The following is a 51,712-nucleotide window of genomic DNA, read 5'->3' as shown; positions in this document are numbered from 1 at the left end:
CATCGAGCGATTACTGGTTCAGAGTGGAATACACCGAGAACGACATCCGAAAAGAATTCAAAGGACATTTTACCCTAAAACGATAAATAGAAATTATGAATATTAAACAAATCTCCCTCATCCTACTTTTGTTTTCATCCCTATATGGATTTTCACAAGATGGAATTCCTGTCTACTCAGATTATTTTTCAGACAACCTGTATTTGTTGCACCCTTCTATGGCGGGAGCAGCTACACATAATCAAATACGTTTAACAGCCCGTCAACAGTGGTTTGACCAAAATGAAGCGCCAAACCTGCAAACGTTAAGCTTTAATGCTCGTCTTGGGGATCGATCTGGAGTTGGGGTAATTGTGTATAACGATAAAAACGGATATCACTCCCAAACTGGCGGGTATCTTACCTATGCGCACCATATTATGTTTTCTAGAAGTGAAGCAGATTTAAATCAGCTTTCTTTCGGTTTGAGTGCTGGTTTAACACAATCGCGTTTAGACGAAACGCAATTTGATCTTTCAGATTTCGATCCGGTTATTAGCGGGATTATTCAAAGTACTTCTTATTTTAATGTAGATGTAGGTATGTCTTACAACTTTTTAGATTTTTCCAGCCACTTTACCGTAAAGAATGTCATTTTTCAAAATAGATCTATTTACAGTGAAGAATTTGAATCTAATAACCAACGCAAATACTTACTTTCAGCAGCTTACGCAATTGGGCAATACGGGCAGGACTGGAGCTATGAGCCGTCTTTTCTGTTTCAATGGGCCGAACGCACCGGCGAACAAGCAATTGATATAAATTTTAAAGCGTACAGAACAATGGAGTTTGGGAAATTGTGGGGTGGTTTATCTTATAGAAGAAGTTTGGACGGTGCGGAATTCTTAAACGGACAAGAAGTAAAAGTTCAAAAACTGCAATATGTTACCCCAGTTTTAGGGATAAATTATAATAATTTCATGTTTGCATATACGTATTCGTATCAAGCTGGGAATATAAAATTTGAGAGTGGTGGATTTCATCAAATTACTTTGGGTTACGACTTTTTGGGTGGAAGAAAAGAACCGTATGACTGTAACTGTCCCGCCATTAATTAACACGTCAATTCATTTAAAAAAGCCCGATACAAAAACTGTATCGGGTTTTTTATTTCAAGCTTTTTTAAGAAAAAACTATAAGTAATTAACCGATACGTTTAAGTTAGTGACACCTTCATTTGGATGAGTAAACTAGTATTTTTCGTCTATTTTTGAAAGCTATTTCAGAAATCCGTAATTTTAGCTTCGCCGCAAAGTGCGTATGTTTACCGTTTTAAAACACTAAATGAAGAACCTCCTTTTTATATTTTTAGCAGTAGCTCTTTTTTGTTCGGCCAATAGCTTTTCACAAATAAATCGGCAATCGGAAAACAGACCTTTTATGTTGCGAGGCGAAGTGGTTGACGGCGAAACCAATATGCCTATTTCAAAAGTAAATGTTGAAATCTTAGGCGGCCAATACACCACCACAAACCTTTCGGGAAGATTTGCAATTTCAGCTAAAATAGGAGACGAACTTGTTATAAAAAGCGATGATTTTGTAACTGTTTATTACACGATTGATAAAGACGATTTTGTTACGGTGCGGGTTGAAAAAGCACTTGGAGATACTGCGCCGCCATTATCTAAAAGCGAACAAAAGAATAAACCTAATAACTTTAATACATATTTAGATTCTGCAAAATTCTATTTAAAAAAGGACGCCCAAAAAAGTATTGAATTCGTTACACGTGCTTTGGAGCCCGGCCGGAACAAGAATATTTCAAAAACTGAAAATAGCTTGGCTTTTGAAACCTTGGGCGACATCAATTTGTTTTGGAACCAGCCCGATCTTGCCGTAGACAATTACAAACGAAGCCTTCAAAACGCTTCAAACCCTAATATATCTATTAAATTGGCGAAGGCTTTTGCGCAGAATAAAAGCTATCAAGAAAGTATTTCTACTTATGAAAATTTATTAAGAGGGAGCCTTTCGCCCTATCAAAAAGTAGAAGTGTATGAAGGTTTGGGAGATACTTTTAAGGCAATTGGCGACGGCGTTAAAAGTGTTTTCAATTACCAAAGAGGACTGGATGTTGCCAAAGAGAATAGCATTACATCAAAAATAACAAATCTAAATTCTAAAATTGGTGAGGCGTACGCAAAAAGTGGAGCGCTTAATGAAGCCGAAACATACTTTGACAATTCGTTGAAACTCGCCAAAAAAGAAAATAAGGAACGCGCGGTTTCAGAAAAAAATAAAGTCGCAGATTTTTATAATCAGAACCGCGAATACAAAAAAGAAATTGAGCTTCGCGAAGAAACTTTGCAAGAATTGAAAACATTGGGAGAAGGTGTTGCTGTTGAAAATGAAGCGTTAACCTCGCAACGACAAAACTATAAAATCGCCAATGCTTTTGTTGCGCAGGAAAAGTATAAAGAAGCAATTCCGTATCTTGAAAAAAGTATAGCCGAAGCTAATAAAGCAGAAGATTTAGTGGTTCAAAAAGATGCCGTGCGGAAGCTTTCAGAAATTTACAGAGACATTGGGGAGTTTGATAAAGCCACCGAAAGCTACCAGCGGTATGTAGAAGTAGTGGATGAACTTTATGTAAAAAAGGAGCAGGAAATAAGTCAGGCGGCGCGTTTCAGTAAAGAAATTACACAAAAACAAAACCGAATAATAAGTCTTGAAAACGACCGAAAACTAAACGAAAGCCGATACAAACTTGCCTTTGAAAATCAGGAACTTATTGAAAGAAATAGCCAAATTCAAAAGTGGGTGATTATTTCTTTGGGCATTATAGTTTTGCTGTTGGTTTTTGCAGCCTATTCGCAGTATAAAAATGTGAAGCAACAAAAATTTGCCAACAACCTTTTGGCGCTGAAATCGCTTCGTTCGCAAATGAATCCGCATTTTATTTTTAATGCTTTAAATTCGGTAAACAGTTTTATCGCGGTAAATGACGAACGTGCAGCCAATAAATATTTGACCGACTTTTCGCTTTTAATGCGTTCTGTTTTAGAAAATAGTGAAGAAGATTTTATTCCGTTGGAAAAAGAAATTGAGCTGCTGGAGCTTTATACAAAACTGGAACATTTTCGGTTTAAAGATAAATTTGAATATAAAATTTCGGTAGATGAAAACATTAATTTAAACGACTTTGTAATTCCGCCAATGCTGCTGCAGCCGTATGTTGAAAACGCCGTGTGGCACGGACTTCGGTACAAAGAAGAAAAAGGTTTGCTCGAGATTAATTTCAAAAGCATAGATGCAAAAACCGTAAAAATTACAATTGTTGATAATGGAATTGGCCGTGAAAAATCGAAGGAATTTAAAACCGAAAACCAGAAGAAACAAAAGTCGAAAGGAATGGGAAACACCCAAAGACGCATCGGTATTTTAAATAAAATGTACAAAGACAAAATAGCTGTAAATGTGGAAAATGCTTTTGTCGTCGATAGCCAGCGGGATGGCGAAGGCACCAAAGTTGAACTAATTTTGAAAAAAGACTGATGAAACTAAACGCAATAATTGTAGAAGACGAAGAAACCAGTAGAGAAATTCTGCGAACTTATTTGGCTAAATATTGTCCTAATATTTTATTAATAGGGGAAGCTGCCAATGTTGAGGAAGCGTTGGTTTTAATACGAAATAATGATTTAGACTTGGTTTTTCTCGATGTAGAAATGCCCTATGGCAACGCCTTCGATTTGCTCGATAAAGTAGGCGACCGCCAGTTTGAAACGGTTTTCGTAACCGCTTACCACCATTACGCCATCGATGCTTTAAATGCGCATGCTTCGTATTACTTGCTCAAGCCAATTTCAATTGATAAATTAATAGAAGCGGTAGATTATGTAATGGAAATAAAGGAAAAGGAAAATTCGCTTCAAAATTCAATTTTAAAGCCGCTGCAAACACAGGTAGCGGGAAAGATTACCATTCCGCTTCAAAACGGCTTTGAGGTGTTGCAAATGGAAGATATATTGTATTGCCAAGCCGATGATAATTACACCCAGATTTATTTAAAAAAAGGAAAACGTTTGGTGAGCAAAACCTTGAAATATTTTGAGGAATCGCTTTCAGAAAACGGTTTTGCGCGCGTCCATAAATCGTATTTGGTGAATGTGAATGAAATTACTGAATACAAAAAAGGGAAGGGTGGAAGCGTGATGCTTTCCAGCGGAAAAGAAATAATGGTTAGCCCTTCGCGAAAACAACAACTGTTGGCCTACTTTGTTTAATTTTTTTAATAGTTATGTCGAAAAACGTATAAATTGTTGTATATTAGGGTGATAAATAAATAAGGTTTTAAAAAATTCTGTCAAAAGTCTCCGGCGCACGCAAAACCTATTTTTTGCACTCTTATCTTCTATTCAATGCCGACCCAATGCCGACCCAATGCCGACCCAATGCCGACCCAATGCCGACCATACTTCCTAGATACTCCTTAGATACTCCCTCTAATCCGGATAACAACTCCTTAATTTAAAATGGCCTTTCAATACTAGCCTTTTAGATTAAAAAGCGAAATGTTTCATATCATCTAAATATTAGGTCCTATGGAAGTAACTTTTCACTGTTTATAATAATGCTTTTTTTGAAATTAATCTTTAATTTTAGCTCACATACCAAGTGGGTTGTCACTCCCTTTTCACAAACAAAAATTTAAATAACATGATAATTAAATCCGTAAACGGAAAACATCCGCAGATTCCCGAAGATTGTTTTATCGCTGAAAACGCAACTATTGTAGGCGATGTGGTGATGGGCAAAGAATGTAGCGTTTGGTACAACGCTGTTATCCGTGGCGATGTGCATTTTATTAAAATGGGCGATAGGGTGAATGTTCAGGATGGGGCGGTAATTCACGCAACTTATAAAACTTCGCCCACGACTATTGGCAATAACGTTTCTATTGGCCACAACGCCATTGTGCACGGTTGTACCATTCACGATAATGTTTTAATTGGGATGGGCAGCATTGTAATGGACGACTGTGTGGTGGAAAGTAATACCATTATCGCGGCCGGAGCGGTAGTTTCCAAAAACACGAGGGTTGAAAGTGGAAGTATTTATGCGGGAATTCCAGCGAAAAAAATCAGGGATATAAGCCCCGAACTCACCAAAGGCGAAATTGAACGCATCGCGAAAAATTATGTAATGTACTCTTCGTGGTTTAAATAGCGAGGCAATGACCTACGGGTTATTGAAGCTTGGTAGGTTTGAAATCCCTCTAAAAATCGCAGTTTTCAACTGAAATTTTTTCAGAATATTTTTTCAGTAGAAATTTTAATGTATCGGTTTTTGCATTCGTAAAAAACTGAAGCTTTGGTGGCGTGTATTCTTCGCGAAGCAAATCTAAACTTTGGAGTACTGTTTTTGTTTGCCGTGCTACTGCTTCGCCAGAATCGATAATGGTCACGTTTTTAGGAAGTATTTCTTTTAACTGTGGAATTATGTACGGGTAGTGGCTACAGCCCAAGACGACATAGTCTACATTGGCGCTAATCATTGGCTCTGTGTGTTTTTTTAACAGTGAAATCATTTCGGGACCATCTAGGTTTCCTGCTTCAATAAGCGGTACGAGGCCTTCACCAATAATTTCTACTACACTTATATCTTTTGTGAATTCACGCGTTGTAGCACTAAAAAGAGCGCTACTCAAAGTTCCTTTAGTGGCCAAAATTCCGATGCTTTTTGAAACGGTTTTTAGTGCCGCTGGTTTAATCGCCGGCTCTATACCAATAATAGGTATGTTGTAGTTTTGCCGAAGCGTAACAATGGCATTTGTAGTTGCCGTATTGCAAGCAACAACAATTAGCTTTGCTCCCAAATGCAGTAATTTTTCTGTGTTTTTTATACTAAGCTCGGTAATTTCCTCAGCAGATTTATTTCCGTAGGGTGCGTTTTTACTATCGGCTAAATAGATGGTGTGTTCATGGGGTAAGTGTTTGTGGATTTCTTGCCAAATGGAAGAACCGCCAACACCAGAATCAAAAATACCTATGGGGCTGTTTTTATTCATTACGTAAATGTAGCCAAATCCTTCAAATTAGGGTAAAAAAAAACTGCCCGTTGTGAACGAGCAGTTTTTAGAAAAATAAATTTATAAAAGAAATTACATTCCCAATTCCTTTTTAACATCTGCCATTAAATCTTTTCCATCGGCAAGGATTACACCGCTACCCATAGTTGAATCTAACACGTATTGATAACCTTGAGCTTTTGCTACTCTTTGGATTGTGCTTTGTGCTTTTTCAAGAATAGGCTTAAAGATGTCTGTTCTTTTCTTGTCTAAATCTTGAAGGGCTTGTTGTCTGTATGCTTGAATGTTGTTTTGCATACCTTCAACTTCAGTAAATCTCTTTTGGTTTTCTTCGTTTGTCTTACTTGGAGCCTCGCTATCGTACAATTTCATTTTGGTTTCAAGCTCTTTTGCCATTGCCTTAATTTCAGTATCATACGTTTTCTGCACTTTTTCTAATTGGCTTTGTGCAGCTTTGTATTCTGGCATTGCTTCAATTAGTTCCTGCGCGTTGATATGTGCAATTTTGGATTGTGCGTTTACAAAACTTGTAGCTCCCACAAATAGTGCCATTGCAACTAAAACTATTTTCATTTTTTTCATTGTAAGTGTATTTAATTTAAGTGTTATTCTTTTAAGCATTTTTATTTATTAAATTTTAATGGTTTTATTGACCGTCACCTTCTTCACCTTCTTTTGTGCCTTCGGTATTGTTTCTGTTTTGGCGGGCATTCATTATTGAGTCTCTTCTGCGTTCTCTTTCTTCAATTAAACGCTGCCTGCGAGCTTCAAACTCTGCTTTTTTAACAGCGCGGATAGAGTCGCGTTCTCTTTGACGTTGTGCCATCATTTCTTCGCGTTCGGTCTTTTTGGCTTCAACTAACTTTTCGCGCTCTTCTTTCTTTTCTTCAATTGCTTTCTCTCTTTCGGTAATAGCTCCTTCTTCTTCAACTGAAAGTTTTTCGCGTTTTTCAATTTCGCGTTTTTCCTTTTTGTCTGCGGCTTGTACTCTTCTACCTGCGCGCTCAATGCTTCTTAATACAATATCACTAATGTCGTTTCTTTTTGCTGCGAAAAGCATAACTACATCTGCAGATTTATCAAAAATGAAATCGTATTTTTTGTTTTCTGCAACTTCTTGAACAATATTGAATACTTGATCTTGAATAGGTTGTACCAACTGTCTTCTTTGAATCATTAAATCGCCATTAGGGCCAAAACGATCTTGTTGGTACTGAAGCATTTCGTCTTCTTTTAATTTTATTTCCTCTTCCCTTTCATCTATCAATTCTTTTGTAAGCAGCACTCTTTCATTAGCAAGATTCAATTTCATTTGATCTATCTCCTTTTGCTTTTTTTCGATGTCCTGTTTCCAGCGTTGAACTTTGCCTTCCAATTGTATGGAAGCTTCTCTGTATTCAGGTACACTTTCTAAGATATATTCCATGTCTATATATCCAATTCGAACGCCTCTTTGAGCTTCAGCCATGAAGGTGAAGCAAAAAAGGGAAAGGGTAAAAAATAGTATTTTTTTTGTCTTCATATTAGTTGGTTGTTGTTTAAGAAAATATCGTGCCAATTTTTAAAATTGTTGTCCAATTATAAAATGAGTTTCCCATCCGTTCTTTGTAGTTCCGCCTAAAACAGGGTCGAAACCATACCCAAAATCGATACCTAAAAGTCCGAATGCCGGCATAAATATACGTAATCCTGCGCCAGCTGAACGTTTTAATTCAAATGGATTGTAATTTCTGAATCCATCATACGATGCTCCACCCTCCGCAAAACCAAGTACATAAATGGATGCCATTTGTGCCAAAGTTACTGGATATCTTACCTCTAACGAAAATTTATTGTAAATCGTATTTCCATCTTGGTCTGAAAGGGATTGGTTAGGGTAGCCTCGCATTTGTATAACCTCACGGCCATCTAAACTATATGCACCCAGCCCATCACCACCTACAAAGAATCTTTCAAATGGCGGTACGCCTCGGTCTTGGTTGTAAGCGCCAAGGAAACCAAATTCGGTGTTAGTTCTAAGTACCATCTTTCCAATAAGTCTGGTGTACCAAGTTCCTTTAAATTTAACTTTGTAGTACTCTAACCATCCAAAACGTTCTTGGTCTATTTGAGAAATTCGCTTGTTGTTATCAATGTATTCCGGATCGTCTGGAAGCGTTTGTACTAAGCCTGTTCTTTCTTCAGAAAGCCCCTTGTAATTCACACTATTAAATGCTGAATAGGGCAGTGTCATTTTTGCAGTAAGGCTAAATTCTGAACCTTGCGTTGGGTAAATTGGGTTTGTAGCGGTGTTGTTTCTACTTATACCAATAGTATATGCTAAGTTGTTTGAATAGCCATCGCCAAATGTAAACAAACCTGTGTTGTAATTATTTAAGTTGTAGTGTTGGAAACTAATTGCGTTAGACCACACAAAGTAATCATCCGGCCACTTCACTTTTTTAGCGAGCCCTATGGAACCTCCAGTAATTGTAAAACTTCTGGATTTATCTGCACGTCTGTTTCTATAATCGTAGAAATTTTGAATCGTGTGCGAGAAAGATGTAGAAAATTGTACAGGTTTTTTTCCTCCTAACCACGGCTCGGTAAGCGATAGGCTATATGTTTGGTAATAGCTACTGGCTTGTGCGCGGATGGATAATTTTTGACCGTCACCCATAGGTAGGGGCTTATACGATTCTAAGTTGAAAATATTTCTAAGTGAAAAGTTGTTGAATGAAAGCCCAAGTGTTCCCACAAAGCCACCGCCGCCATAACCCCCTTGAAGCTCAATCTGGCTAGAACCTTTTTCAACAACAGAATATTCCAAATCTACTAAACCATTGTTTTCGTCTACAGTTTTGAAGTTTGGCGAAAGTTGTTCTGGGTCAAAGAAGCCTAATTGGCCTAATTCACGAATGGTTCTTACAACATCTCTTTTACTGTATTTTTGTCCGGGACGTGTTCTTAATTCTCTATAAATAACGTGGTCGTTGGTGCGGTCATTACCTACAACCGTAACGTGGTCGAAATAGAAAAGGTTGCGCTCCATAATTCTAATCTCAAAATCGATGGTGTCGTTGCGTACTGCAACTTCAACTGGGTTAATACGCGCAGCGAGATATCCGTTGTTTTGATAAAGGTTTGTAAGGTCGTTTGCTTCTGGGTCGGTTTCGTCTGCAATGCGTTCCTGAAGTAGGATTCCGTTATAAACTTCGCCACTTTTTATTCCAAGAATTTGACGCAATTGACCGTCTGTAAATACGCTGTTCCCAATAAATTTAATGTCCCCGAAGTAGTATTTATCGCCTTCTTCTAATTTTATATTAAGGGCTACATTTTTAGCGTCTAAAACACGCAATGTGTCTTCTATAATACGAGCATCGCGATACCCGTTAGATTTGTACTTTTTTAAGATAGACTCTCTGTCTTCTTCAATTCCCTCTTCAGTATATTTAGAGCGTTTCCAGAAACGAATTAGATTTTTCCGTTTGGTTTTTTTCATGGCTCGTCGCAATTTGCTGTCTGCAAAGTGCTCGTTTCCTTCGAAGGTTATTTCCTTTATTTTAACTCTGTTACCTTTATTAATGGTAATGGTCATATCTCGCGATATTTCGGTGCCTAATGAATCGGTAACTGGCGTGGTATTTATAATTACATCAGTATTGTAAAACCCATCTTTTTTATACTTGTTTTTAATGTAGTTTTTGGTGGTAGCAATTAGGTTTTTAGTAATCTTTGTACCCGTATTAAGGTCGTTGTCCTTGATTATTTCTTTTCGTTTTGCTTTACGAATTTTATCGCCTTTGAGAACCACTTCATTAAGTTTAGGCAATTCAACAATATAAAGTTCTAAATCTACATTGTCTCCTTCAATATTTGTAACATAGAATGCAATATCACTAAACAGGTTTTGCTCCCAAAGTTTTTTGGTAACTTGGCTTAATTTTTCACCTGGAATATAAATACGGTCTCCTTTTTTTAGACCTGTAAAAGCAATAACCGTTTGTTCGTTGAAGTTTTGTGCTCCTGTAACGGTTATTTGGTTTATTGTGTATTTTCTACCGCTGTCAAGTTCTTTTTGCTGTGCTTGAAGTGAAAAGACGGAAAGTATTGTAAATAAAAAAATACAATAAGATTTTCTGTAAAGTTGCAATATGAAACTATTGCTTAAGTTGTTCACTGGTTTTTCCAAATCTTCTTTCTCTATTTTGATAATTTATGATTGCTTCAAAAAGATGGTTTTTAGTATAATCCGGCCAAAGGGTTTCAGTAAAATACAATTCGGCGTATGCTATTTGCCAAAGTAGAAAATTACTAATGCGCTGCTCGCCACTGGTGCGGATTAACAAATCTACATCTGGTAAATTTTGCGTGTAAAGATGATTATTTATTACCGTTTCATCAATATCGTGCGGCGAAATTAGGTTATTTTTAACTTTAAGACTAATCTCTTTTATTGTTTTTATGATTTCTTCCCTTGATCCATAACTAAGTGCAAGGGTAACTGTCATGCGCTTGTTGTTTTTAGACACATCAATAACGTGTTGCAATTCTTTTTGTGCTTTTTTAGGCAGTGCTTCTAAATTGCCAATGGCGTTGAGTTTTATATCGTTGTCTTGAAGGGTTTTAATTTCTTGTTTTAATGCAGAAACTAAAAGCTTCATTAATAAATCGACTTCTATTTTGGGACGGTTCCAGTTTTCGGTAGAAAAGGCGTAAAGTGTTAAAAAAGGGATTCCAATTTCTGCGCACCCTTCAATAATTTCACGAACAGATTTAGATCCATTTTCATGACCTTTATACCTAAAAAGGCCTTTCTGTTTTGCCCATCGCCCATTACCATCCATGATAATAGCCAAATGTTTTGGCAGTTTATGAGGGTCTATTTGGTCTTTGTAATTCATTCGTAGTTTAAAAGTTGCAGTAGCACGGCTTTCTTCCAAATGCAAAAGTAACAGTTATACCAGTGAATACATACCAATCGTCACTATTTGTGTTTCCAAATTTAATACTTTGATTGTTTTCTAAATCTTTTACAGGGTTGCTACCGTCTAAATCGTCTGTAAAAGTATAGCGCGCTCCAATTTCAAAACCTACCATTGCATTTACACCAATGTTGGCTTTATAACCAACTACCATAGGAATTGCTATAGAACTTGCACCGTCGTAATCGGTGATAATATTTCCACTTTTATAAAGTGCATCGTACCAAAAATAGGTGAGCCCCGTGTATAAATAGGGGGTAGAAATGGCTCTTTGGCTATGAACATTAAACTCCCAAAAAGTATATTCTATACCAACAGAAATTTCTTTTATAGTATTTTCAAACGAATAACCGCGCTGTTGCCGGCGACTATTTGGGCTGTCAGCATCGTCTCCTTTTATCTTAGCAACCAATACCGAGCCTCTAAATGCGTGCCGGGTACTTCGGTTCCATTTGATGATGCCTCCCATCGCTATGCTGTTTGGGTTGATGTAATTGGTTTTTCCTATGTCACCAATATAGTTGGTTCCGCCAAGCATTCCGCCTATTTCATAGGTTTGTGATTGTGCGAAAAACACGGTGGAGAGTATAAGAAATACAGTCGCGAAATACTTCATATAATTTTAAAGTTTGCAAATATAACAATAAACTTGGCTTGACATTGTGAGAAGCTAATTTGTCTCAGTTGATTAACAAATTTTGAAGCAATTTATTGTTTAGTTGCGCTTGTCTTCGCCCCATAAAAGTTTTTTGCGAAGGGTTTTAATAAAACTATCATCGTGCAACTGAAGTAATTTGATGGTAAATGGCGCTTTTTTTATTACAATTTCGGTTTCATTTTCTAAAGTGGCAATACGCGAATCCATAGAAACTAAAAAAGTGTTTTCCCTTCCCGAAACTTTGAGCTTTACCGTACTAGAATCTGGAATTACCAAAGGGCGTGCATTCAAATTGTGTGGAGCAATTGGCGTGAGTAAAAGACTGTTTGTTTGGGGGTCTATTACGGGGCCGCCACAACTTAACGAATATCCGGTGGAGCCAGTTGGTGTAGCAACAATAAGCCCGTCAGACCAATAGGAAGTAAGGTACTTGTCGTTTACGTGCGTTTCAACTTTTATCATTGAAGTAGTATTTCGCCGGTTTACGGCAACTTCATTTAGCGCAAAATTTAAAGGTTCAATTTCTTTATTATGCGGAAAGGTCTCCACAATTAACAAGCTTCTTTCCGAAATAGCGTATTCTTCTTCCAGAATGTGGTTTAGGCTTTCGGTCATTTCTTCTTTTTGAATTGTGGCCAAAAAACCAAGGCGCCCGGTGTTTATTCCAACAATAGGAATTCCCAGATCTCCAACAAAAGTTACAGATTTCAAGATGGTGCCATCCCCACCAATACTGAAAAAAAGATCGAAGCTTTTGTCTAATTTCGTAAAAGTGGAACAAGCCGAAAAGTTTTTAGTAATGTCCTGATTTCGGTTTATGATTTCTAGGAAATTTTCTTCAATTAAAACCTTTGCATCACGTTTTTGAAGCGCATCCAACAACATCTGAATATAGATTTCTGCATTTTCGTGATAAAACTGACCGTAGATTCCTATTTTCATTTAAACTAAACTATTTGTTGAATACAGTTATTTTTATTTGCGTTCTAATCACTAAATATTAAGGTACTTGTCTAAATATTCAGACCGCTCTTTTAAATCTTCCAAAAACTTATCTTCTTCATGATGGCTAATCACGTTGTAATTATATCTTCTAAAAGTTTGTACAATACTGTTCATAGCACTGTGGCCTACTTTTAAGGTTATTTGAACAATTTCCTTTTCAATTTTTGAAATAAAAACACCAAAAATACGCGATCCGTTGGATTCTACAATTTGGCATACTTCACTAAAAGAATAATCCTGCACTCCTTTTTCTACCACGATAATTCCTCCGGTTTCGTTTAAAAAAGGCGTGTTGTTAAAAAGGCTCATAATATCGCCCAATTCATAATAGCCCAAATACTTGTTATCCGCTCCCAGTACGGGCATGATATTACTATTATTTAATGCGAAAGCTTCCAGAATATCCAGCCAATTTGTGTCTTCAAGTACGTGAAATGGTTCCAAAGCATACTGAAAATCGCTCAATAATTTTGAATTATCAAAACAATAGGCATCATTTTCAGAAACGCAGCCTATGTAATGACCGTCTTTTTCAACGGGCACGTGCGAATAAGTAAACTGATTGAAAACGGTTTGCACATCTTTTATTTTAGCCGAAACGTCAAACGGTTCAATATCGTTAATGATGTAATTTAGGGTTTCCATTGCAAATTATTTTTAACGCAAATTACTTAAAATAAAGGTTCCTTAGCATCATGAAGGTTTGTATTTTTGTTAAAAATCATCTCGAGTATGGCAGAAGTGTCAAAAACTTCTGTTCTGTTTTTCAGAATTTTTAAATTACTTTTCATAATTACAAATCCAGATTTAACTTTATACAATGACAAAACTAAGCGTAAACATTAATAAAATTGCCACTTTGCGCAACGCACGCGGCGGCAATGTACCCGATCTTTTAAAAGTTGCAAAAGATATTGAGACTTTTGGAGCGCAGGGTATTACAATCCACCCAAGGCCAGACGAGCGCCACATTCGGTATCAAGATGCGTACGATTTAAAATCTATCGTAACTACGGAATTCAATATAGAAGGAAACCCGATGGATAATTTTACAAAAATGGTTTTGGAAATAAAACCCACGCAAGTAACCTTGGTGCCCGACGCGGTTGATGCAATTACCTCAAATGCTGGTTGGGACACGGTGAAGCACAAAGATTATTTAAAGGAAATAATTTCTGAATTTAAGCGAAATGGAATCCGCACCTCAATATTCGTCAATTCAAATTTAAAAATAATTGAAGGCGCCGCCGAAACTGGAACAGACCGAATTGAACTTTACACCGAAGAATTTGCCGACCAATATGCTTTGGGAAATAAGGAAGCCATAAAACCTTATACCGAATGCGCCATTCTTGCGAACAAATTAAATTTAGGCATTAACGCAGGCCACGACCTTTCGTTGGATAACATAGAATTTTTTAAAAACAATATTCCAAATCTTTTAGAAGTGAGCATAGGGCACGCACTTATTAGTGAAGCGCTTTATGATGGGTTAGAGAATGTAATTGCAGGATATTTAAAAAAACTGGCTTAAAATTTATATCGTGTAAATAAGTACTTAAACAAGTACTTTTAGCTATCTTTACATCTATGGAAACAATAAATTATACAGAGTTTCGCTCGAACCTAAAACATTGGTTCGATCGCGCTGTGAATGATCTAACCGATATCGTTATTAAGCGTAAAGGTGGGAAAGACCTAGTTTTAATTTCATTAGATGAATACAATTCATTAAAAGAAACTGCGTATCTATTAACCGGAAGGAACAGAGATGTTTTAATAAAATCTATCAAAGAATTGGAAGCGGGCGAAGGGGTTGAAGAAGATTTAATTGAAGAATGAAATTAACTTGGTCCAAAACCGCGTGGGAAGATTATCTTTATTGGCAGAAATCGGATAAAAAGACGGTCAAGCGCGTCAATGATTTAATTAAGAATACGATGCGGAAACCTTTTGAAGGTATCGGAAAACCCGAAGCATTAAAAGGTGATTTGCAGAGGTATTGGTCCCGAAGAATTACGCACGAACATCGATTAGTTTATAAATTCGAAAAAAATACACTAATGATAGCCGCTTGCCGGTATCATTATGGTAAATAATATTATTTGAAATAAATTTTCAATATTTTTAAAATGAAACTCCACTCTCAGATTCTCGGCTCCGGCCAACCTTTTGTAATTCTCCACGGTTTTCTAGGTATGGGCGATAATTGGAAAACCCTCGGCAACCGCTGGGCAGAAGAAGGCTATGAAGTACATCTTTTAGACCAACGCAACCACGGCCGCAGTTTTCACAGCGATGAATTTTCGTATAAAGTAATGACTGAAGATTTAAATACGTATTGCGAAGAACACAATTTAAAAGATATAATCTTGCTCGGGCATTCCATGGGCGGCAAAGTTGCAATGCAGTTTGCGGTAACATATCCCGAAATGGTTTCAAAATTAATAATTGCAGATATTGGTCCAAAAGCGTACCCGTCGCACCATCAAGATATTTTGAAAGCACTTTCTTCGTTAGATTTCACGAAAATAAATACCCGAGGTGAAGCAGAAGACATTCTTTCAGAATATATTAAAGATAAGGGCACGCGATTATTTCTTCTGAAAAATCTTTATCGAAAAAATAAAAATGAATTTGCACTGCGCATAAATCTTCCTATTCTTTCAAAGAAAATTGAAGAAATTGGTGTTGCCCTCCCCGAAGCTGCTATATTTAATGGCGATACACTTTTTTTGGGTGGTGAAAAAAGTGGCTATATTGAGCCAACAGATCATTTTTTAATTAAAAAACATTTCCCAAAAGCAAAAATTGAAACTATTTCAGACGCCGGTCATTGGCTACACGCTGAAAATCCCGAAGAATTTTATGATAATGTTATGATTTTTTTATAATATTGTAAGATAGTTTCTTATGCGTGCATAATAAATTCAACAATAAAAGATATATCCATCCTTAATCCTTGAAAAATTAACTCTAAAAGAAATAAACTATGAAGAAATTAGTAGTACTAGCCGTTTTTGCACTTGCGAGCGCGGTAACTTATGCGGGCGGTTACCGCGTGAGTTTGCAGGGCAACAAAGCCTTGGCGATGGGCCACACGGGAGTCGCGGTAGTAAATAGTAGCGAATCGGTATTTTTTAACCCTGCTGCGTTGGTCTATTTAGAAGATAAATTTAGCGTCTCTGTTGGTGTGCACGGCGTGTTTTCAAACATTGCCTATCAAGACACCCAAACGGGAGCCAATGCCCGAACTGATAGCCCAGTAGGTACACCACTTTATTTATATGCTTCGTACCAAGCAACAGATTGGTTAGCTTTTGGACTGGGTGTTTATACCCCTTACGGAAGTTCGGTGGAGTATGAAGATGACTGGGTTGGTTCGCATTTAGTGAATAACATCGATTTACAAGCAATTTACATTCAACCAACTGTTTCGTTTAAAATAAACGATAAGTTAAGCGTTGGAGGTGGACCTATTTACGTTACAGGTTCTGTAAACTTTAATAGAAACCTAAACCGTACCCTTACAGATCTTGACGGAAACCGTTCAAATGTAACTATTGATGCTACTGGCGTTACTAGCTGGGGATGGGTTGCAAGTTCAATGTTTAATTTTACAGACGACCTTCGAATTGGTGCTACGTACCGCTCAGAAATTGTATTAGATGCTGAAGATGGCACTGCAGAATTTGAAAATATTCCAAATTCGCCATTAACCCCTTTTCAAAACACATCTATAAAAGCCTCTATGCCATTACCTGCTGAAATGTCTGTAGGTATGTCTTACAATTTCTGCGAAAAGTGGCTCTTTGCTTTTGACTTCAACCGTACGTTTTGGGATGCTTATGAATCATTAGATATCGATTTTGGGAATCCAGCAATTCCAGATTCAAAGAATGCGCGTAACTATAAAAACGCTTCGGTTTACCGTTTCGGTATGCAGTATGAAGCTACAAAAATGTTCACTTTAAGAGCTGGTTACTATTTTGATGAATCTCCAGTTCGCGAGGGCTATTTCGCTCCAGAAACACCGCGTAACGACAGTAATAACTTTACTGCTGGTCTTACCGTAAATCTTGGTGAGCACTTGCAGATTGATGCATCATTCCTCTATTCACACTTTAAAGAAATAGATGCTTCTTATAACTATTATTTCGAAAATGGTCAGGCAGTTCCGTTTAAGGGAACTTACAAAACCAACGCTTTTGTTCCAGGATTAGGGCTTACTTATAAATTATAATCGAAAAAAAATCTTAAAGATGAAAAATATACTTAAATATACATTCGCAGTTATGGCTGTTGGCTTCGTAAGCTGCGAACCTGAATTTGATACTCCTGTAACAGACGAAGGTTTTTACACGAGTGGAACTGCAGATCTTTCTAATTATGTTTCTGTTGGAAACTCTTTAACTGCTGGTTATGCCGATGGCGCACTTTACATTACTGGGCAAGAAAATAGCTACCCAAATATTATGGCAGAGCAATTTGCTTATGCCGGGGGTGGTGAATTTACACAACCATTGATGAGCGATAACATGGGAGGTTTATTATTGGGAGGAACCCAAATTACCGAAAATAGATTCGTACTTGCTGTTGATGCAAACGGAAATCCAGGTCCCGTACGTTTGGCGGGAACGCCAACTACCGAAATCACAAACAAATTAACTGGACCATTCAATAACATGGGGGTTCCTGGCGCTAAAAGTTTTCATTTAGTGGCTCCAGGTTATGGTAATGCTGCCGGAGTACCAACAGGTGCTGCAAACCCTTATTTTGCCCGTTTTTCTAGTAGTGAAAGTGCAACTGTTATCGCTGATGCTGCTTCACAAAATCCAACCTTTTTCAGTTTGTGGATTGGAAATAACGATATTTTAAGCTACGCAACTTCTGGTGGATCAGGTGTTGACCAAACAGGAAATTTTGATCCAGCTACCTACGGAGGAAACGATATTACAGATCCTAACGTATTTGCTTCTGTTTACAGCCAACAAGTAGATGCCTTAACCGCGAGTGGCGCAAAAGGCGTTTTAGTAAATATTCCTGAAGTAACTTCAATTCCATATTTCACAACTGTACCAACTAACGCAATTCCGTTAGATGCCGCTACTGCTGGAGCTTTAAACGCACAGTTTGCAGGGTACAATACTCAAATATTGCCAGGTTTAGTTCAAATGGGTGTTATTACTCCAGAAGAAGCTGCATTGCGAATGATTAATTTTTCTGCGGGTCAAAACTTCCCAATTATGACGGATGATGATCTTACAGACCTTACAACTATTTTACAAGGCGCGCCGTTTAGCTTGCCCGAACAATTAGCAGTATTATTGGGTCAATTGCGCCAAGTAAAATCTGACGATCTTATTGTTTTAACTGCTTCTTCAATTTTAGGTACAACTCCAGACCCTAACAATCCTCAGGGTGTAATTGGGGTTTCTATACCGTTGAGCGATCAATATGTTTTAGCAGTGTCTGAACAGGCTCGCATTACGGCTGCTAGTACAGCGTACAACGCTACAATTGAGGCATTGGCTGGTGCTAAAGGTTTGGCTTTTGTTGATGCAAAGTCTGCATTGGCAAGCTTGGCAAATGGCGGTATTGCTTATGACGGCGGCGTGCTTACATCGCAATTTGTTACTGGTGGTGCTTTTTCTTTAGATGGAGTTCACCCAACGCCAAGAGGATATGCATATACTGCAAACCTTATTATTAGAGCTATTAACAATACGTACGATGCAACAATTCCAATCGTAAAAATTGGTAATTATCCAACAATTACTCTTACAAATAATTAATATTTTTAAATTTAGTTAGCTTATAACCGCCTTCAACTGAGGGCGGTTTTTTTATTATATTTACACAAACTTGGTTAATTTTAAATAAATGAAACTCATTATAAAATTACTTCTCACGGCTGTAGCAGTTGTGGTTTTGGCTAAAATCCTTCCCGGCGTTACTGTTGCAGGATACGGTTCAGCAATAATCGTGGCTATAGTTATTGCGCTTTTAAGGTTAATAGTTAAGCCTATTTTAGTAATATTAACATTGCCAATAACAATTATAACCTTTGGGTTTTTTCTATTAATCATCAACGCTATTATTATATTAATGGCGGCGTATTTTGTAGATAGTTTTGCCGTGAGCTCTATCTGGTGGGCGCTCCTTTTTAGTTTATTACTTTCGCTTTTTCAAGCCGTGCTGTTTTCACTTATAAAGGAGGACTAGTAAATTGTAGAACAACAGTTTGTAAATGTTTGTTGGGTTGTGCAAAAAGACGTACTTTTGCATCCCGAAATTCAGAATAAAAATGAACATTACAAAAAAAGAAATAGATAAACTGAATGCTGTACTAACAGTAGAGGTTTCAAAAGAAGATTATTCAGTAAACGTTGAAAAAGTGTTGAATAATTACAGAAAAACTGCCAACGTTCCAGGTTTCAGAAAAGGTCATATTCCTATGGGAATGGTGAAAAAGCAATACGGGAAAGCCGTTTTGGTTGAAGAAGTAAACAAATTACTACAAGATGCGCTTCATAAATATCTTACCGAAGAAAAATTAGACGTGCTTGGAAATCCACTTCCGAAAAATGAAGCAGAAATTAATTGGGATGCAGACGATTACTCCTTCGAGTTTGAATTAGGTCTCGCACCAGAATTTGATGTGGACGTAAAAGATAAGGAAGTAGTTCACTATAAAATTGTTGCAGACGATGAATTGCTTAACAACCAAGTGAAGACCATTCGCAAGCAATACGGTAAATTAATTTCAAAAAACGAAGTAGAAAAAGGTGATGAAATCACGGGGACTTTTACTTCGGAAGAAAAAGATATTGAAAAGAAAACTACCGTTACCACAGAAGATATTGCGGGTAAAAAACAATTGGCGAGTCTAATTGGCGCAAAAGTTGGCGATACCGTTACTTTAAAAACAAAGGGAATGTTTGCCGATGATCACGACAATCAAAAATTTTTAGGCGTTGAACACGACGAAGCACACGGGTTAGATATTGAGGTTTCTTTTAAAATTGAAGAAGTTAACAAACGCGAAATGGCCGAGTTGAACCAAGAATTGTTCGATAAATTATTCGGTGAAGGCGTTGTCACCTCAGAAGAAGAATTGAAAACTAAAATAAAGGAAGATGCCGAAGGGCAATTTGCGCAACAAAGCGATCAGAAATTATTGAACGATGTTGTTGACTCTTTAATCGAAAATACAAAATTTGATCTTCCAGAAGAATTTTTACAACGTTGGATTGCAATGACTGGCGAAAAAAGACTGTCGGAAGAAGATGCAAAAGCCGAATTTGAAAGAAGCGAAAAAGGACTTCGTTACCAACTTATAGAAGGAAAACTTCGTGCCGAAAACAATTTGCAGGTTACTTTTGAAGAGTTGAAAGATCATTCAAAAAATATGATAAAGGCGCAAATGGCACAGTTTGGACAAACAAATCCAACCGATGAAGAATTAGAATCTATCGCCGCGCGTATTCTTTCAAATAAAGAAGAAGTAGAGCGTTTAAGTGAACAATTAAATTCGGCTAAATTGTTAAACTTCTTTAAGGAAAACGCAAATTTAAAAACTAAAGAAATTACGTACGATAAATTCATTAAAGAAGCCTACGCATAATTCAGCGAAGAAATAGTTATCTTTAGGCGTTGAATTATTATAATTTAGCGCCTTTTTAATTCTTGCGCAATCAAGGTATAATTAAGGCTTCTAAATATTATTTTCGTATCTCTAAAAATCGAACAACATTTATGAATTACAGTAACGAATTTAAGAACTTTGCTATAAAAGATCAAGGCATAAATAATATGTATTACGATAAAATTATCAGTAGTATGTATCCCACAAACTTGACACCAAATATTATTGAAGAGCGCCAAATGAACGCAGTAGCAATGGACGTTTTTTCGCGTTTAATGATGGACCGTATTATTTTTCTCGGCACCGGAATTAACGACCAAGTTGCAAACATAGTGCAAGCTCAATTATTGTTTTTGGCAAGTACCGATGCAGCGCGCGATATTCAAATATATATTAACTCTCCGGGCGGAAGCGTTTATGCAGGCTTGGGGATTTACGACACGATGCAATTCATTAAGCCAGACGTAGCAACCATTTGTACCGGTATGGCCGCCTCTATGGCCGCCGTACTTTTATGCGCTGGCGAAAAAGGCAAACGTAGCGGTTTAACACACTCACGCGTTATGATTCACCAACCCTTGGGCGGTGCGCAAGGCCAGGCTAGCGATATTGAAATAACCGCACGCGAAATAATTACCTTAAAAGAAGAGCTTTACAAAATAATTGCTAAACATTCGGGACAATCTTACGAAAAGGTTTATGATGATAGCGATCGCGATTATTGGATGAAAGCCGATAAAGCTTTGGAATACGGAATGATAGATGAAATATTGACACGAAGCTAAAAATATAGTTTTTGAAAAAAGATAATATGTCGAAAGAAGATTTAGAATGTTCCTTTTGTGGCCGTAAAAAGTCCGAAACCAATTTGCTCATTGCAGGATTGGATGCCCACATTTGCGACCGTTGTATTGAGCAAGCCCACGGAATTGTAGTGGAGGAAGCTTTACATTCGGGCAATACGGAACTGTCCAAAGATTTAATGCTGAAGAAACCAAAACTCATTAAAGCTTTTTTGGACGAGTATGTAATTGGGCAGGAATTTACTAAAAAAGTTATGTCTGTTGCGGTTTACAATCACTACAAAAGATTGCTCCAACCAAAAAGCGACGACGATATTGAAATACAAAAAAGTAATATTATAATTGTAGGACAAACAGGAACAGGTAAAACACTTATTGCAAAAACAATTGCAAAAATGTTAAACGTTCCTTTGGCAATTGTTGACGCTACAGTTTTAACCGAAGCGGGCTATGTAGGCGAAGATGTTGAAAGCATTTTAACGCGCTTACTTCAAGCCGCAGATTACAACCTTGAAAAAGCCGAAAACGGAATTGTATTTATTGACGAAATAGACAAGATTGCCCGTAAAAGCGACAATCCATCTATTACTAGAGATGTTAGTGGTGAAGGTGTACAACAAGCGCTTTTGAAGCTGTTGGAAGGAACTACAGTAAACGTGCCGCCAAAAGGAGGTAGAAAACATCCCGATCAAAAATTTATTGAAGTAAATACGGAGAATATCTTATTCATTGCCGGCGGCGCTTTTGACGGTATTGATCGTCATATTTCAAAAAGATTGAATATGCAGGCTGTTGGTTTTTCGGCTTCAATGAAGGAAAATCAAATGGAAAAAGACAACATGCTTCGTTATATTATTCCGAAAGATTTAAAAGATTTTGGATTAATTCCCGAAATAATCGGTCGTCTTCCAGTTCTAACGTATATGAACCCGTTAGACAAAGAAACCTTGCGGTCAATTCTTACAAAACCTAAAAATGCCATTATAAAACAATATAAGAAATTGTTTGAAATGGACGGAATCGATTTTGAAATAACTGAAGAAGCGTTAGACTTTATTGTAGAACAAGCTATTGATTATAAACTGGGGGCCCGTGGTCTTCGTTCGCTTTGTGAAGCTGTATTAACAGATGCTATGTATGAAATGCCTGGTACAGATGAAAAAATCGTCCACGTTACAAAGGAGTATGCTGAAGAAAAACTAAATAAATCTACTCTTAAAAAATTAAAAGCAGTTTCATAAACCGAAACAGTGTAAAAGTCAAAAACCTCGAGAAGAATATTCTCGAGGTTTTTTTATGCGGGTTAGTTAGTTTTCTATGGAGTTGCAATAATCGATTTATTCTTTTTAGGAAGAATTTTACTGTGCATTTGCTCTTTCTTACTTTTCAAATTGTATCCTGCCACCTCTTCGTCAGCTTTTACGGCAGTTGTTGTGGCGCAAGATGAGAATAGCACTGTGAAAATTAAAAGAATTACTATGTAAAAACCGTTGCTCATATTGTATATTAAACCAATTTTATAGTGCAAAAATACAGCTTTAAGCCACTCAATAAAAATGTATTAGCTGAACGTCGAGGATAGTCGATGAAATGCATTTTTAACAAAAAAAAGTCGATGAACCGAGTGAAATAAACGATTTAAAACACAGTGGACAGAATTAAATTTGAAGCATGACAGGTTAGTCCCTTCTATTAAGCAATAAAAGTTCCTCTAAAAGGTCGCGTTTATTAGAGAGTCGCGGTACCTTGTGTTGGCCTCCTAATTTGTTTTTATATTTTAACCAATCATAAAAAAGGTTTTCTCTAGCGTGATGAATTTTTGGAGCATTGAGCGTGGTGTTATTAAATCGCTTTGCTTCATAATCGCTATTTACTTCTTGGAGTGCAACATCTAAAAGTTTCGTGAAATTATTTAAATCTTCCGGTGGATTTTTAAACTCAATAATCCATTCGTGAGCACCCTTTTCTCTGCCATTCATAAAAATGGGCGCTGCAGTATAATCTACAATTTCGGCGTTGGTGAGTTGCGAAACTTTGCGTAGGGCAGCCTCAGCATTTTCAATAATTAATTCTTCACCAAAAACATTTATATAATGTTTTGTTCTACCGGTAACTTTAATTCTATATGGATTTACAGAAGTAAACCGAACAGTATCGCCAATTTTATAGCGCCAGAGCCCAGCATTGGTGGTAATGACTATCGCGTAGTTTTTACCTTCCACAACTTCGCTCAGCGGAATTACCTTTTCCGTTGGCGAACCGTAGGTATCCATCGGAATGAATTCATAAAAAATTCCGTAGTCCAACATTAATAGCAATTCTTTATTTTCATTGCGGTCCTGAATTGCGAAAAACCCTTCCGACGCATTGTAAATTTCATAATACCTAAAATTATCTTTCGGTAGTAATTTGTTGTATTGATCTATATACGGATCAAAATTTACGCCTCCGTGAAAATAAACTTCTAAGTTTGGCCAAACTTCAAAGAGTGTTTTCCTGCCGGTAGTTTCCATTACTTGGTTCAGTAATACCAGCATCCATGAAGGCACACCTGCAAGACTGGTAACATTTTCTTTTATGGTTTCATTTACAATTGCTTGCATTTTGGTTTCCCAATCGCCCATTAGCGAAACTTCGTTACTCGGCGTACTACTATACTCTGCCCAAAAAGGCATATTATCGATTAAAATTGCAGAAAGGTCTCCAAAAACAGTCCCATTTTCCTCATACAATTGTTTGCTTCCGCCAAGCCTTAAGCTTTTGCCTAAAAACAATTGTGCATCGGGGTTGTTGTTGAGGTACATACACAGCAAATCTTTGCTCGCTGCGTAATGGCAGTTTTCTAAAGAATCGTTTGTAACGGGTATAAATTTACTTTTAGCATTGGTGGTGCCACTAGATTTTGCAAACCACTTTATGGGTGTTGGCCAAAAAATATTGCTTTCTCCTTTTCGGGCACGTTCAATACGTGGTTCACTTTCTTCATACGTTGTTACAGGAACACGGGCTGCGAAGTCGCGATACGTTCTAATGTTTCCAAAGTCGTATTGCTGCCCAAGTTCGGTGTATTTTGCTTTTTGAAGTAAATTAAAAAGCAGTTCCTCTTGAACTTCAATAGGGTACTTCAAAAAAAGGTCTATTTGATGAAATCTTTTCTTTAGAAACCATGAAGCAATAGAATTAACAATGGGGATTGGCATATTTTTCTGCTATCTTTATGCTATAAAAATAGCAATTTTATAATTACGATTTTCCCTTTTTTTCTGAAGACATGCATCCATTGCTTAGCTTTCGGAAAAATTATCGCCATAAATATTTTTGAATAAATGAATTACGAAGGAGTTCTTACAAAGATGCAAACCGAAAATGGTTCGCCAATTCAATATTACCTGCTTTTTAAACATGATTTTATAAATGTAAATCAGCTATTAGATAAAAAAGTTTCAATCAGCTTTCAGCGGTATCAATGTTTAAATTGCGGGCTTCAAAAAAAAGTTTACCGTCAAGGATTTTGTTACGATTGTTTTTTTGAAATTCCCCAAGCAGCAGCTTGGATTATAAGTCCTGAAAAAAGCAAAGCACATTTAGGAATCGAAGATCGCGATTTGGCTTATGAAGAAAAAGTACAGCTACAACCGCACGTTGTTTACCTGGCCAACAGCAGTAGTGTAAAAGTGGGCGTTACGCGAAAAACGCAAATTCCCACCCGTTGGATTGACCAAGGTGCGCACGAAGCGATTGAAATAGTGGAAGTGCCCAATAGATATCTTGCCGGTATTACCGAGATAGCACTTAAAGATTTTGTAAGCGATAAAACCAATTGGCGTGCCATGCTTAAAAACGATATTAAAGATGAAGATTTGGTTGCGTGGCGAAATAAATTAAAACAATACATTCCCGCTGAAGCTGCTGAATATTATTTGGAAAATAATCTCGAAACCAATTTACAATTTCCAGTTATAAAATATCCCGAAAAACCGAAATCTTTAAATCTGCTTAAAACTCCTTTTTACGAAGGAATTCTCAAAGGAATAAAAGGACAATACCTAATATTTGAAGACGATACCGTTTTTAACGTGAGAAGTAACGAAGGATCTGTAGTTTCAATAACTGTGAATTAAAACACGTGCTAATTGCCCTCTTTTGTGGTTTGGGGGACTTTTGTTGTATCGGTTTTCTTTTTCTTTCCACCCAGAATTCCACCTAACACGTCTTTAATTATTTGTGTGTTTTGTTGCTGGGTAGTTTGTTGTTGCTGGGTAGTGTTCGTTTTTGTTGAATCTGGTTTAGTGCCGCCAGACAGAACTTCTTCCAAAAGCCCGGTTCCTTTATCTATTAACTTGTCTTTCTGTTTCGCTAAAAGCTTTTTGGTTAAAGTGTTAATAGCGTTTTCGGCATTAAGAGAAACCTGCGGATTTGTAAATGTTCCTTTTAAATTTATTGGAAGCGCAACAGTTGTTGCCGCGGCCTCTTGAGGGTCTAAATTTTGAAGCAGTTTTGTTACTTCGCTGCCCAAATATTTTGCAGGCACATCCATTGTTAAGTTGTAATTTATAGATTTGTCTAATCCGTGGGTTCCCGAAACTGCGACATCAATTCCTTTAACATCAAAATTAAACGGTTTCACTTCAATTTTACCGTTGTTGAAATTAAAGTTCGTGCTAACATCGCGTAGGCTCAATCTGTCGATATTTAAAAATGAAACTTTATCACCTAGTGCCGATAACAACGGGGCTTTTTCAGGATCAACTTCGGCGGTTATAATTTGCGCCAATGCAGTCCCTGCCAATGTTGAAAGTTTTGGAGATAGATCGTTTGTAAGTTGTCCGTTTAATTCAAAATTAGTGTTTAAACTTCCGTGCAACGCTTTTGCAATAGGTACTAAAAACTTGAACATTTCAAGCTTTTCGAAAGATTGATCAATATCAATTTTACTTAAATCTAAAGTCATTGCGAAAGTTGGGATTTCACTTTTTGTTGAAACGTTGCCCGACAGCGCAATATTTCCGCCAAATATATTTGAAGTAAAATTACTAATGGTAATAGCTTCATTTGCAATTGTGGCAGTGCCTTTGGCGTTCTTTAATTCTATGTTGTCGTATATAACCTTATTGGCGCTAAAATCTAAAGTTGCATTTAAAAAATCTGGAATTTTCACACCTTCCGAAGCTACTGTTTTTTGAGAAGTTTCTACTTTTCCTTCAGAATTATTTACTGAAGAAGTAGTTTCCGAAGCCATAAAATCGTTCACATTAAAAGTGTTTGACTGCACCCTGAAACGCCCCTTTAAATCTTGCGTACTCATCAAAAACGGAATGAGGTTTTGTATGTTTCCCGAGGCGTTAATATCTGTTTGTCCCGTTGTGGCATTCAATTCTTTTAGAGTGAAAACGCCCGGCTGCAACGATAAACTTGCATTCGCAACTTTCAATTCATATTTAAACCCGGCGTCGTAATTAAAATTTGTTAAGCTTGCGGTCCCGCGTGCGTCAATTTTATCAAAGCGTTCCTTTTCTACAGATTCCATATCGAAATTTGCAAGTACATCTGCTTTAAAAATTCCGCTGAGTTTTTGTTCCATTTCTACAGGCAACACTTTTTCAATATTTGCTAAATTAAGTGTGCCTTGCATACCGAGATTCACAAAAGGATTTTCGGTCATATTTTTTATACTTCCATTCATTCGGAACGGTTCGCCATCTATTTTAAAAGTAAAAGTTGAAATGTTTAAATAGGTGTCTTTCAACAAGCCTGTTTCATTTTTTAACTGCGCGTCTATAGTAATGTTTTCTACTGTTTTCGGTAAATTGGGATATTTAAATGAAGCGTTATCACTCGCAATTTTTATATCCATCCTCGGGATGTGGGTGTTGTCAACAATCCCTTTCAGCATTCCGTTTACGGTAAAATTACCAGTGGTTTTTACGTCGCTAATTTGCTTCACGTACGTTTCTGGAATAACGGCGAGGAAATTTTTAAAGTCGGAAGACGGCGTTTTAAAAGTTATATCTACTTCGTTATTGGTTTCGTTTACTTGAACAAAACCCTCAAAAGTTAATGGCAACTCGTTGATTCTTGCTTCGTTTTCAAGAAAAGTATATTTCAGGTTTTTTAAATCTATTTTAAAAATAGCATCGAGTGCGATTTTGTTGTTCGTTAAGTATTCAATATCGCCAATTCGGAAAGTTGCAAATGCATCCGTATTTGTGTCAAGATTGCTTATTTCTTGCGAAAAATCTCCGCTACCCACGTGGTTAACTTCGGTTAGGGTAAAATACGTATTTGCCGATTGGTCTGCATAATTAACACGCGAATTTTTAATTTCATACTTTTTTAAGTCGAAAGTAAAGCCGCTATTTGGTTCCGTTTCTACCGTGGTTATCGGGGCGTCTTTTTTAATTGCAATGTCGTAATTTGTATTGCCAAGCGAATCAATTTTTATATTTACAAAAGCATCGTCAATAGTTACAGCGTCAACTTTAACTACTTCGCTGCTATTTTTAAAAAGTTGCATAATGCCCATATTCAACGTGAGCGTTTTACCACTTGCCAACGTATCCCCTTTAAAAGGTGCTTTATTGATCGCGCTGAAATTATTTAACTTTAAAGAAGCATTGGGAAAACTGCTAAAAAGACTCAAATCGAGATCTTCCCAGGCCACAGTGGCGTTGAGGTTTTGGTTAATGGTTCGCAATAACAATTTCTCCAAACTTCCCTTAAAAATAAATGGTGTGGCAATTAGTAGCAGAATTAAAATTCCGATAACGATTCCAAATATTTTGAGTGCTTTCTTCATAAAAAAATTAAAAATTTATTTGCTGTAATTCCTTTGAATACAACTTCTTAAAAAGCTGCTTTCGGGCAAAATTTATATCTACTCACAAATTTACTTGGTAGTCTTTTTCTTTTCCTTAATTTCGTCTTAAATGTTAAATTTTGGATCAATCAAATCCCTCGCATAACGTCTATCTTTCCCTTGGCAGCAATATGGGCAACCGTTTTGGTAATCTTCAAAATGCGGTGAATGCTCTTTTTAGGGAAGTGGGAAGTATTGTTAAAATTTCGTCGGTTTATGAAACGCCTGCAATGGGCTTTGACGGCGATCCATTTTTAAACTGCGCGGTGTGGCTGTATGTAGATTTGAAACCTGCGAAAATTTTAAAATCAATTCTAGAAATTGAAAAAAAGCTGGGCCGAAAACGAAATTCAACTACTAATTATACTTCCCGGCCAATTGATATTGACATTATTTTTATTGACGATTTAGTTATTTCGACCGAAAAACTTACGGTGCCACATCCCGAAATGACAAAACGCAGATTTGTTTTACAACCGGTTGCAGATTTAAACTTTCAATTGAATCATCCCATTTCAGAAAAAAATATTTTAGAAATTTTAGAAGAAACCGATGATGGTAGTGAGCTTCAAAAACAGTCTAAATGGCTGCGTAACCCCATGAAGGATTATGCAATTTCTAAATACAATTACATTGCAATTGAGGGAAATATTGGCGCAGGAAAAACAAGTTTAGCGGCAAAAATTGCAAGCGATTTTAATGCAAAATTAATTCTGGAACGCTTTAAAGACAATCCATTTCTACCCAAATTTTACGAAGATGCTGCGCGCTACGCCTTTCCATTAGAGATGTCTTTTCTCGCAGATCGTTACCAGCAATTGGTTGATGACATTACACAATTCGATCTATTTAAAGAATCTGTAATTGCAGATTACGATGTAAATAAATCGTTGATTTTTGCGAGTATTACGTTGCCCGAGGAGGAATATTCGTTGTACAAAAAGCTTTTTCAGATGATGCACAAAGAAGTGCCAAAGCCCGATATGTACATTTATTTGTATCAAAATACAGATCGTTTGTTGGAGAATATTAAAAAGCGCGGCCGTAAGTACGAACAGGGTATTGAAGTTGAATATCTTCAAAAATTAAATGCAGGATATTTAGAATTCATCAAAAACCAACATTCTGAAAGCATTAAAATTATTGATATTTCGGAAGTGGATTTTTTAAAAAACCGAGCAGATTATTTGAAGATTTTGAAAGAAATAGTTTCCTAAAAAAGCAAGAAAATTTAGATTCGGCTGGCTGTCTTTGCACTACAAACGGAAAACTGTAAATGCCATCTTTATTTCACTTACCTTTGCAAAAAATTAATTATGAGCAGACAAGACAATCAAAGTAGAGGGAAAGCTTCTGGACGTGGATCTAATAACCAACGCAACAGAAGCAGTGCAAGAGGGAATGCTCCTGTAAAATCTGAATTTAAAAGCAAAAAAACGAGTAGGCAAGCAGATCCCGCGACAAAACCAAAATTACGATTTGATAAAAATGGTAAAGAAATTGGCCGACGAGAGAAACCTGTAAAAGAAGTTAAAAGAAGTAATCCTGAGGACGGGATTCGTTTAAATAAATATATTGCAAATAGCGGTGTGTGTTCGCGCCGTGAAGCCGATACGTTTATTGCAACTGGTTTGGTTTCTGTAAATGGAAAAATTGTAAACGAGATGGGTTACAAAGTGCAACTAACAGACGATGTTCGTTTTGATGGTCGCCGCTTGAATCCGGAGCCAAACACCTTTGTTTTGTTGAACAAGCCAAAAGGGTTTGCTACAACAGATAGCAACTCCAAAGGAATGACTGTAATGGATTTGGTTGCAAATGCAACTACTGCCAAAATTAAACCATTTGGGCGTTTGGGTAGAAATGCTACGGGTTTATTACTGTTTACAAACGACGATGAGTTTGTGCAAAAATTTACTAAAAAAGGAATTCCAAGACTTTTTCATATCGAATTAGATAAAAATCTAAAAGCTGAACATCTTAAAAAGATTAAAGACGGAATGACCGTTGATGGAAAGGAGATAAGTGTAGATGAAATAAGTTATGTAGATAATGCGCCTAAAAGTGAAGTAGGTTTAAAAATTAAACACACCGGAAACAGTGTAATACGAACCATTTTTGAACATTTGGGTTACGATGTGGTTCGCGTAGATTGTGTAACGCTTGGCCCGTTGACCAAAAAAGACTTGCCTCGCGGCCGCTGGAGAACGCTTACAGATAAGGAACTCAATATGTTCAGTATGTTGTAAAATGAAATGAAAATTTCTGAGGTTATGTAAATTATTGAACTTTTTTTGGCACATTTGTATCAGCTTAAAATTGAATGAACGTATTTATTAATTTGGTTAGTTTTTGAAATATTTCAGAAACAAAGATTCTAAATGAACAACGTATTTTTGCTTCCAGTCGCTGCTTTGCGACAAGCTTCGGGTAAAGAATCTACTCTAAACCCTTTGCCTATTACAATTAAATTTCTAGTTAATATTTTGTTATACTTCCAATTTTTAAGGGAATCCGCAATAGGAATTTTTAATTTACACAATTCAACGAAAACAATATAATGAATACCAAATACATAGATTTAATAGATCAAACCTATTATTTTCCGCAGGAAGAATTTAGATTGGGCGAAAATGGTCTTGAATTTCACGGGGTAGATTTAATGGCGCTGGTAGAGCGCTATGGAGCACCCCTAAAGTTTACCTACCTCCCAAAAATTTCGGAAAATATACATTTGGCAAAAAAGTGGTTTGCCAATGCTATTGAAAAGAACAACTACAAAGGCACGTATAATTACTGCTATTGCACAAAAAGTTCGCATTTTAAGCACGTTTTAAATGAAGCTTTAAAGAATGATATTCATATAGAAACCTCTTCGGCTTTTGATATTGATATAGTAGAAAGCTTGAAGAAAACTGGTAAAGTAACCGATAAAACGTATGTAATCTGTAACGGATTCAAACGAGAGCAGTATATAGAAAACATAGCGCGTTTAATCAACGATGGGCATGAAAACTGCATTCCTATTATTGATAATTATGAAGAAATTGATTTGCTTTCAGATAGTATTGAAGGGCATTTTAATGTAGGTATTCGTATTGCTTCGGAAGAAGAGCCAAAGTTTGAATTCTATACTTCGCGATTGGGAATTGGGTATAAAAATATTATTCCTTTTTACGAAGAACAAATAAAAAATAACGAACGCATAGATTTAAAAATGCTTCATTTTTTCATTAATACGGGCATTCGCGACACTGCTTATTACTGGAACGAATTGGTGAAATGTTTAAAAGTGTATGTTCGTCTTAAAAAAATCTGTCCGTCATTAGATAGTCTAAATATTGGCGGTGGCTTTCCTATAAAAAACTCTTTGCATTTTGAGTACGACTATCAATATATGATAGACGAAATTTTAAATCAAATAAACATCACTTGTGAAGAAGCTGAGGTTCCAGTTCCCCACATTTTTACCGAATTTGGAAGTTTCACAGTTGGCGAGAGTGGCGGGGCTATTTATGAAATCCTCTATCAAAAACAACAAAACGATAGAGAGAAGTGGAATATGATAAATTCATCTTTTATTACAACCTTGCCAGATACTTGGGCAATAAGTAAGAAATTTATAATGTTACCAATAAATCGTTGGAACGATGAATACGAAAGAGTGTTGTTAGGAGGTTTAACTTGCGATAGTGACGACTACTATAACAGCGAACAAAACATGGCGGCTATTTATCTGCCAAAGTTTAAAAAGGAAAAACCTTTGTATATTGGCTTCTTTAATACAGGTGCTTATCAAGAAACCATTGGTGGTTTTGGAGGTTTGCAACACTGCTTAATTCCGCAGCCAAAACATATTTTAATAGATAGAGACAAAAACGATAACATTACTACCAAACTTTTTTCAGAACAACAAACAAGCGAGCAATTGCTAAACATTTTAGGTTATGAGCACTAAGACGTACGCAGGTATCCCGCAAAAATATGCGGCCCTAGAAACATCAAAAATTGTATTGATCCCCGTTCCTTATGATGGAACCAGCACTTGGCAAAAAGGTGCCGACAAAGGTCCCGAGGCCTTTTTAGATGCTTCCGAAAACATGGAACTTTATGATATTGAAACCCAATCAGAGGTTTATAAACAAGGAGTTTATCTTGCCGATGCCATAACTGAAAACGCATCGCCAGAAGCTGTAGTTTCAGAAGTACACAAAGCCACCAAAGATTATATTAAACGAAATAAATTTGTTACTGTTTTTGGGGGTGAACACAGCATTTCTATTGGAACAATCCGCGCGTTTAACGAATGTTTTGACAACCTTACCGTGTTGCACATAGATGCTCACGCAGACTTGCGCAAAGAATTCCACGGAAGCACTTGTAACCACGCTTGTGCAGTTTATGAAGCGAGCCAAACTACAAATCTTGTACAAGTTGGAATCCGGAGTATGGATATTGCCGAAACGCGCGTGATGGATGAAGAAAAAGTATTCTTTGCCCACGATATGGCAAAAGACGAATACTGGATGGATAAAGTAATTGAAGCTTTAGGCGAGAATGTATTTATCACTTTTGATCTTGATGCTTTAGATCCTTCCATCCTTCCGTCAACCGGAACACCCGAACCTGGCGGACTTTTTTGGTATGAAACCCTCGATTTTCTAAAACAAGTTTTTGAGGATAGAAATGTGGTAGGTTTTGACATTGTAGAACTATGCCCTAACCCAGAGGAAAAAGCTTCAGACTTTGTAGCTGCAAAACTTTACTACAAAATGTTGACGTACAAATTTGCAGGTACAGACGAAGAAGACGAATACGAAAGTAATTTTAACCTCTCGACTCCGCTCGAGGCAGGTAAAAAAGGTAGTTCAAAATTTAATACAGAAGAAGATGAGTACTAACAAAGGAGCGATCTCCCAGTTTATTGAAAAATATTATTTACACTTTAATTCTGCTGCACTTGTAGATGCTGCAAAAGGATACGAAGCACAACTTGAAAAAGGTTCAAAAATGTTAGTTTCGCTAGCGGGAGCAATGAGTACTGCTGAGTTGGGCAAGATTTTTGCCGAAATGATCCGTCAAGATAAAGTGCAAATAATTTCTTGTACAGGTGCTAACCTTGAAGAAGATATAATGAATCTGGTGGCGCACAGTCATTATGAACGTGTGCCGCATTACCGCGATTTAACACCGCAAGATGAGTGGGATTTGCTTGAAAGAGGAATGAACCGCGTAACCGATACTTGTATCCCTGAAGAAGAAGCCTTCCGAAGAATTCAAAAACACATCGTAAAGCTTTGGAAAGAAGCCGAAGCAAAAGGCGAACGTTACCTTCCGCACGAGTATATGTACAAACTTCTTTTAAGTGGAGTAATGGAAGAGCATTACGAAATAGATTTAAAAGATTCGTGGATGTACGCTGCTGCCGAAAAGAACCTTCCAATTATTTGCCCAGGTTGGGAAGATAGTACTATGGGAAACATTTTTGCAAGCTACGTGTTAAAAGGCGAATTGAAAGCTTCTACAATGAAAAGTGGAATTGAGTATATGACCTTCCTTGCCGATTGGTACACTGAAAATTCAGAAAATGGAATTGGTTTCTTCCAAATTGGTGGTGGAATTGCAGGTGATTTCCCAATCTGCGTAGTGCCCATGCTTTACCAAGATATGGAGCGACCGGAAACTCCGTTTTGGAGCTATTTTTGCCAGATCAGCGACTCAACTACTAGCTTTGGTAGTTACTCAGGCGCTGTTCCCAATGAAAAAATTACGTGGGGAAAACTAGATATGGATACGCCAAAATTTATCATTGAGAGTGATGCAACCATAGTGGCGCCACTTATTTTTGCCTATCTATTAGATATGTAAAAAAATGTTTAGAAATTTCTAAAACCGAGACAAATGTCTTATCTTTGGAGACAAATGTATTTGGTTATGAGTTATGATGAACAAATTAATGCTATTAATGAAGTAAACGAGGCATTAACAGCTTACGTAAAAAACATTGAAAATGTATCGAGGAAAATTTCATTTGCAGATTTTTTTCTTGATAAAATGCTAATTGTCCAAGCTATTAGAAGAGGGCTGCCATTTAAAATATTTACCCAAATAAAATCATTTACACCTTTTACCGATTCTGATTGGGCCGAATATTTAGATCTTTCTTCTAAAACATTGCAACGATATCGAGATGATAAGGATTTTTATTTTAAACCTATTCACACTGAAAAAATATTTGAGCTTGCTGAAGTTACCAATTTTGGAATTGAAGCTTTTGGTTCTTCCGAAAAATTCTACAGATGGCTAAATACGCCTTCATTTGCTTTAAAGGGGCTTAATCCCAGAGAGCTTTTAAAGGATTCTTACGGTAAGGAAATGGTTATGGCAGAGCTTAATCGTATAGAGCATGGTATTTTTGCATAATGAGGGTTTTTAGGTTATCCAGAAAAAAATATGCCTACGATTTAAGTGGTAAAGGTGCAGCTAAGTTCGGAAACCGTTGGAATTCTAAAGGTGTAAAAATGCTGTATACGGCAGAAAGTAGGGCGCTGGCAATGGCTGAAGTAATAGTGCATTTAAGCTTGGCAACACTACCTGATGATTATATGATGATTGAGATTGATATTCCAGATTCCTTGAAAATCGAAGTTTTAAACCCTCAGGTTTTGGATGAAGATTGGAATTCTAATCCTCCAAAATTGAATACGCAAAAAATAGGTGACTCTTTTATTTATTCAGGAGATTTCTGTGTTCTTAAAGTTCCTTCTACCGTAGTAAATGGCGACTTCAATTTTTTGTTGAACCCCAACCATTCAAGTATTTCAGAAATTAAAATTATTGAAATTGTCAACTTTCCTTTTGACGAAAGGATTTTTAAATAGAAATTGAATTCCCAGACTATATGGACCCACAAAAAATTGAAAATATTGAGCTAAAGTTTTTGACCCTTAAGGATTATGAAGCGCTTAAAGCTGCGACCATTCAGTCTTATGGGGGTATGCCTAATAGCTATTGGAAGATAAACGAGATAGGAAACTTGATAGATATTTTCCCCGAGGGGCAAGTGGTTATTATGGCCGATGGCGAAATTGCCGGTTGCGCTCTTTCTATTATTGTAGATTTTGATGAATTGGGTGAAAAGCACACCTATCAAGATATTACAGACGATCCAACTTTTAAAATCCACGATACAGAAGGCGATGTGCTTTACGGAATAGACGTTTTTATTCGGCCAGATTTTCGCGGCCTTCGTTTGGGAAGAAGATTGTACGATTACAGAAAGGAGCTCTGTGAAAACTTAAATTTAAAGAGTATCGTTTTTGGCGGAAGAATGCCAAATTATCATCTACACGCAGATAAACTTTCCCCAAAACAATACATTGAAAAAGTTAAACGCAAACAAATTGACGATCCCGTTTTAAACTTTCAGATATCGAATGATTTTCACCCGGTACGTGTGTTGAAAGGTTATTTGGAAGGCGATAAAGCTTCCGGTGAGTTTGCGGTTTTGATGGAGTGGGACAATATCTATTATACAAAACCCGAAAAAAAACCCAAACCTTCTGCAATAAAAAGTATTGTGCGTCTGGGTCTTATTCAATGGCAAATGCGAAGCTATTCTGGCATGGAAGAGTTAATGCATCAAGCAGAGTATTTTATAGATTCTGTAGCAGGATATAGATGTGACTTCGCGATGTTTCCAGAGTTTTTCAATGCTCCGCTCATGGCAAAATACAATCATATGAGTGAGCCAGATGCTATTCGCGAATTGGCGAAATACACCAAAGAAATTACCGAAAGACTTTCGCAACTATCAATTTCATACAACATCAATATTATAACTGGAAGTATGCCCGAAATGGTTCGCGGAAAATTATATAATGTCGGTTACTTATGCCGTCGCGATGGAAGCGTGGAGCGTTATGAAAAAATTCACGTTACACCAGATGAAGAACGCGTTTGGGGAATGGTAAATGGAAATTCATTAAAAACTTTCGATACAGACTGTGGGAAAATAGGAGTTTTAATTTGTTACGATTCTGAATTTCCTGAACTTTCAAGATTACTTTCAGATGAAGGAATGGATATACTTTTTGTGCCATTTTTAACCGATACTCAAAATGGTTATTCGCGGGTGCGTCTTTGTGCTCAAGCCAGAGCGGTAGAAAATGAATGCTATGTTGCCATTGCAGGAAGTGTTGGTAATTTACCGAAGGTTCACAACATGGACATACAATATGCCCAAAGTGCTGTGTTTACTCCCTGCGACTTCTCTTTTCCCAGCAATGGAATAAAGGCTGAAGCAACCACAAATACCGAAATGATTTTGGTTGCCGATGTAGATATAGATTTACTTCGCGAGTTGCACACTTTTGGTGCAGTTCGAAATTTGAAAGATAGACGAAAAGACTTCTACAAATTAGAAAGAGTGAAAAAGTAAACTACTAAAGTTTTAAATTTTTAAACGGAAACAACCAAATGAACGGTCATTCCATTAATTAACTTTCTTAAAAATATTTCGCTTTAAGCTAATTTTATTTACTCACTACCGAAATTTTCTGAAAAACTAGTGATTTACACTATTCTCCTTAATCCGCAAATCAAAAACGAAATCTTTGGTTTCTAGTAATTTAAAGCAGGGGTTTTTAGTCAGCGGATTAATAACGTAATTAAATTCTTGCGGAATTATAATTGAAGGAATTTTTAGAATTGCCTTATCCTGCTGAAGTAATTTAGTACCAAAATCTTTAGTAGACTTCGGTGCAGGTGTGTTTCGCCAATTTCCGGGCAAATCTGTCTCTTTAACGGTATAGATTTGATTATCGTCAATTTCGAAAACACAGAGACTCAGTGCGCGTGGAATAAAATCAATAGCAATATTGGCAGCGTATTCCAAAACCGCTAAGGACCGACTTTCGGAAGTGTAAATACAGGGCGTGTCAATGTGGTTCCACCGGCCACCAAAAAGCTTAGAGCCCGTTCCCTGCAGGTCGTTTGCATATTGTGTTTTGCTTATTCGAAAAACCTTCATGGTTAAGAATAAACGCCATATGCAATACGGCCTATGAGGTTTCGTATTTCCTCACGGCCAAATTGATTATCCATAAGATCAAAGGGGGCGGCTCCTGAAAGTGCTTGATTTGCGGTGAACATCCATTGATTAAACTTGCGTTTGTCTTCAAAAACTTCATAACCAAAAGAGTAAATTTCTGCCACGGCGATAATACCTTCGCTAATATGATCGTTAAATTTTTGCTCTCCTTTTTTATTGATGAGCGTAGAACGCGTAACAGATAATGCTTGGGCTAAAGCGTCGTAATCTAATGATGTTTCTTCTTTTAGTTTGGTTAAATAAGCTTTACTAACACCATTTCTAACAATTTGCATTTTTTGATAGGAGGTCATGTCTACTAACGGAATGGCGAGGTTTCCATCGTAGAAATGGGTGGGGGCCTCCTTGGCATAATTGATTTTATTGGTGGCTTTATATGGCTTTTTCATAATAGTATAAAATTAATCTTTAAGTAGTATGAAATTACATTTTTTATATCGAACTGCCAAATTTTTCCATTGAAATCTCTAGCTTTTACCCAGAATTATTAAAATTGAAAATCCTTTTATTTAACTATTTTTAATGCCGTTATGTCGTGGTTTTAAGAATAGATATTTAGAAGTGCTTATTTCCCAAAAGGCTACAATAATAACCACAGTATATTCTAAAGCCACAAGCCATAACTTTTCATCAAAACCATTTTTACCATAGGCCGAATAACTCAGCATTACCACAAAACTCCAAATAATTGGGAATTTGTATCTCGTAAAAACCGAAAGCAAAAGGGGAGTGGCGATGTACCACGGATGCACGGTGGTGGAAAGCAAAAAGTAAAATGAAACTGCAAAAAGCATTGCGGTTATCAATTGTTTCGGCGTTTTATTTTTTCTAAAAAAAGCAAGTCCCAAAACAAAAAGTAATACAATTATAGGAAGAACTTTCCCAACGGTTTCAATAATATTCCAGCCAACAACCTGGAATCCAATCCAACGGATTATATAATAAACACTTCCATTAAACTCAAAATTCTGGAACCAAAGTCCAATGGTTGAAGTGAAATTATTGATAAATTCTGAAGAAACGAACGGTAAAAATGTAACGATTACAGTAAGCCCAACTATAAAATAGAATTTGAAGAGCTTTCTGAAGTTAATCGTGGAGTCCTCACAGGTTTTAGCAACCTGTGAGGACTTGTTCAATTTCGGGGTAGAAAAATATTTTAAAAAAACAGGCAAAAACAATAACGGAAGCAATTTTACCGAAACGGAAACCCCAATCAAAACTGCGGCCCGAAACCATTTTCCATTAAAAAGTAGATACAGTGCCCACACATAAAAGAAAAGCATTACCCCTTCAAAATGTAGATTTCCAGTAAGTTCAATTATGATAAAAGGATTTAAAAAATACCAGAAAATATTTCTGAAAGGGAGGTTAAATTTCTTCAATATTTTACTTCCAAAGTACAAAATACCAACATCTGCAAAAATAATAAGTACGCGGAGCACAATCGCTGAGCCTAAAATACTTTTCCCCGCAAACAGCGCGGCAATAGTAAAAAACAATTGATTGATAGGCGGATAATTGCTGAAATGGCTCGCGTTCAGCGCCCCCATTCCGTTAATTAATTGTTGTGATTGTTCAACTGAATTATTTAATATGGCTGATGAATCTGGCGTGAACAAATACGGACTAACGCCCTGGATCAATAACCGTCCATCCCACAGAAACCGATAAAAATCTTGCGAAAGATTGGGGATTCCCGGAATGAAAATCAATCGAAAAACAATCCCCAAACTGGCTAAAAACCAGAAATTAAGTTTAAACTTTTCTATAAAAAGATAGGCGATGATAAAAAGCGCACCGTAGCGTAAAATTAATTTTGTAAAATCATTACGCTCCAAATGATATCCAAAACTGATATAAAATACGATAGCGATTATCGAGAAAAGTAAGGGAATTTTATAGCGTTTAATGAAATCCAAAAACCGTTTTATTTATTCGTTAAATTGAAATTCAAAAAAACTAAATCCGATAAAAATCGGAAGAAAAATCGCTATTCTTTTCAATCTTGCCATTCGGCAATAAAAAGATTGGTGTCGCGACTACCGCCGTTATTTCTATTTGATGAAAAAGCTAACTTTTTTCCATCATTTGAAAACACTGGAAATGCATCAAAGGTTCTACCGTGGGTAACGCGCTCCAAGTTTTTACCGTCTATATCAATTAAATATAGGTTAAATGGAAATCCTCGTTCGGCTTCAAAATTACTGGAGAACAAAATCTTTTCGCCCGAAGGATGAAAAAACGGCGCCCAATTTGCATTTCCTAAATGGGTAAGTTGCCGCAATTCGCTTCCGTCTGCATTGCAGATAAACAGTTCCATTTCGGTAGGTTGTACCAAACCTTGAGCGAGCAAATCTTTGTACTCTTTTATTGCCGCTTCGGTTTTTGGGCGGGAAGCACGGAAAATCAATTTTGAACCGTCAGGTGAAAAGAATGCGCCACCATCGTAGCCTAATTCATTTGTAATCTGTTTCACATTTTTACCATCAATATCCATCGTATAAAGTTCCAAATCGCCACTGCGCATGGAGGTGAAAACAATTTTATCGCCTTTGGGCGAAACGGTTGCTTCGGCATCGTAACCCGGTTCATTAGTGAGCTGAGCGGTTATGTTTCCCTCTAAATCTGCGACAAAAATATCGAAGCTATCATAAACCGGCCAAACGTATTTCCCATCTTTTTTTACAGGCACTTCGGGACAGTTTTCGTCTTTTAAATGCGTGCTTCCGTAAACAATGTGCTCTCCGTCGGGCAGAAAATAACTGCAAGTAGTTCGGCCTTTCCCGGTGCTTATCATTGGCGGTTGTTTGTCTCTAAAAGTTTCATCTACATTCATTAAAAACATTTGATCGCAGTTAACACCCCAGTTTTTATAGTTGCTTTGAAAGATGAGCTTACTGTCGTCAAAACTCCAATATGCCTCTGCATTATCACCGCCAAAAGTAACTTGACGAATGTTTTTAAAATGCTTTTCTTCGGGATAAATTAGCGTGTCTTTTGTATTTGGGTCTAATACTGCATCTATATTTTTATCGGTTGAATTGAGAGATTCGTTTTCTGCTTTTTTCACTTCATTTTTACAACTCGCAAAAACCGAAACAATCAGCAGGATATAAAATATTTTCATTTTTAATGTACTTTTGAACAAAAGTAATGATATGCGTGCAATTTTAGTGATTTTTCTAGCAATATTGGTTTTCTCTTGTAAGGAAACAAAAGTGAAACCTATAACTATGAAAGAAGACGTTTCCATCTTGGCAAACGATAGTTTAAAAGGACGAAAAACAGGTAGTGCAGATGAAAAAAAGGCTGCCGAATATATTGCAAAACGGTTTGCAGATATTGGGTTACAACCTAAAGGTACCAATGGTTATTTTCAAAAATTCACTTTCAAGGCGAGCAAGAATCCACATCAAGAAGCCGAATTTACTTCAGAAAAAGGCGACAGTACTAAAACCGCTGAAAACGTAATTGCTTATTTAGATAACAAGGCTGAAAATACAGTTGTTATTGGCGCGCATTACGACCATTTGGGAATGGGCGGCGAAGGTTCGCTGTATCGCGAAGGCGAAGCAATACATAACGGCGCCGACGATAATGCGAGCGGAGTGGCAATGATGTTGCATTTGGCAGATTCACTTCGCTTCGACTCCGCTCTGCAACCGAAGAAAAACAATTATCTTTTTATCGCTTTTTCTGGGGAAGAAGAGGGTTTATTGGGATCAAATTATTTCGTAAAAAACCCAACTATCGACACAAAAAAAATAACTTATATGCTGAATATGGATATGGTGGGTAGGCTCAATGCCGAAAAAAACTTAGCGGTTTATGGTCTGGGAACTTCGCCTATTTTAAAACAAACTGTATTGGCAAATGCTGGAAATTTAAAGATTACCGAAAACGAAAGCGGTGTTGGCCCTAGCGATCATACTTCGTTTTATTTGGCAGATATTCCGGTGTTGCATTTTTTCACTGGGCAACACGAAGATTACCACAAACCCAGTGATGACACTGAAAAGGTGAATTTTGAGGGAATGAAAGCTGTTTCAAATTACATTTTCAGCATAATTAAAGATTTGGACAATCAGCCGAAACTTCCATTCAGAAAAACCAAAAACGAAAGTGAAGTTGTGCCAGAATTTAAAGTGACTTTAGGCGTGGTTCCAGATTATCTTTTCAGTGGAAAAGGAATGCGAATTGATGGTGTAAGTGAAGACAAACCAGCACAAAAAGCAGGACTTCAAAAGGGTGATGTTGTTGTGAAAATGGGCGATTTTGAAGTAACCGATATGATGAGTTATATGAAGAGCCTTTCAAAATTTGAAAAGGGGCAAACGACTTTGGTTACAATAAAAAGAAATGAAGAGCTGAAAGAAGTTGAGGTTACGTTTTAAGAAATAAAAAAACCTAACAGTTCTGAGACCTGTTAGGTTTAATTAAGTACTGAGTACAGACAAGGCACACCTTAATTCCAGTTGAGACAAGGCATGCCTTAATTCCAGTTGAGACAAGGCATGCCTTGTCTCAACGATATGCTACATCATACCGGGCATTCCGCCACCCATACCAGCTGGCATTCCACCACCGCCGGCATTTTCTTCTTTAATATCTACCAAAGCACATTCTGTAGTAAGAATCATTCCAGCAACCGATGCAGCGTTTTCTAGCGCGATACGGGTTACTTTTTTAGGATCGATGATTCCTGCTTTTAGCATATCAACATAGGTTTCGCTTTTAGCATCGTAACCGAAGTTTTTCTTGCCTTCCAAAACTTTATTGATAACTACCGAACCTTCACCACCTGCGTTTTCAACAATAGTTCGCAATGGAGATTCAATCGCTTTAGAAACAATATTTATTCCTGTTGTTTCATCGAGTGTATCGGTAGTAAGTTTTTTAAGCACTTCAATAGCGCGAACTAAAGCAACGCCACCACCAGCAACAATACCTTCTTCAACAGCCGCACGGGTTGCGTGAAGGGCATCGTCTACTCGGTCTTTTTTCTCTTTCATTTCTACTTCAGAAGCAGCACCAACATAAAGAACCGCAACTCCGCCAGCTAATTTAGCCAAACGCTCCTGCAATTTTTCTTTGTCGTAATCGCTTGTAGTAGATTCAATTTGCGATTTTATTTGGTTCACACGGCCTTTAATGTCATCTTTTTTACCAGCTCCATTAACTATGGTTGTGTTGTCTTTATCTATGGTTACAGTTTCAGCAGAACCTAACATGTCGATTGTTGTGTTTTCCAAAGTGAAACCGCGCTCTTCAGATATAACAGTACCACCTGTTAAAATAGCAATATCTTCAAGCATGGCTTTCCTTCTGTCGCCAAATCCTGGTGCTTTTACAGCAGCAATTTTTAAAGAACCCCGAAGTTTATTTACTACCAAAGTAGCTAAAGCTTCACCGTCAACATCTTCAGCAATTATTAAAAGCGATTTTCCTTGTTGCGCTACTGGCTCAAGTACAGGAAGCAAATCTTTCATTGCAGAAATTTTCTTGTCGTAAAGCAAAATCATTGGGTTTTCCAATTCGGTCTGCATTTTTTCGGTATCGGTTACGAAATAAGGTGAAAGATATCCACGATCAAATTGCATTCCTTCTACAACATCTACGTATGTTTCAGTTCCTTTTGCTTCTTCAACGGTGATAACTCCTTCTTTTCCTACTTTTCCGAATGCTTTAGCAATTAAATCGCCAATTACATCGTCGTTGTTTGCCGAAATGGAAGCTACTTGCTTTATCATTTCAGAAGAATTACCAACCTTAGTAGTTTGCTTTTCAAGATTAGCAACAATGGCTTCTACAGCTTTGTCTATTCCGCGTTTTAAATCCATTGGATTTGCACCGGCTGCTACGTTTTTAAGGCCTTCTTTTACAATTGCTTGTGCAAGAACGGTAGCGGTTGTTGTTCCGTCACCAGCAAGATCGTTGGTTTTTGAAGCAACTTCTTTTACCATTTGAGCGCCCATATTTTCAAGCGCATCTTCCAATTCAATTTCTTTTGCAACGGTTACACCATCTTTAGTTACTTGTGGAGCACCAAAAGATTTACTAATAATTACATTGCGACCTTTTGGGCCTAATGTTACTTTTACTGCGTTTGCTAGAGCATCAACACCGCGTTTAATACTATCGCGAGCTTCTACATCAAATTTTATATCTTTTGCCATAAATTTTAAATTTTGTCATCCCTGTCAAGACAGGAATTTTTTGGTTAATATTATAATTTCTTAATTATTTGCTTTTCAAGAAAATCTTAAAATAAAATTCCAAATCCTAAAGGTTTGAATTTGAAGTTTCTACTTTAGAAATTAAATTATTGCAAGTATATCGTCTTCGCGCATGATGAGGTAATCGTTGCCGTCAAATTTTAATTCGCTGCCAGAATACTTTCCGTAAAGCACGGTATCTCCAACTTTTACGGTCATTTTATAATCCTCTTTTCCTTTGCCCACAGCAACTACTTTACCCTGTTGTGGTTTTTCTTTAGCCGAATCTGGAATGTACAATCCCGAAGCTGTTTTTGTCTCTGCCTCTTGCGGCTGAACCAATACGCGATCTGCAAGTGGTTGAATTTTTAATGCCATTTCAATTTTATTTTTTAGTTGTTAAACTTTAGTTTAAATGTTTGTTTGCTAATTGGCAGAAATTGTGCCACCGCCGTTAGACTGACAGTATATAAAACAAAAATGCCAGCTTGTCAGAAGCTGGCATTTTAAAATAATATTGTAACTGTTTTAGTTTGTAGTATCTTCTGTTGCAGCAGGCGCTGGAGTTTGGGTAGTAGGAACCGCAGGGATTGCACTTTCGTCAAAAGTTTTTGATTGTACAACATTGCCGCCCATTATAAAAACGTTTGAAAATAAAATTAACGCAAGCATAATGGTTGCAAGGGTCCACGTACTTTTATCAAGAAAGTCGCTCGTTTTCTGCACACCACCAATTTGTGCGCCACCACCACCGCCAAATGACGATGAAAGTCCACCACCTTTTGGGTTTTGAACCATTATAACTACGACCAACAAAAAGGCCACTATCATTATTAAAACTAAAAATATTGTAAACGTACTCATGATTGTTCTGAATTAATCAATTTTTCTATTGCCCGAATTTGGTCTGCAAAGAAACCACTTTTTTCGGGATTTTTCAAAATTAATATTTTATATGCTTGAATTGCCTTTTTATAGTTCTTTTGTTGCAGATAAACTTTAGCCAAAGTCTCCGTCATCAGGGAATCAACTGGTTGTGTCTGTGAATTTTCTAAAATATTTTTTTCCTGTTTAGTTGCCTTTTTTTCTATTTCTGAAGGGATAATCTTTGGTTTTTCTTGAATAAACTTGTCTATTAATTCAAATTTTCGCTCCCGTTCATCTTGTGTTATGTTGTCTTCGTTTGTAAAAATAACTTCTTTCGGCGAAGAATTTTCGGTGCGTGAAATAGGTTTCGCTTTGGTGAGTTTTAACCATTCGGCAAATGAATGTGTGTCGTCTTTTGTAAATTCTAAAGGTGTGTTAGTCTGTAGCACTTCTTCAGGTTCTTGCTTTTTTTCCGTCTTCTTTTCAACTAATTCGGTTATAGAAGTCACTTTTCTTTGAAAAAGTTCGGGATTTAAAATATCTTCCGCCTTTTGCATTTCGGCTTTCAGTTGTTTGTCTATTTCAAGACTAATTTGTTCCGAAATATTTTCGACAACAACTTTTATTTCTGCTACCGACGGATCATGTTGTAAAATGGTTTGTGAAATTTCATTCTGAATAAATTTTTCAGAAGTGATGTATTCAAACAAAATATCGCGATCAGTAGTATGTGCTGCGGTAAGTTTCAATGCGTCATTGTACAAATAACTGTTTTTATTTTTTAAACCTTTTAGTTGTAAGGCGCGCGCGCTTTGAAAATAGGGGTATTTTTTTATGAGCATATCCAATGCGGTTAAATCCTCAGAAGTTATTTTCTGCGGATTGGCGAGTAGATATGTGTATTGTTCAATGTTCAATTTTCAAAAAATTTTAACCACTTTTTTCAAGGAGTTTTTTCTTTTTTGGTATTTAAGTTTTTTACCAGTTAGCAAGCGATTTATTAAAAATATCCTGTGTTAAGCGTTCAAAAATAATATCGACTGCGGCATCTAGTTTTGAGCCTGTTAGTTGTGTTTGGCCATCATAATCGTAATAAAAACTGAAAGGTTGTTCAAAATCTTTTAAAGGGTCTTTGGTGTTGTAAAACCTTACGCTTACTGCAATAGTGAGCCTGTTTTGCGCGGCGGTGCTGGTAGAGGTTGCGGTGATTGGCGCAATGTAAAACTGTGTAATTTCACCTTCGTACACCAAATCGCCATTGCTATTTACAAGGTCTAAACTCGTTTGGTTTAAAAGTAAGTCTTGCAGCTTTTGTGTAAAATCGCGTGCAATTCCGGGTTCAACAATTGGTGCGTTATTCTGAAAATAATTTACCTGAACCGTTTTTGTTGTACTGTAATTAATATCGGCACCAGTAAACGAGTACGGTCCGCAGCCCTGCAAAGAAAATGCTATGGTTAGTAAGCATAAAATTGAAACTGTTTTTGACATTTACTTTACTTTGATTTTAATTTTGTTACGGAGCACTTTGCGCGTGATAAATCTTGTGCTTACAGATCGTATTGTTTAATTTTTCTGTATAAAGTACGTTCCGAAATGCCTAATTCGTCTGCGGCATCTTTGCGTTTTCCATTGTATTTTTCGAGAGACTTTTTAATGAGTTCCAATTCCTTTTGCTGAAGCGACAGGTTTTCTTCTTCTTCAATGTCTTCGGCGTATTCGTATTTGTCTTTCCGTTGTTCGGCGGCGTGTTCGGGAATGCTAAAAACTTCAACATCGCTTTGCGAGCCGTTGTTTTCTTCCTCTTCTATTATTGAAGCCAGTTCCTCTTCGGCGTTATTATCTTCGGCATAAATTTTATTGATAAGCGACGATTGTTCTTCTTTAACCTTGGCTGTATTACCAGTTTTCATCAATTCTAAAGTAAGCTTTTTTAGGTCGTTTACATCGCGTTTCATATCAAAAAGTACTTTGTATAGAATTTCGCGCTCGCTGCTAAAATCGCTTTCGGTTTTTTTTGCATTTACAATTGCCGGCAGGTTGCTGCCCATGTTTGGTAAATAATGCTTTAAGGTGTCGTAATTAATTTCGCGATTTTGCTCTAAGACCGAGATTTGCTCCGCCACATTGCGCAACTGGCGTACGTTACCGCTCCATCGATATTGCAGTAGTAAAGAAGTGGCGCGCTCGTCTAAACGAATGGTGGGCATTTTGTATTTCTGTGCAAAATCTGCCGCAAATTTTCTGAAAAGCAAATGAATATCTTCCTGTCTTTCGCGAAGTGGTGGTAGATTAATCTCTACCGTACTTAACCGATAATACAGGTCTTCGCGGAATTTCCCCTTTTCAATAGCTTCTGCCATTTTTACGTTTGTGGCGGCTACAATGCGCACGTCTGTTTTTTGACTTTTTGAAGAGCCTACTTTTAAAAATTCACCATTTTCTAAAACCCGGAGAAGCCGAACTTGTGTTGGCAGTGGTAATTCGCCCACTTCATCGAGGAAAATTGTGCCGCCATCGGCTACTTCAAAATAACCGCTACGGGTTGCCGTTGCTCCCGTAAACGAACCTTTTTCGTGGCCAAAAAGTTCGCTGTCTATTGTGCCTTCGGGAATGGCGCCGCAGTTTACGGCTATGTATTTTCCGTGTTTTCTATGAGAAAGAGAGTGAATTATTTTTGGAATACTTTCTTTACCCACGCCGCTTTCACCCGTTACCAATACCGAAATATCAGTCGGGGCAACCTGAATTGCTTTTTCTACGGCACGGTTTAGTTTTGGGTCGTTCCCAATTATTCCGAAACGTTGTTTTGTTGCTTGTATGCTTTCCATAGTAACTTCCCGCGGAGGCGGGAATCTCGTGTTTTCAGTATTAATAATAATCGTAAGTCAATTCTTCAATTAGTACACCGTTCTTTTCAACCACTGCATTTGTAGGATAACCATCTGCATTATAAATAGTGGTTTTTGTTTTTACATAATTAGAGTCTGGTATTGAACTGATAAAAGTGATTTGCGTATAATTGTTTTTTGAAAAATAATTATGTCTTTTAAACAAGCTAATATGATCGCCGATAGTTGCGTTTGTGTAATTGTTTTCAACACAGTCGTATAGCGGGTTAACTCCATCATCGTATTCAAATGTGTAAGTCCCTTCAAATCCATTACTTTGGGTTTCATTAATCTGGCTTATATTATCGCCAGTATATTCAATAATTTGTGTAGATGTACCCGTATCAGTGTTAACGAAGTTTTTTACTATTTTGCCTTCAGCATTGTAATATATTTCTCCATAAATTGAAGCTTGCTCATATGTAATTTTATCGTTCTCTATAGTATAATCTCGAATACTTAAAACATCACCGAGACCATTCTCGAAAGTTATGCCGTCAATCTCGTTATTAACATCGTATGCGAAAATATCTTGTCTTTGGTGTGCGTTAACGTCATAAAATAGACTTTTTTCACTAATTAGTCCTGAACTGTTGTAGCTGTATAACCAATTGAAGGTCATTTGTGGATGAATCGTACTTTCGCTAACAGTTTGTCCAGATTCATCAAATAACCTTTCTAAAGTATAATTGTCGGTACTTTGATTAAAATAAAAATCTTGACTAAACTTTTTGATTTTTAATTCCTGTGGCTCAGCGGGAACGTCGTCATTGCTAGAACAGGCAAATGTCAATAAACTTGCTGCAAAAAGAAGTAAAATACGTTTCATAATATATTGGATTTATGAGAGCTCAACCGCTTCGCCAATTAGCGTTGCAGTAGTACAATCGGTTATTTTTACATTTACAAAATCGCCCGCTTTATAATTTTTCTTCGGAAAAACAGCAACATTATTATGCTCCGTTCTTCCGCTCCATTCATCCTTATTTTTCTTCGATTCCTTTTCAATTAAAACCGATACGGTTTTTCCTAAAAATGAAGCGGTACGAATAGCGCTGTGTTTTTGTTGAAGATCTACAATTTCGGTCAATCTTCTACTTTTTGTTTCTTCGGGCACGTCGTCTTCCAATTTTCGAGCAGCATTGGTTCCGGGTCTTTCGGAATATTTGTACATATAACCAAAGTCGTATTTTACATATTCCATTAAGCCCAAAGTTGCTTGATGGTCTTCCTCTGTTTCCGTAGGAAATCCAACAATCATATCTTGCGAAATTGCACAGCCAGGAATAATTTCGCGAATGCGGTCTATCAATTTCATATATTCTTCGCGTGTGTGCTGGCGGTTCATTTCTTTTAAAATTCGCGTGCTCCCACTTTGTACAGGCAGGTGAATATGGTTGCAAATATTTTTGTGTTTTGCAACAACGTGCAATACTTCTTCGTGCATATCCTGCGGGTTGCTGGTAGAAAAACGAATTCGCATTTCGGGATGCGCCTTTGCAGCCATATCTAACAGTTGTGCGAAATCTGTGGCCGTTGCTTTTTGCATGTCGGAAGCATTTTTAAAATCTTTTTTCAAGCCGCCGCCGTACCATAAATAACTGTCCACATTTTGACCGAGCAAGGTAATCTCCTTGTAATTTTTTTCGGCTAAATCATCTATTTCCTGTAAAATACTTTGCGGGTCGCGGCTGCGTTCGCGGCCACGAGTAAAGGGCACTACGCAAAACGTGCACATATTATCGCATCCACGCGTAATACTTACAAAAGCCGTAATTCCATTGCCGCCCAATCTTACTGGCGAAATATCGCCGTAGGTTTCTTCTTTTGAAAGAATAACGTTCACTGCATCGCGACCTTCTTCAACTTCTTTCAACAAATTTGGGATGTCTTTGTACGCATCTGGCCCAACTACCAAATCGACTATTTTTTCTTCTTCAAGAAATTTTTCCTTTAAACGTTCGGCCATACAGCCTAAAACGCCAACTTTCATTTTCGGATTTTTGGTTCTTTTTACCGCGTTGTATTTTTCCAAACGTTTGCGCACGGTTTGCTCTGCTTTATCACGAATTGAGCACGTGTTTACCAAAACCAAATCTGCATCTTCAAGTGCGTTGGTGGTGTTATAACCTTGGTCTGCAAGTATAGAAGCTACTATCTCGCTGTCGCTAAAATTCATAGCGCAGCCGTAGCTTTCAATATATAATTTACGGGAATTGGCTGTGCGAGCCTCTAATGTTAGTGTGTTTCCCTGTACTTTTTCATCAATTACCTTTTCCATAAAAAAAATCGAGCGTCATTGCATTTAAAAATCTAAATCGTTGAATCGGCAAAGATACAATTAATTGCTAACGGTGACAAAGTGGCAGATTGGTTTTTAAAGAAATTAATTTAAACCTTGAAATTTACCGCGAATCCAAAATTCTTTTTTGTGTAAAATTTTGTTTGAATCGTAACAATGAAGCAATTTTAAGCTAGCAATGTTTTAAAAATTACAACCGTCTTTGTGTTGAATTATCCTCCGATTTGCAGCGAAATTACCCACCCTATTTCGCGAATTTTACAAGCTTAATCATTCGAATTAAAAAATTCATATACTTTTGCACTCACAATAATATAGGATATGGCAAAGAATTTAGTGATAGTTGAGTCCCCAGCAAAAGCAAAAACCATTGAAAAGTTTCTTGGTAAAGACTTCAAAGTTTCCTCGAGTTTTGGGCACATTGCAGATCTTCCGTCTAAGGAATTGGGTGTGGATGTTTCGGGCGATTTTACACCTAAATATATAGTTAGCAGCGACAAAAAAAAGCTGGTGGCAGAGTTAAAAGCACTTTCCAAAAAAGCCGAAACGGTTTGGTTAGCGAGTGATGAGGATAGAGAAGGTGAGGCTATTGCGTGGCATTTGGCCGAAGAATTAAAGTTAGATAAAAACAAGACCAAGCGGATTGTTTTTCACGAAATTACAAAGTCTGCAATCTTAAAAGCAATTGAAAATCCGCGACAAATAGATTATAATTTGGTTAATGCGCAACAAGCACGTCGCGTTTTAGACAGGTTAGTTGGTTATGAACTTTCACCAGTACTTTGGAAAAAAGTAAAAGGCGGACTATCTGCTGGGCGCGTGCAATCTGTTGCCGTACGATTAATTGTAGAACGCGAGCGAGAAATTGAAGTATTTAATCCCGTAGGTTCATATAGAATTGATGCCGAGTTTACAACCTTGGACGGAAGCAAGTTTAAAGCAAAGCTTCCCAAAAATTTTGAAACCGAAAAAGAAGCACGCGAGTTTCTTCGGAAGAATTTAGGGGCCGATTATAAAATTTCAGACTTAACGAAAAAGCCTGCAAGCAAATCGCCGGCAGCCCCGTTTACTACTTCAACATTGCAACAGGAAGCAGCGCGAAAACTGTATTTTTCTGTAGGAAAAACAATGACAATTGCACAACGACTGTATGAAGCTGGGCTTATAACCTATATGCGTACCGATAGTGTAAACCTAAGTAAAGATGCCAAAAATGCTGCGCAAAAAGAGATAATCCATTCCTACGGAAAAGCGTACAGCAAACCCCGCGATTACAAAGGGAAAAGTAAAGGCGCACAGGAAGCTCACGAGGCCATTCGCCCAACAGACATGACCCAGCACACCATTACTGGCGATCACGATCAAGCGCGATTGTACGATTTAATTTGGAAAAGAACGTTGGCTTCGCAAATGAGCGATGCACAACTGGAACGTACCAATGTGAAAATAGACGTGCTTTCAAAGGAAAAAGTTTCTGAAAATTTTACTGCAAATGGCGAAATGATAAAGTTTGACGGTTTCTTAAAAGTATATTTGGAAGGAACCGATTTTGAAGAAGAAGAGCAGGAGGGCATGTTGCCAAATATGAAAAATGGCGATTCACTGCAAAACAATTATATTACAGCAACCGAAAGATTTACGCGGCCCCCATATCGATATACGGAGGCTTCGTTGGTAAAGCAATTGGAGGAACTTGGTATTGGGCGACCATCGACCTATGCGCCCACTATTTCAACAATTATAAGTAGAAATTATGTTGAAAAAGGCACAGTTGAAGGTGTGGAGCGCAACTACATGCAACTTACACTGCAAAAAGAAAATATAAAAGACAAAACCTTAACCGAAACAGTTGGTTCGGATAAAGGGAAGTTGGTTCCAACAGATATTGGGATGATCGTAAACGACTTTTTAGTAGCGCATTTTGAAAATATTCTCGATTACAACTTCACGGCAAAAGTAGAACAGGATTTTGACGATATTGCCGAAGGAAAGGAAGAATGGACAAAAATGATGAAAGATTTCTACGGAAAATTTCATCCACAAGTAGCGCATGTAGAAGAAAATGCAGATCGCGAAAGTGGTGAGCGCATTCTTGGCGAAGATCCTGAAACTGGAAAAACTGTGCTAGTGCGTTTGGGTAAATATGGACCTATGGCACAAATTGGCGCACCCGACGATGAGGAGAAAAAATTTGCCAGCCTACGTCCAGATCAACAATTGCATCTAGTTACTTTTGAAGAAGTAATGGATCTTTTTAAACTTCCGAAGACTTTGGGTATTTATGACAATGAAGAAGTTGAGGTAAACAACGGTCG

Annotated in this window: 48 protein-coding genes (1 of these 48 running past the window's edge); 25 read left to right on the top strand and 23 right to left on the bottom strand. The window is 37.2% G+C overall.

The features are described from left to right. Nucleotides 1-95 precede the first annotated feature (95 nt). From K8089_RS06255 to K8089_RS06240, 4 genes are all read left to right on the top strand, one after another. Complete coding sequence (locus K8089_RS06255; protein WP_237602426.1) at nucleotides 96-1,097, top strand: PorP/SprF family type IX secretion system membrane protein; 1,002 nt, start codon at nucleotides 96-98, stop codon at nucleotides 1,095-1,097. 226 nt (nucleotides 1,098-1,323) lie between these two features. Beyond that, on the top strand, nucleotides 1,324-3,534 hold the full coding sequence (locus K8089_RS06250; protein ID WP_237602425.1) for a tetratricopeptide repeat-containing sensor histidine kinase: 2,211 nt from the start codon (nucleotides 1,324-1,326) through the stop codon (nucleotides 3,532-3,534). Then, nucleotides 3,534-4,265, top strand: coding sequence for a LytR/AlgR family response regulator transcription factor (locus tag K8089_RS06245; protein WP_237602424.1), 732 nt, complete (start codon nucleotides 3,534-3,536; stop codon nucleotides 4,263-4,265). Before K8089_RS06250 ends, K8089_RS06245 begins: the two co-directional genes overlap by 1 nt. A gap of 433 nt (nucleotides 4,266-4,698) precedes the next feature. Further along, nucleotides 4,699-5,208 (top strand): gamma carbonic anhydrase family protein, encoded by a 510-nt coding sequence (locus K8089_RS06240; RefSeq protein WP_237602423.1) that lies wholly within the window; start codon nucleotides 4,699-4,701, stop codon nucleotides 5,206-5,208. Between the two features lie 49 nt (nucleotides 5,209-5,257). On the opposite strand, the gene murI is transcribed toward K8089_RS06240, so the two are convergent. From murI to K8089_RS06200, 8 genes are all read right to left on the bottom strand, one after another. Further along, a complete protein-coding gene (gene murI / locus K8089_RS06235; protein ID WP_237602422.1) occupies nucleotides 5,258-6,049 on the bottom strand; it encodes a glutamate racemase in 792 nt (263 codons plus the stop codon). A gap of 93 nt (nucleotides 6,050-6,142) precedes the next feature. Then, nucleotides 6,143-6,652 carry an OmpH family outer membrane protein gene (locus tag K8089_RS06230; protein WP_237602430.1) on the bottom strand — a complete coding sequence of 170 codons (510 nt, stop codon included), beginning with the start codon at nucleotides 6,650-6,652 and terminating at the stop codon, nucleotides 6,143-6,145. 64 nt (nucleotides 6,653-6,716) lie between these two features. After that, nucleotides 6,717-7,592, bottom strand: a complete 876-nt coding sequence (locus tag K8089_RS06225; RefSeq protein WP_237602421.1) for an OmpH family outer membrane protein — start codon at nucleotides 7,590-7,592, stop codon at nucleotides 6,717-6,719. A 39-nt stretch (nucleotides 7,593-7,631) separates the two neighbouring features. Further along, nucleotides 7,632-10,244 carry a BamA/OMP85 family outer membrane protein gene (locus K8089_RS06220; protein ID WP_237602420.1) on the bottom strand — a complete coding sequence of 871 codons (2,613 nt, stop codon included), beginning with the start codon at nucleotides 10,242-10,244 and terminating at the stop codon, nucleotides 7,632-7,634. After that, on the bottom strand, nucleotides 10,213-10,956 hold the full coding sequence (locus tag K8089_RS06215) for an isoprenyl transferase (RefSeq protein ID WP_237602419.1): 744 nt from the start codon (nucleotides 10,954-10,956) through the stop codon (nucleotides 10,213-10,215). The genes K8089_RS06220 and K8089_RS06215 overlap by 32 nt, the downstream gene beginning before the upstream one ends. Before the next feature lie 7 nt (nucleotides 10,957-10,963). Beyond that, nucleotides 10,964-11,653, bottom strand: a complete 690-nt coding sequence (gene porG, locus K8089_RS06210; RefSeq protein WP_237602418.1) for a type IX secretion system protein PorG — start codon at nucleotides 11,651-11,653, stop codon at nucleotides 10,964-10,966. Between the two features lie 99 nt (nucleotides 11,654-11,752). Continuing rightward, nucleotides 11,753-12,637: an NAD kinase gene (locus K8089_RS06205; RefSeq protein WP_237602417.1), complete on the bottom strand. Its 885-nt coding sequence runs from the start codon at nucleotides 12,635-12,637 to the stop codon at nucleotides 11,753-11,755. 51 nt (nucleotides 12,638-12,688) lie between these two features. Next, nucleotides 12,689-13,345, bottom strand: a complete 657-nt coding sequence (locus K8089_RS06200) for a CBS domain-containing protein (RefSeq protein WP_237602416.1) — start codon at nucleotides 13,343-13,345, stop codon at nucleotides 12,689-12,691. 175 nt (nucleotides 13,346-13,520) lie between these two features. On the opposite strand from K8089_RS06200, the gene K8089_RS06195 reads away from it, so the two are divergent. From K8089_RS06195 to clpX, 10 genes are all read left to right on the top strand, one after another. After that, the gene (locus tag K8089_RS06195; RefSeq protein ID WP_237602415.1) at nucleotides 13,521-14,234 is read left to right on the top strand and encodes a pyridoxine 5'-phosphate synthase; all 714 of its coding nucleotides are present in this window, start codon (nucleotides 13,521-13,523) and stop codon (nucleotides 14,232-14,234) included. A 56-nt stretch (nucleotides 14,235-14,290) separates the two neighbouring features. Further along, the gene (locus K8089_RS06190) at nucleotides 14,291-14,542 is read left to right on the top strand and encodes a type II toxin-antitoxin system Phd/YefM family antitoxin (protein WP_237602414.1); all 252 of its coding nucleotides are present in this window, start codon (nucleotides 14,291-14,293) and stop codon (nucleotides 14,540-14,542) included. Beyond that, nucleotides 14,539-14,799, top strand: a complete 261-nt coding sequence (locus K8089_RS06185) for a Txe/YoeB family addiction module toxin (RefSeq protein WP_237602413.1) — start codon at nucleotides 14,539-14,541, stop codon at nucleotides 14,797-14,799. The genes K8089_RS06190 and K8089_RS06185 overlap by 4 nt, the downstream gene beginning before the upstream one ends. A gap of 33 nt (nucleotides 14,800-14,832) precedes the next feature. Continuing rightward, complete coding sequence (locus tag K8089_RS06180; protein ID WP_237602412.1) at nucleotides 14,833-15,594, top strand: alpha/beta fold hydrolase; 762 nt, start codon at nucleotides 14,833-14,835, stop codon at nucleotides 15,592-15,594. A gap of 98 nt (nucleotides 15,595-15,692) precedes the next feature. Beyond that, complete coding sequence (locus K8089_RS06175; protein ID WP_237602411.1) at nucleotides 15,693-16,943, top strand: OmpP1/FadL family transporter; 1,251 nt, start codon at nucleotides 15,693-15,695, stop codon at nucleotides 16,941-16,943. Between the two features lie 19 nt (nucleotides 16,944-16,962). Then, entirely contained in the window at nucleotides 16,963-18,495 is a 1,533-nt protein-coding gene (locus K8089_RS06170) for an SGNH/GDSL hydrolase family protein (protein WP_237602410.1), read from the top strand. Nucleotides 18,496-18,583: 88 nt separating this feature from the next. After that, a complete protein-coding gene (locus tag K8089_RS06165; RefSeq protein ID WP_237602409.1) occupies nucleotides 18,584-18,925 on the top strand; it encodes a phage holin family protein in 342 nt (113 codons plus the stop codon). Nucleotides 18,926-19,007: 82 nt separating this feature from the next. After that, entirely contained in the window at nucleotides 19,008-20,327 is a 1,320-nt protein-coding gene (gene tig, locus K8089_RS06160; protein WP_237602408.1) for a trigger factor, read from the top strand. 131 nt (nucleotides 20,328-20,458) lie between these two features. Beyond that, a complete protein-coding gene (clpP, locus tag K8089_RS06155; protein ID WP_237602407.1) occupies nucleotides 20,459-21,133 on the top strand; it encodes an ATP-dependent Clp endopeptidase proteolytic subunit ClpP in 675 nt (224 codons plus the stop codon). Between the two features lie 26 nt (nucleotides 21,134-21,159). Beyond that, entirely contained in the window at nucleotides 21,160-22,392 is a 1,233-nt protein-coding gene (clpX, locus tag K8089_RS06150) for an ATP-dependent Clp protease ATP-binding subunit ClpX (RefSeq protein WP_237602429.1), read from the top strand. Between the two features lie 74 nt (nucleotides 22,393-22,466). On the opposite strand, the gene K8089_RS06145 is transcribed toward clpX, so the two are convergent. Next, entirely contained in the window at nucleotides 22,467-22,679 is a 213-nt protein-coding gene (locus K8089_RS06145; protein WP_237602406.1) for a hypothetical protein, read from the bottom strand. A 151-nt stretch (nucleotides 22,680-22,830) separates the two neighbouring features. Further along, nucleotides 22,831-24,351, bottom strand: coding sequence for a GH3 auxin-responsive promoter family protein (locus K8089_RS06140; RefSeq protein WP_237602405.1), 1,521 nt, complete (start codon nucleotides 24,349-24,351; stop codon nucleotides 22,831-22,833). A gap of 126 nt (nucleotides 24,352-24,477) precedes the next feature. Here K8089_RS06140 and K8089_RS06135 point away from each other — a divergent pair, with 126 nt between their 5' ends. Beyond that, complete coding sequence (locus K8089_RS06135) at nucleotides 24,478-25,272, top strand: DUF2797 domain-containing protein (RefSeq protein ID WP_237602404.1); 795 nt, start codon at nucleotides 24,478-24,480, stop codon at nucleotides 25,270-25,272. Between the two features lie 8 nt (nucleotides 25,273-25,280). Here the strand turns inward: K8089_RS06135 and K8089_RS06130 are convergent, their stop codons facing one another. Beyond that, nucleotides 25,281-27,947 (bottom strand): AsmA family protein, encoded by a 2,667-nt coding sequence (locus K8089_RS06130; protein WP_237602403.1) that lies wholly within the window; start codon nucleotides 27,945-27,947, stop codon nucleotides 25,281-25,283. Nucleotides 27,948-28,087: 140 nt separating this feature from the next. Here K8089_RS06130 and folK point away from each other — a divergent pair, with 140 nt between their 5' ends. The 8 genes from folK (at nucleotide 28,088) to K8089_RS06090 (ending at nucleotide 36,447) form a co-directional block, all read left to right on the top strand. Further along, entirely contained in the window at nucleotides 28,088-29,224 is a 1,137-nt protein-coding gene (gene folK, locus K8089_RS06125; RefSeq protein WP_262913904.1) for a 2-amino-4-hydroxy-6-hydroxymethyldihydropteridine diphosphokinase, read from the top strand. A 99-nt stretch (nucleotides 29,225-29,323) separates the two neighbouring features. Beyond that, entirely contained in the window at nucleotides 29,324-30,256 is a 933-nt protein-coding gene (locus K8089_RS06120) for a pseudouridine synthase (protein ID WP_237602402.1), read from the top strand. Between the two features lie 311 nt (nucleotides 30,257-30,567). Then, nucleotides 30,568-31,965: an arginine decarboxylase gene (locus K8089_RS06115; protein ID WP_237602401.1), complete on the top strand. Its 1,398-nt coding sequence runs from the start codon at nucleotides 30,568-30,570 to the stop codon at nucleotides 31,963-31,965. Next, entirely contained in the window at nucleotides 31,955-32,908 is a 954-nt protein-coding gene (speB, locus tag K8089_RS06110; protein ID WP_237602400.1) for an agmatinase, read from the top strand. Before K8089_RS06115 ends, speB begins: the two co-directional genes overlap by 11 nt. Continuing rightward, nucleotides 32,898-33,875: a deoxyhypusine synthase family protein gene (locus K8089_RS06105; protein ID WP_237602399.1), complete on the top strand. Its 978-nt coding sequence runs from the start codon at nucleotides 32,898-32,900 to the stop codon at nucleotides 33,873-33,875. Before speB ends, K8089_RS06105 begins: the two co-directional genes overlap by 11 nt. Before the next feature lie 33 nt (nucleotides 33,876-33,908). Continuing rightward, nucleotides 33,909-34,430: a type II RES/Xre toxin-antitoxin system antitoxin gene (gene parS, locus K8089_RS06100; protein ID WP_237602398.1), complete on the top strand. Its 522-nt coding sequence runs from the start codon at nucleotides 33,909-33,911 to the stop codon at nucleotides 34,428-34,430. Continuing rightward, the gene (locus tag K8089_RS06095; protein ID WP_237602397.1) at nucleotides 34,430-34,888 is read left to right on the top strand and encodes an RES family NAD+ phosphorylase; all 459 of its coding nucleotides are present in this window, start codon (nucleotides 34,430-34,432) and stop codon (nucleotides 34,886-34,888) included. Before parS (K8089_RS06100) ends, K8089_RS06095 begins: the two co-directional genes overlap by 1 nt. Nucleotides 34,889-34,908: 20 nt before the next feature. Then, nucleotides 34,909-36,447, top strand: a complete 1,539-nt coding sequence (locus tag K8089_RS06090; protein WP_237602396.1) for a bifunctional GNAT family N-acetyltransferase/carbon-nitrogen hydrolase family protein — start codon at nucleotides 34,909-34,911, stop codon at nucleotides 36,445-36,447. Nucleotides 36,448-36,573: 126 nt separating this feature from the next. On the opposite strand, the gene K8089_RS06085 is transcribed toward K8089_RS06090, so the two are convergent. The 4 genes from K8089_RS06085 to K8089_RS06070 form a co-directional block, all read right to left on the bottom strand. Further along, the gene (locus K8089_RS06085; protein WP_237602395.1) at nucleotides 36,574-37,038 is read right to left on the bottom strand and encodes an RES family NAD+ phosphorylase; all 465 of its coding nucleotides are present in this window, start codon (nucleotides 37,036-37,038) and stop codon (nucleotides 36,574-36,576) included. Between the two features lie 2 nt (nucleotides 37,039-37,040). Beyond that, nucleotides 37,041-37,508, bottom strand: a complete 468-nt coding sequence (parS, locus tag K8089_RS06080; RefSeq protein WP_237602394.1) for a type II RES/Xre toxin-antitoxin system antitoxin — start codon at nucleotides 37,506-37,508, stop codon at nucleotides 37,041-37,043. Nucleotides 37,509-37,628: 120 nt separating this feature from the next. Further along, on the bottom strand, nucleotides 37,629-39,041 hold the full coding sequence (locus K8089_RS06075; protein ID WP_237602393.1) for a glycosyltransferase 87 family protein: 1,413 nt from the start codon (nucleotides 39,039-39,041) through the stop codon (nucleotides 37,629-37,631). A gap of 80 nt (nucleotides 39,042-39,121) precedes the next feature. Continuing rightward, on the bottom strand, nucleotides 39,122-40,249 hold the full coding sequence (locus tag K8089_RS06070; protein WP_237602392.1) for a TolB family protein: 1,128 nt from the start codon (nucleotides 40,247-40,249) through the stop codon (nucleotides 39,122-39,124). Between the two features lie 31 nt (nucleotides 40,250-40,280). Here K8089_RS06070 and K8089_RS06065 point away from each other — a divergent pair, with 31 nt between their 5' ends. Then, complete coding sequence (locus K8089_RS06065) at nucleotides 40,281-41,516, top strand: M28 family peptidase (protein WP_237602391.1); 1,236 nt, start codon at nucleotides 40,281-40,283, stop codon at nucleotides 41,514-41,516. A gap of 141 nt (nucleotides 41,517-41,657) precedes the next feature. Here K8089_RS06065 and groL read toward each other — a convergent pair whose 3' ends face one another. The 8 genes from groL to miaB form a co-directional block, all read right to left on the bottom strand. Beyond that, nucleotides 41,658-43,298 (bottom strand): chaperonin GroEL, encoded by a 1,641-nt coding sequence (gene groL / locus K8089_RS06060; protein WP_237602390.1) that lies wholly within the window; start codon nucleotides 43,296-43,298, stop codon nucleotides 41,658-41,660. A 141-nt stretch (nucleotides 43,299-43,439) separates the two neighbouring features. After that, nucleotides 43,440-43,715, bottom strand: a complete 276-nt coding sequence (locus K8089_RS06055) for a co-chaperone GroES (RefSeq protein ID WP_237602389.1) — start codon at nucleotides 43,713-43,715, stop codon at nucleotides 43,440-43,442. A gap of 150 nt (nucleotides 43,716-43,865) precedes the next feature. Continuing rightward, complete coding sequence (gene secG, locus K8089_RS06050; RefSeq protein WP_237602388.1) at nucleotides 43,866-44,201, bottom strand: preprotein translocase subunit SecG; 336 nt, start codon at nucleotides 44,199-44,201, stop codon at nucleotides 43,866-43,868. Continuing rightward, nucleotides 44,198-45,121: a hypothetical protein gene (locus tag K8089_RS06045; RefSeq protein WP_237602387.1), complete on the bottom strand. Its 924-nt coding sequence runs from the start codon at nucleotides 45,119-45,121 to the stop codon at nucleotides 44,198-44,200. Before K8089_RS06045 ends, secG begins: the two co-directional genes overlap by 4 nt. A 61-nt stretch (nucleotides 45,122-45,182) precedes the next feature. Then, complete coding sequence (locus tag K8089_RS06040; protein WP_237602386.1) at nucleotides 45,183-45,695, bottom strand: LptE family protein; 513 nt, start codon at nucleotides 45,693-45,695, stop codon at nucleotides 45,183-45,185. A 59-nt stretch (nucleotides 45,696-45,754) separates the two neighbouring features. Then, a complete protein-coding gene (locus K8089_RS06035) occupies nucleotides 45,755-47,035 on the bottom strand; it encodes a sigma-54 interaction domain-containing protein (RefSeq protein ID WP_237602385.1) in 1,281 nt (426 codons plus the stop codon). Between the two features lie 40 nt (nucleotides 47,036-47,075). Continuing rightward, nucleotides 47,076-47,924, bottom strand: coding sequence for a hypothetical protein (locus K8089_RS06030; RefSeq protein WP_237602384.1), 849 nt, complete (start codon nucleotides 47,922-47,924; stop codon nucleotides 47,076-47,078). Nucleotides 47,925-47,936: 12 nt separating this feature from the next. Next, nucleotides 47,937-49,376 carry a tRNA (N6-isopentenyl adenosine(37)-C2)-methylthiotransferase MiaB gene (gene miaB / locus K8089_RS06025; RefSeq protein WP_237602383.1) on the bottom strand — a complete coding sequence of 480 codons (1,440 nt, stop codon included), beginning with the start codon at nucleotides 49,374-49,376 and terminating at the stop codon, nucleotides 47,937-47,939. A 342-nt stretch (nucleotides 49,377-49,718) separates the two neighbouring features. Here miaB and topA point away from each other — a divergent pair, with 342 nt between their 5' ends. After that, a protein-coding gene (gene topA / locus K8089_RS06020; protein ID WP_237602382.1) for a type I DNA topoisomerase crosses the window boundary here: on the top strand, nucleotides 49,719-51,712 show its 5' portion. 541 nt of this gene lie beyond the right edge of the window; the window shows 1,994 of its 2,535 coding nt (coding positions 1-1,994); the start codon lies at nucleotides 49,719-49,721; the stop codon falls past the right edge of the window.

The organism is Aequorivita vitellina, assembly GCF_022008365.1.
Lineage (GTDB): Bacteria > Bacteroidota > Bacteroidia > Flavobacteriales > Flavobacteriaceae > Aequorivita > Aequorivita vitellina.
The sequence above is the reverse complement of the archived record's forward strand: the minus strand, read 5'-3'. Positions and strand labels throughout refer to the sequence as shown.

What these genes read in the sequence shown, in the direction of transcription:
- K8089_RS06115 (WP_237602401.1), top strand. Translation starts at nt 30,568, where the DNA reads ATGAATACCAAATACATAGATTTAATAGATCAAACCTATTATTTTCCG.
- secG (WP_237602388.1), bottom strand. Translation starts at nt 44,201, where the DNA reads ATGAGTACGTTTACAATATTTTTAGTTTTAATAATGATAGTGGCCTTT.
- K8089_RS06135 (WP_237602404.1), top strand. Translation starts at nt 24,478, where the DNA reads ATGAATTACGAAGGAGTTCTTACAAAGATGCAAACCGAAAATGGTTCG.
- K8089_RS06245 (WP_237602424.1), top strand. Translation starts at nt 3,534, where the DNA reads ATGAAACTAAACGCAATAATTGTAGAAGACGAAGAAACCAGTAGAGAA.
- K8089_RS06200 (WP_237602416.1), bottom strand. Translation starts at nt 13,345, where the DNA reads ATGGAAACCCTAAATTACATCATTAACGATATTGAACCGTTTGACGTT.
- K8089_RS06120 (WP_237602402.1), top strand. Translation starts at nt 29,324, where the DNA reads ATGAGCAGACAAGACAATCAAAGTAGAGGGAAAGCTTCTGGACGTGGA.
- K8089_RS06175 (WP_237602411.1), top strand. Translation starts at nt 15,693, where the DNA reads ATGAAGAAATTAGTAGTACTAGCCGTTTTTGCACTTGCGAGCGCGGTA.
- K8089_RS06250 (WP_237602425.1), top strand. Translation starts at nt 1,324, where the DNA reads ATGAAGAACCTCCTTTTTATATTTTTAGCAGTAGCTCTTTTTTGTTCG.
- K8089_RS06030 (WP_237602384.1), bottom strand. Translation starts at nt 47,924, where the DNA reads ATGAAACGTATTTTACTTCTTTTTGCAGCAAGTTTATTGACATTTGCC.
- murI (WP_237602422.1), bottom strand. Translation starts at nt 6,049, where the DNA reads ATGAATAAAAACAGCCCCATAGGTATTTTTGATTCTGGTGTTGGCGGT.
- K8089_RS06215 (WP_237602419.1), bottom strand. Translation starts at nt 10,956, where the DNA reads ATGAATTACAAAGACCAAATAGACCCTCATAAACTGCCAAAACATTTG.
- K8089_RS06255 (WP_237602426.1), top strand. Translation starts at nt 96, where the DNA reads ATGAATATTAAACAAATCTCCCTCATCCTACTTTTGTTTTCATCCCTA.
- K8089_RS06170 (WP_237602410.1), top strand. Translation starts at nt 16,963, where the DNA reads ATGAAAAATATACTTAAATATACATTCGCAGTTATGGCTGTTGGCTTC.
- K8089_RS06130 (WP_237602403.1), bottom strand. Translation starts at nt 27,947, where the DNA reads ATGAAGAAAGCACTCAAAATATTTGGAATCGTTATCGGAATTTTAATT.
- tig (WP_237602408.1), top strand. Translation starts at nt 19,008, where the DNA reads ATGAACATTACAAAAAAAGAAATAGATAAACTGAATGCTGTACTAACA.
- speB (WP_237602400.1), top strand. Translation starts at nt 31,955, where the DNA reads ATGAGCACTAAGACGTACGCAGGTATCCCGCAAAAATATGCGGCCCTA.
- K8089_RS06165 (WP_237602409.1), top strand. Translation starts at nt 18,584, where the DNA reads ATGAAACTCATTATAAAATTACTTCTCACGGCTGTAGCAGTTGTGGTT.
- parS (WP_237602398.1), top strand. Translation starts at nt 33,909, where the DNA reads ATGTCTTATCTTTGGAGACAAATGTATTTGGTTATGAGTTATGATGAA.
- K8089_RS06195 (WP_237602415.1), top strand. Translation starts at nt 13,521, where the DNA reads ATGACAAAACTAAGCGTAAACATTAATAAAATTGCCACTTTGCGCAAC.
- K8089_RS06225 (WP_237602421.1), bottom strand. Translation starts at nt 7,592, where the DNA reads ATGAAGACAAAAAAAATACTATTTTTTACCCTTTCCCTTTTTTGCTTC.
- clpX (WP_237602429.1), top strand. Translation starts at nt 21,160, where the DNA reads ATGTCGAAAGAAGATTTAGAATGTTCCTTTTGTGGCCGTAAAAAGTCC.
- K8089_RS06105 (WP_237602399.1), top strand. Translation starts at nt 32,898, where the DNA reads ATGAGTACTAACAAAGGAGCGATCTCCCAGTTTATTGAAAAATATTAT.
- K8089_RS06240 (WP_237602423.1), top strand. Translation starts at nt 4,699, where the DNA reads ATGATAATTAAATCCGTAAACGGAAAACATCCGCAGATTCCCGAAGAT.
- porG (WP_237602418.1), bottom strand. Translation starts at nt 11,653, where the DNA reads ATGAAGTATTTCGCGACTGTATTTCTTATACTCTCCACCGTGTTTTTC.
- K8089_RS06035 (WP_237602385.1), bottom strand. Translation starts at nt 47,035, where the DNA reads ATGGAAAGCATACAAGCAACAAAACAACGTTTCGGAATAATTGGGAAC.
- K8089_RS06055 (WP_237602389.1), bottom strand. Translation starts at nt 43,715, where the DNA reads ATGGCATTAAAAATTCAACCACTTGCAGATCGCGTATTGGTTCAGCCG.
- K8089_RS06180 (WP_237602412.1), top strand. Translation starts at nt 14,833, where the DNA reads ATGAAACTCCACTCTCAGATTCTCGGCTCCGGCCAACCTTTTGTAATT.
- K8089_RS06090 (WP_237602396.1), top strand. Translation starts at nt 34,909, where the DNA reads ATGGACCCACAAAAAATTGAAAATATTGAGCTAAAGTTTTTGACCCTT.
- parS (WP_237602394.1), bottom strand. Translation starts at nt 37,508, where the DNA reads ATGAAAAAGCCATATAAAGCCACCAATAAAATCAATTATGCCAAGGAG.
- K8089_RS06070 (WP_237602392.1), bottom strand. Translation starts at nt 40,249, where the DNA reads ATGAAAATATTTTATATCCTGCTGATTGTTTCGGTTTTTGCGAGTTGT.
- K8089_RS06085 (WP_237602395.1), bottom strand. Translation starts at nt 37,038, where the DNA reads ATGAAGGTTTTTCGAATAAGCAAAACACAATATGCAAACGACCTGCAG.
- K8089_RS06230 (WP_237602430.1), bottom strand. Translation starts at nt 6,652, where the DNA reads ATGAAAAAAATGAAAATAGTTTTAGTTGCAATGGCACTATTTGTGGGA.
- K8089_RS06190 (WP_237602414.1), top strand. Translation starts at nt 14,291, where the DNA reads ATGGAAACAATAAATTATACAGAGTTTCGCTCGAACCTAAAACATTGG.
- miaB (WP_237602383.1), bottom strand. Translation starts at nt 49,376, where the DNA reads ATGGAAAAGGTAATTGATGAAAAAGTACAGGGAAACACACTAACATTA.
- K8089_RS06065 (WP_237602391.1), top strand. Translation starts at nt 40,281, where the DNA reads ATGCGTGCAATTTTAGTGATTTTTCTAGCAATATTGGTTTTCTCTTGT.
- K8089_RS06095 (WP_237602397.1), top strand. Translation starts at nt 34,430, where the DNA reads ATGAGGGTTTTTAGGTTATCCAGAAAAAAATATGCCTACGATTTAAGT.
- K8089_RS06205 (WP_237602417.1), bottom strand. Translation starts at nt 12,637, where the DNA reads ATGAAAATAGGAATCTACGGTCAGTTTTATCACGAAAATGCAGAAATC.
- K8089_RS06040 (WP_237602386.1), bottom strand. Translation starts at nt 45,695, where the DNA reads ATGTCAAAAACAGTTTCAATTTTATGCTTACTAACCATAGCATTTTCT.
- K8089_RS06140 (WP_237602405.1), bottom strand. Translation starts at nt 24,351, where the DNA reads ATGCCAATCCCCATTGTTAATTCTATTGCTTCATGGTTTCTAAAGAAA.
- groL (WP_237602390.1), bottom strand. Translation starts at nt 43,298, where the DNA reads ATGGCAAAAGATATAAAATTTGATGTAGAAGCTCGCGATAGTATTAAA.
- clpP (WP_237602407.1), top strand. Translation starts at nt 20,459, where the DNA reads ATGAATTACAGTAACGAATTTAAGAACTTTGCTATAAAAGATCAAGGC.
- K8089_RS06185 (WP_237602413.1), top strand. Translation starts at nt 14,539, where the DNA reads ATGAAATTAACTTGGTCCAAAACCGCGTGGGAAGATTATCTTTATTGG.